Source organism: Actinoplanes philippinensis (assembly GCF_900113015.1).
Lineage (GTDB): Bacteria > Actinomycetota > Actinomycetes > Mycobacteriales > Micromonosporaceae > Actinoplanes > Actinoplanes philippinensis.
The window spans coordinates 57,672-115,342 of record NZ_FONV01000003.1; the positions used below are offsets into that span (position 1 = coordinate 57,672).

General features: G+C 71.8%; 41 protein-coding genes (2 of these 41 cut by a window edge). 24 read left to right on the plus strand and 17 right to left on the minus strand.

Annotation, left to right across the window (positions count from 1 at the left end; translation table 11 throughout):
* Window positions 1-603, minus strand: the start of a protein-coding gene (pgm, locus tag BM290_RS07240) for a phosphoglucomutase (alpha-D-glucose-1,6-bisphosphate-dependent) (RefSeq protein ID WP_093611347.1). Its footprint begins 1,023 nt before the window's first position; only the first 603 of its 1,626 coding nucleotides appear in the window; its start codon is at window positions 601-603; the stop codon falls past the left edge of the window.
* 103 nt (window positions 604-706) lie between these two features.
* On the opposite strand from pgm, the gene BM290_RS07245 reads away from it, so the two are divergent.
* On the plus strand, window positions 707-2,431 hold the full coding sequence (locus BM290_RS07245; protein WP_239143259.1) for a copper resistance CopC/CopD family protein: 1,725 nt from the start codon (window positions 707-709) through the stop codon (window positions 2,429-2,431).
* 25 nt (window positions 2,432-2,456) lie between these two features.
* Complete coding sequence (locus BM290_RS07250; RefSeq protein ID WP_093611351.1) at window positions 2,457-3,251, plus strand: YaaA family protein; 795 nt, start codon at window positions 2,457-2,459, stop codon at window positions 3,249-3,251.
* Between the two features lies 1 nt (window position 3,252).
* On the opposite strand, the gene BM290_RS07255 is transcribed toward BM290_RS07250, so the two are convergent.
* Entirely contained in the window at window positions 3,253-3,765 is a 513-nt protein-coding gene (locus BM290_RS07255) for an FKBP-type peptidyl-prolyl cis-trans isomerase (RefSeq protein ID WP_239143258.1), read from the minus strand.
* A 209-nt stretch (window positions 3,766-3,974) separates the two neighbouring features.
* Between BM290_RS07255 and BM290_RS07260 the strand changes: the two genes are divergently transcribed.
* From BM290_RS07260 to BM290_RS07270, 3 genes are all read left to right on the plus strand, one after another.
* Window positions 3,975-4,739 carry a hypothetical protein gene (locus tag BM290_RS07260; RefSeq protein ID WP_244903886.1) on the plus strand — a complete coding sequence of 255 codons (765 nt, stop codon included), beginning with the start codon at window positions 3,975-3,977 and terminating at the stop codon, window positions 4,737-4,739.
* An 82-nt stretch (window positions 4,740-4,821) separates the two neighbouring features.
* A complete protein-coding gene (locus BM290_RS50575; RefSeq protein WP_275413089.1) occupies window positions 4,822-10,923 on the plus strand; it encodes an MMPL family transporter in 6,102 nt (2,033 codons plus the stop codon).
* 187 nt (window positions 10,924-11,110) lie between these two features.
* Window positions 11,111-12,535 (plus strand): SDR family NAD(P)-dependent oxidoreductase, encoded by a 1,425-nt coding sequence (locus tag BM290_RS07270; protein ID WP_093611355.1) that lies wholly within the window; start codon window positions 11,111-11,113, stop codon window positions 12,533-12,535.
* Between the two features lie 82 nt (window positions 12,536-12,617).
* Here the strand turns inward: BM290_RS07270 and BM290_RS48165 are convergent, their stop codons facing one another.
* From BM290_RS48165 to BM290_RS07295, 4 genes are all read right to left on the minus strand, one after another.
* A complete protein-coding gene (locus BM290_RS48165) occupies window positions 12,618-13,277 on the minus strand; it encodes a hypothetical protein (protein WP_177319621.1) in 660 nt (219 codons plus the stop codon).
* A 1,253-nt stretch (window positions 13,278-14,530) separates the two neighbouring features.
* Window positions 14,531-15,172 (minus strand): hypothetical protein, encoded by a 642-nt coding sequence (locus tag BM290_RS07280; protein WP_093611357.1) that lies wholly within the window; start codon window positions 15,170-15,172, stop codon window positions 14,531-14,533.
* A 1,969-nt stretch (window positions 15,173-17,141) separates the two neighbouring features.
* Window positions 17,142-20,129 (minus strand): DEAD/DEAH box helicase, encoded by a 2,988-nt coding sequence (locus BM290_RS07290; protein WP_093611359.1) that lies wholly within the window; start codon window positions 20,127-20,129, stop codon window positions 17,142-17,144.
* Between the two features lie 177 nt (window positions 20,130-20,306).
* The gene (locus BM290_RS07295; RefSeq protein ID WP_093611361.1) at window positions 20,307-20,762 is read right to left on the minus strand and encodes a DUF5990 family protein; all 456 of its coding nucleotides are present in this window, start codon (window positions 20,760-20,762) and stop codon (window positions 20,307-20,309) included.
* Window positions 20,763-20,993: 231 nt separating this feature from the next.
* Between BM290_RS07295 and BM290_RS07300 the strand changes: the two genes are divergently transcribed.
* From BM290_RS07300 to BM290_RS07310, 3 genes are read left to right on the plus strand one after another with little or no spacing between them, the layout of a single operon-like run.
* On the plus strand, window positions 20,994-21,968 hold the full coding sequence (locus BM290_RS07300; RefSeq protein ID WP_143133648.1) for an alpha/beta hydrolase: 975 nt from the start codon (window positions 20,994-20,996) through the stop codon (window positions 21,966-21,968).
* Window positions 21,969-21,978: 10 nt separating this feature from the next.
* Complete coding sequence (locus BM290_RS07305; protein ID WP_093611363.1) at window positions 21,979-23,214, plus strand: ATP-grasp domain-containing protein; 1,236 nt, start codon at window positions 21,979-21,981, stop codon at window positions 23,212-23,214.
* Between the two features lie 32 nt (window positions 23,215-23,246).
* A complete protein-coding gene (locus tag BM290_RS07310; RefSeq protein ID WP_093611365.1) occupies window positions 23,247-25,454 on the plus strand; it encodes a glycoside hydrolase family 9 protein in 2,208 nt (735 codons plus the stop codon).
* A 79-nt stretch (window positions 25,455-25,533) separates the two neighbouring features.
* On the opposite strand, the gene BM290_RS07315 is transcribed toward BM290_RS07310, so the two are convergent.
* Window positions 25,534-25,887 carry an STAS domain-containing protein gene (locus tag BM290_RS07315; RefSeq protein ID WP_093611367.1) on the minus strand — a complete coding sequence of 118 codons (354 nt, stop codon included), beginning with the start codon at window positions 25,885-25,887 and terminating at the stop codon, window positions 25,534-25,536.
* A 226-nt stretch (window positions 25,888-26,113) separates the two neighbouring features.
* On the opposite strand from BM290_RS07315, the gene BM290_RS07320 reads away from it, so the two are divergent.
* Both BM290_RS07320 and BM290_RS07325 read left to right on the plus strand, forming a co-directional pair.
* Window positions 26,114-27,628, plus strand: coding sequence for an amino acid permease (locus tag BM290_RS07320; RefSeq protein ID WP_093611369.1), 1,515 nt, complete (start codon window positions 26,114-26,116; stop codon window positions 27,626-27,628).
* A complete protein-coding gene (locus BM290_RS07325; RefSeq protein ID WP_177319622.1) occupies window positions 27,625-28,497 on the plus strand; it encodes a universal stress protein in 873 nt (290 codons plus the stop codon). Before BM290_RS07320 ends, BM290_RS07325 begins: the two co-directional genes overlap by 4 nt.
* A gap of 10 nt (window positions 28,498-28,507) precedes the next feature.
* On the opposite strand, the gene BM290_RS07330 is transcribed toward BM290_RS07325, so the two are convergent.
* From BM290_RS07330 to BM290_RS07340, 3 genes are all read right to left on the minus strand, one after another.
* A complete protein-coding gene (locus BM290_RS07330; RefSeq protein WP_093611371.1) occupies window positions 28,508-29,491 on the minus strand; it encodes a serine/threonine-protein kinase in 984 nt (327 codons plus the stop codon).
* Window positions 29,492-29,769: 278 nt separating this feature from the next.
* Window positions 29,770-30,681 (minus strand): glycoside hydrolase family protein, encoded by a 912-nt coding sequence (locus BM290_RS07335; RefSeq protein ID WP_093611373.1) that lies wholly within the window; start codon window positions 30,679-30,681, stop codon window positions 29,770-29,772.
* Between the two features lie 67 nt (window positions 30,682-30,748).
* Entirely contained in the window at window positions 30,749-31,684 is a 936-nt protein-coding gene (locus tag BM290_RS07340; RefSeq protein ID WP_093611375.1) for a sulfotransferase family protein, read from the minus strand.
* 940 nt (window positions 31,685-32,624) lie between these two features.
* Here BM290_RS07340 and BM290_RS07345 point away from each other — a divergent pair.
* From BM290_RS07345 to BM290_RS07370, 6 genes are read left to right on the plus strand one after another with little or no spacing between them, the layout of a single operon-like run.
* On the plus strand, window positions 32,625-33,449 hold the full coding sequence (locus BM290_RS07345; RefSeq protein WP_239143256.1) for a glycosyltransferase family 2 protein: 825 nt from the start codon (window positions 32,625-32,627) through the stop codon (window positions 33,447-33,449).
* 34 nt (window positions 33,450-33,483) lie between these two features.
* Entirely contained in the window at window positions 33,484-34,446 is a 963-nt protein-coding gene (locus BM290_RS07350; RefSeq protein WP_177319623.1) for a glycosyltransferase family 2 protein, read from the plus strand.
* Entirely contained in the window at window positions 34,443-35,765 is a 1,323-nt protein-coding gene (locus BM290_RS07355) for a glycosyltransferase family 2 protein (protein ID WP_177319624.1), read from the plus strand. Before BM290_RS07350 ends, BM290_RS07355 begins: the two co-directional genes overlap by 4 nt.
* Before the next feature lie 52 nt (window positions 35,766-35,817).
* Window positions 35,818-38,181 carry a hypothetical protein gene (locus tag BM290_RS07360; protein WP_143133649.1) on the plus strand — a complete coding sequence of 788 codons (2,364 nt, stop codon included), beginning with the start codon at window positions 35,818-35,820 and terminating at the stop codon, window positions 38,179-38,181.
* Window positions 38,178-38,954 (plus strand): DUF1616 domain-containing protein, encoded by a 777-nt coding sequence (locus tag BM290_RS07365; RefSeq protein ID WP_093611383.1) that lies wholly within the window; start codon window positions 38,178-38,180, stop codon window positions 38,952-38,954. The genes BM290_RS07360 and BM290_RS07365 overlap by 4 nt, the downstream gene beginning before the upstream one ends.
* A gap of 24 nt (window positions 38,955-38,978) precedes the next feature.
* Window positions 38,979-40,070 (plus strand): glycosyl hydrolase, encoded by a 1,092-nt coding sequence (locus BM290_RS07370; protein ID WP_093611385.1) that lies wholly within the window; start codon window positions 38,979-38,981, stop codon window positions 40,068-40,070.
* On the opposite strand, the gene BM290_RS07375 is transcribed toward BM290_RS07370, so the two are convergent.
* Window positions 40,060-41,109, minus strand: coding sequence for a glycoside hydrolase family 26 protein (locus tag BM290_RS07375; RefSeq protein ID WP_093611387.1), 1,050 nt, complete (start codon window positions 41,107-41,109; stop codon window positions 40,060-40,062). The two genes, BM290_RS07370 and BM290_RS07375, sit on opposite strands and share 11 nt — an antisense overlap.
* Window positions 41,106-41,909: a polysaccharide deacetylase family protein gene (locus BM290_RS07380; RefSeq protein WP_093611389.1), complete on the minus strand. Its 804-nt coding sequence runs from the start codon at window positions 41,907-41,909 to the stop codon at window positions 41,106-41,108. The genes BM290_RS07375 and BM290_RS07380 overlap by 4 nt, the downstream gene beginning before the upstream one ends.
* Before the next feature lie 238 nt (window positions 41,910-42,147).
* Here BM290_RS07380 and BM290_RS07385 point away from each other — a divergent pair, with 238 nt between their 5' ends.
* Entirely contained in the window at window positions 42,148-42,810 is a 663-nt protein-coding gene (locus tag BM290_RS07385; RefSeq protein ID WP_093611391.1) for a hypothetical protein, read from the plus strand.
* 276 nt (window positions 42,811-43,086) lie between these two features.
* Here the strand turns inward: BM290_RS07385 and BM290_RS07390 are convergent, their stop codons facing one another.
* Window positions 43,087-43,983 (minus strand): ScyD/ScyE family protein, encoded by an 897-nt coding sequence (locus BM290_RS07390; RefSeq protein WP_093611393.1) that lies wholly within the window; start codon window positions 43,981-43,983, stop codon window positions 43,087-43,089.
* A gap of 135 nt (window positions 43,984-44,118) precedes the next feature.
* Between BM290_RS07390 and BM290_RS07395 the strand changes: the two genes are divergently transcribed.
* From BM290_RS07395 to BM290_RS07415, 5 genes are all read left to right on the plus strand, one after another.
* Complete coding sequence (locus tag BM290_RS07395; protein ID WP_093611395.1) at window positions 44,119-44,769, plus strand: nucleoside/nucleotide kinase family protein; 651 nt, start codon at window positions 44,119-44,121, stop codon at window positions 44,767-44,769.
* Between the two features lie 46 nt (window positions 44,770-44,815).
* Window positions 44,816-46,012 carry a metallophosphoesterase gene (locus tag BM290_RS07400; protein WP_177319625.1) on the plus strand — a complete coding sequence of 399 codons (1,197 nt, stop codon included), beginning with the start codon at window positions 44,816-44,818 and terminating at the stop codon, window positions 46,010-46,012.
* A complete protein-coding gene (locus BM290_RS48170; RefSeq protein ID WP_093611399.1) occupies window positions 46,009-46,908 on the plus strand; it encodes a phosphotransferase family protein in 900 nt (299 codons plus the stop codon). The genes BM290_RS07400 and BM290_RS48170 overlap by 4 nt, the downstream gene beginning before the upstream one ends.
* 102 nt (window positions 46,909-47,010) lie before the next feature.
* Window positions 47,011-50,490, plus strand: coding sequence for an ABC transporter ATP-binding protein (locus tag BM290_RS07410; RefSeq protein ID WP_093611401.1), 3,480 nt, complete (start codon window positions 47,011-47,013; stop codon window positions 50,488-50,490).
* A 20-nt stretch (window positions 50,491-50,510) separates the two neighbouring features.
* Window positions 50,511-51,260 (plus strand): nucleoside-diphosphate kinase, encoded by a 750-nt coding sequence (locus tag BM290_RS07415; protein WP_177319626.1) that lies wholly within the window; start codon window positions 50,511-50,513, stop codon window positions 51,258-51,260.
* Here BM290_RS07415 and BM290_RS07420 read toward each other — a convergent pair.
* Window positions 51,251-52,279 (minus strand): alpha/beta hydrolase-fold protein, encoded by a 1,029-nt coding sequence (locus BM290_RS07420; RefSeq protein ID WP_093611405.1) that lies wholly within the window; start codon window positions 52,277-52,279, stop codon window positions 51,251-51,253. The two genes, BM290_RS07415 and BM290_RS07420, sit on opposite strands and share 10 nt — an antisense overlap.
* Window positions 52,280-52,305: 26 nt before the next feature.
* Here BM290_RS07420 and BM290_RS07425 point away from each other — a divergent pair, with 26 nt between their 5' ends.
* Window positions 52,306-53,478 carry an acyltransferase family protein gene (locus tag BM290_RS07425; protein ID WP_093611407.1) on the plus strand — a complete coding sequence of 391 codons (1,173 nt, stop codon included), beginning with the start codon at window positions 52,306-52,308 and terminating at the stop codon, window positions 53,476-53,478.
* The gene (locus BM290_RS49050) at window positions 53,420-54,544 is read left to right on the plus strand and encodes a barstar family protein (RefSeq protein ID WP_093611409.1); all 1,125 of its coding nucleotides are present in this window, start codon (window positions 53,420-53,422) and stop codon (window positions 54,542-54,544) included. The genes BM290_RS07425 and BM290_RS49050 overlap by 59 nt, the downstream gene beginning before the upstream one ends.
* A gap of 3 nt (window positions 54,545-54,547) precedes the next feature.
* Here BM290_RS49050 and BM290_RS07435 read toward each other — a convergent pair whose 3' ends face one another.
* From BM290_RS07435 to BM290_RS07445, 3 genes are all read right to left on the minus strand, one after another.
* Window positions 54,548-55,705 carry a dienelactone hydrolase family protein gene (locus BM290_RS07435; RefSeq protein ID WP_093611411.1) on the minus strand — a complete coding sequence of 386 codons (1,158 nt, stop codon included), beginning with the start codon at window positions 55,703-55,705 and terminating at the stop codon, window positions 54,548-54,550.
* Window positions 55,706-55,771: 66 nt separating this feature from the next.
* Window positions 55,772-56,773, minus strand: a complete 1,002-nt coding sequence (locus tag BM290_RS07440) for a hypothetical protein (RefSeq protein ID WP_143133650.1) — start codon at window positions 56,771-56,773, stop codon at window positions 55,772-55,774.
* A 103-nt stretch (window positions 56,774-56,876) separates the two neighbouring features.
* Window positions 56,877-57,671 carry the 3' portion of a carbohydrate-binding protein gene (locus tag BM290_RS07445; protein WP_093612383.1) on the minus strand. The gene runs 525 nt beyond the window's last position, so only the last 795 of its 1,320 coding nucleotides appear in the window; its start codon lies off the right edge, out of view; the stop codon is at window positions 56,877-56,879.

Sequence of the window (57,671 nt, forward strand, 5' to 3'; positions counted from 1 at the left end):
GTCGTACTTCTCCGGGCTCTGCGGCCGGGCCGCCCGCCGGACCTCCTTGAGACCGGCGGCGATGATCGCGTTCGCCCGGTCCTGGATCCATCGGGTGGCGTCGGTGTCGGCCGGGCCGCCGTTGGGCGGGTTGTACTTGAAACCGCCGTCGTCCGGCGGGTTGTGCGACGGCGTGACCACGACGCCGTCGGCCTGCGCCTGGTTGTCCCGGTTCCACCGCAGGATCGCGTGCGACAGCGCGGGGGTCGGCGTGTACCGGTCGCGGCTGTCGACGAGCACCCGCACGTCGTTGGCGGCGAACACCTCCAGCGCGGTGATCAGCGCCGGCTCGCTGAGCGCGTGCGTGTCCCGGCCGAGGAAGAGCGGGCCGGTGGTGCCCTGGTCCCGCCGGTACTCGACGATGGCCTGACTGGTCGCGGCGATGTGGTCCTCGTTGAAGGCGGTCCGCAGGCTGGAGCCGCGGTGCCCCGAGGTGCCGAACGCGACCCGCTGCCCCGCCTCGGCCGGGTCCGGGTGCTCGGTGTAGTAACGCGAGATGACCTGGGGAACGTCGATCAACTCGGCCGGCTCGGCGGGACGGCCTGCGCGGGGGTGGACGGACATGACGGCCTCCTCGGTGGCGGGGTCAGGCGCTGCAACGGATCGTATCCACATCGCCTGCTTGAACCTTTCCCGACGCCGATACGAACTACCCCATGTGACCCGGGTGCTCGCCGTTCTGTTCGTGCTGCTGACCTCCGTTCTCGTGCTGCCCGCCTCGCCCGCCTCCGCGCACGCCGCGACGGTCGGCTCGACCCCCGCTCCGGGAAGTGTGATCGGCGCCTCGCCGTCCGAGGTCACCGTGACCTTCAGCGAGCCGGTCACCCCTGTCGAGGGGCGGGTGCAGGTGATCGCCCCGGACGGCGAGCGGATCTCCGGCAAGGTCCAGGGCGGCGGCACCGTGCTGCGGATCCCGCTGCGCAAGGCGAGCAAGCCGCTGGGCACGTACCTGATCAGCTTCCGGGTCATCTCCGCCGACAGCCACCCGGTCGGCGGCGCGATCACCTTCTCGGTCGGCGCGCCGTCGGCCCGCCCCGAGGAGCCCGCCGCCACCACCGGGCCGCACCCGTCCGTCGCGGTCGCCGTCCCCCTTCTCAAGACCATCGGGTACGCCGGGGTCACGCTCATCGTCGGCCCGGCGCTGTTCCTGGCGTTCCTGTGGCCGCCACGGCGCTCCCGCGGCGGGGCCCTGCGGATGATCCGGATCGGGCTGGCGCTGACCGCGGCGGCCACCCTCGGCGCGCTGGGCAGCCAGGCGCAGCAGGGCTCCGGCGCCCCCCTCTGGACGTTGACGGCCGACGAGTTCCTCGAGGTGGTGACCAGCCAGTACGGGCTGCTCCTGCTCGGTCGCCTGGCGATCCTGGGCGCTCTGGCCGTACTGCTGCCGCCTCTGCTGCGCCGGCCACCACGGACCGTGAGTGTGCCGCTGACCGTGCCCGTCCCCGTCCTGGTCGGCGCGGGCGCGCCGGTGCCCCGGCCGGCGCCCGCCCCGAAACCGCAACCGCAGCTCACTCCGCGTAAGGCTCGGGCCTGGGCGGTTCTCGGGCTCGGCGCGGCCGGGCTGGCCACGTGGCCGATGACCGGTCACGCGATCGCCGTTCCGCTACCCGCCGTGACGGTGACGGCCGGGGTGGTGCACATGGCGGCGATGGCCACGTGGATCGGCGGCCTGGTGACGCTGACCGTGTTCCTGCTGCGTGGCACGCATGAACGGATGCTCGGCGTGGTGCTGCCGGTGTGGTCGAGGTGGGCGGCGCTCGCGGTGATCTGGCTGGTCATGGCCGGTGTGGTGCAGTCGGTCATCCAGCTCGGCTCGGTGCCGGCGCTGTGGCGCACCGACTACGGGCGGCTGCTGCTGGTCAAGGTCGGCGTGCTGGCGGTGGTGCTGGTCGCGGCGGCCGGCGCCCGCCGCATGGTCAATCGGGCCCGCAACGGCCGCGGCCTGCGGCGCACCGTGCTGGTCGAGGTGGTGGCGAGCGTGCTGATCCTGGGGCTGAGCTCGGTGCTGGTGCAGGTCGACCCGGGCCGCAGCGCCGCCGCCAACGAGAAGGCGGTCGGCGGCAAGGGTGTCTCCGAGACGCTGACCAGCGATCTCTACACCGTGCAGTTCAACATCTACCCGGTGGAGCTGGGTGAGTGGAACACGGTGCACGCGTTCCTCTACCGGCCGGACGGCGCGCCGCTGCAGGCCGAGGAGTGGCAGGTGTCGGCCCGGCTCCTCGACCCGCCGCTGGAGGCCGTGAAGCAGCCGATGGCCGGCCTCCTGCCCGGCAACCAGGCGCTCGGCTCGCTGACGTTCCCGCTGGCCGGCACCTACGAGCTGGTCTTCACCATCCGGGTCAGCGAGATCGACCGGGCCAGCGTGAAGACGACGGTGACCGTCGGACGGTGACGAGGGCGGGCGCTAAGGTTCCGGCGTGCTCATCCTGCTTCCGCCGTCCGAAGGCAAGACCCCGGCCCCGGCCGGCTCCCCCGTCGACCCGTCGAGCCTGTGGCTGCCGTCATTGGCCGGCGCCCGCACGCGGGTGCTGAGGAAACTGGTCGCGCTCTGCGCGCGCACCAGCGCGCGATCGATCGCGGACAGCCTGGCGGTGCTGGGGCTCAGCGACGGGCAGCGCGGCGAGATCACGCGCAACGCGGAGTTGCTGACCGCCCCGGCCGCCCCGGCGGCGCAGATCTACACCGGGGTGCTGTATGAGGCGCTCGCCCCCGCCGGCCTCGACGAGCCGGCGCTCGCGTGGCTGCACCGGACGGCGGTGGTGTTCTCCGGGCTGTGGGGTGTGGTGCGGCTCGGTGACGCGATCCCGGCCTACCGCTGTTCGGCGGGGGTCACCCTGCCCGGCATCGGAGGGCTCACCCCGTACTGGAAGAAGGGTTTGAAGAAGGTCCTGGACGAGGCGACCGCGGGCGCGCCGGTGCTGGATCTGCGGTCCGGCGCCTACGCCGCGATGTGGGCGCCCGGCACGAACGCGGCGGTCCTGCGGGTGCTGCAGGAGCGGGTCGTCGGCGGGGAGACCCGGCGGTCGGTGGTGAGCCATTTCAACAAGGCCACCAAGGGCCGCATGGTGCGCGCGCTCGCCGTCGAGCGGGCCGCGCCCGAGTCGGTGGACGAGCTGGTCACCGCTCTGCGGGATCTGAAGTTCACGGTCGAGGAGCAGACCGGTCCGGCCACCGGCCCGCGCCGCCTCGACGTGATCGTCGCGGATCTGTGAGCTACTGCGCCGACAGGATATCGACGACGAACCGCAGGTCGCCCCGCTCCGGGCCGTAGGCGAGGGCGGCCGGCACGTCGAGCTGGATGCGGCTGCCCACCTTCTGTCCGGGGATGCCCTTGTCCCAGCCCTGGATCAGCTTGCCGACCCCGATCTCGAAGCTGATCGGCTCGCCCTTGCCGTTCTTCCACGACGAGTCGATCACCTCGCCGGACGTGTATCCGATCAGCTTGTAGTTGACGCTGACCGTCTGGCCGGTCTTCACCACCGGGCCGGTGCCCGGGATCCGCTCCTTGATCACCATCTCGGTGAGCGTGCCGGAGCCGGTCGTGACGACCGGCTCCTGGTCGAACGACTCCGGCGCCATGCTGGTCGGCGCCGCGGTCGGGACGGGCGTGTCGTCGGGGTCCTTGCGGACCAGGACGAAGACGGCCACCAGAACGGCGAAGACCAACACGCCGCTGAGCACCCCGGCGATCGCCTGCCCGCGGCGCTTGTCAGTGGATGCGGTCATGTCATTCATCGGTCAATCTCCCCGGTCGGCAAATCGGAAAACTCCGGACACGCTACTAATAAACGGTGTTAATGCGGCCAAGAAGCTCATCCGAATCGCTGAGGTGGGCGATCAGCCGTACGTGCCCGACCGGCGGCCCCCTCTTCACCACGACGGGCCGGGATGAGATCGTTTAGCGCTCCTGCCCACCGCCGAGATCTGGAGGATCCTTGCCTCTGCCCGATCCCGGAGGCCGGCCTCACCGGCGGGAACACCTCCAGCAGGTGGCGGTCGTCCTCGCCGGGGTGCTCGCCGTCCTGACCGTCGGCTGGGTCATCCACGAGCGAGTCACCCGCGACGACGAGCCGGCGCCCGCGCCACCCACGATCGCGGCCGCGCCGGCCGAGCAGATCCCCATCCCGGTCCCGAGCGTGTCGGCGACCCCGTCGATGACGCCGGTCAACCAGATCGTGGTCGAGCAGGTGCCACCCGGGAAAAAGGTCGACCTGGCCGACGAGGGCGAGACCGACTGGGTGCACTGGGGCGAGCAGGGCCGCTACTCGCTGGAACGCGACAGCGACGGCGGGTTCGCCATCCTCGAGGGCACCCCCGGCGAGCCGCGCGTCCGGCACACCGCGAGCCCGCAGCGCTTCACCTGGCCCGGCGCCCCGTCCGGCGGCGTGACCAGCGGTATCACCACCTGCGGCACCGGGCACGGGTTCATCCTGTCCGCCCCCGCCGACACCGGCTCGCACACCCTGCGGCTGTACGTCGGCGCGATGCAGGCCCGCGGCGAGCTGCGCCTGGAACTCAGCACCGGCGGGAAGGCGTACACCGACACCTTCACCAGTCGCGGCGCGTCGATGGGGACAACCGCCTACGTCGTCTCCTACCGTGCAACCGGAACTGGCAAGATCTCGATCAAGTGGATCACCGGCGCGACGTTCGACGAGAACTGCGGCGGCGTGGCCCTCCAGGCCGCGACTCTGAGCTGAACCTTTGGACTGACGAAAAACCAGGAAGGGGAACCCTGTGTTCGCGGGCTGGGGATCGCGGGTCGCCCGCCTGAGGTGGCCGGTGCTCATCGTCGCGCTCGTCGCGGTGGTCGGCTCCGGCATCTGGGGCTTCGGCGTATTCGGTCAGCTCACCGAGGGCGGCTACAACGACCCACGGAGCGAATCGGCCCGGGCCGCCGAGATGGCCGCCGCCGCGACCGGCGGGCAGGGCGGCGACGTCATCGCCATCTACACACCCGATCAGGGCGCCATCGACGACGCCGCGCTCACCAAACGCATCAAGGAGCGCCTCGCCGCGCTGCCGAGGACCGCTGTCACGTCGCAGAGCTCCTACTGGGACAAGAAGGCGGCCGCGTACGCGTCGAAGGACAAGAAGAGCGCGGTCGCCGTGATCACGCTCTCCGGCGAGGACGACGCCGCCAAGATGGACGCCTACGCCGACATCGAGGACGCGCTGACCGTCCCCGGCGCGCACGTCCAGCTGGCCGGCGGCATCCCGCTCGGGCACGCCTCGTCGCAGCGCTCCACCGACGACCTGGCCTTCGCCGAGATGGTGTCGCTGCCGATCGTGCTGGTCCTGCTGCTGCTCATCTTCGGGTCCCTGGTCGCCGCCTCGCTGCCGGTGCTCGTCGGCGGCGCCGCGGTCCTCGGCTCCCTCGGCGTGCTGCACGCGATCGCGCTCGCCCACGAGGTCAACTCGTTCGCCGTCAACGTGGCCAGCCTGCTCGGCCTCGGCATGGCCATCGACTACGGCCTGTTCATGGTCGGCCGGTTCCGGGAGGAGCAGGCCCTCCACTCCACCGCCGACGCGGTCCGGCGCACCGTCGCCACCGCCGGGCGTACCGTCGTCTTCTCCGCCACCCTGCTGATGACCGCCCTCGCCGGGCTGCTGCTGTTCCCGCAGGGCTTCCTCAAGTCGCTGGCCTACGGCGGGCTCGCCGCCGTCTTCCTGGCCATGCTGCTGTCGCTCACCCTGCTGCCGGCGCTGCTCGCCGTGCTCGGGCCGCGCGTCGACCTGATCCCGATCCGGCTGCCCGGCCGGCGTGCCACGAGCACCGGCGGCTGGGAGAAGCTCGCCGGATGGGTGCTGCGGCGGCCGGTGCTGGTGGCCGTACCCATCTTCGCCGCCCTCGTGGTCCTGGCCCTGCCGATCGCCGACGCCCGCTTCGGCGAGAACGACGAACGCCAGCTCCCTGCCGGAGACCCGTCCCGCGTCGCGATCGAGACGCTCAAGACCGACTACCCGCAGTTCGCCTCGGACGGCGTCCAGCTCGTCGTGCACGCCACCAACGGCGCGAAGCCCGACGTGAAGGCGTTCACCGAGGCCGCCGCGAAGGTCGCCGGCGTCGAGCGGATCACCCCGACCGGCGGCAACAACACCGACACCGTGATCCTCACCGCCGACCTGAAGGCCGCCGACGCGTACAGCGACGAGGCCCGCGACGCCGTCGACGGCCTGCGCGCCCTGCCGCCCCCCGCCGGCGCCGAACTGCTCGTCGGCGGCGCCACCGCCCGCAACGTCGACAGCCTGGAAGCCATCGGCGCCAAGCTTCCCCTCATGATCGGCCTGCTCGCCGGGGCCACGCTCGTGCTGATGTTCCTGGCGTTCGGCTCCGTCCTGCTGCCCGTCAAGGCCGTCGTGATGAGCGCGCTCAGCCTCACCGCCACGTTCGGCTCCCTCGTCTGGATCTTCCAGGAGGGCCACGGCGCGTCCTGGCTCGACGTCACCCCGACACCGCTGGAAGCCGGCATCGTCGTGCTGATGGCCGCCGTCGTGTTCGGCCTCTCCACCGACTACGAGGTGTTCCTGCTCTCCCGCATGGTCGAGGCACGACTGCGCGGCGCCACCACCCGCGAGGCCGTCACCATCGGGCTGTCCCGTACCGGCCGGGTGATCAGCGCCGCCGCGCTGCTGCTCATCGTCGTGACCGGCGCGTTCGCCCTGTCCTCGGTGACCACCATGCGGTTCATCGGCGTCGGCATGATCATCGCGCTGGTCCTGGACGCGACGGTCGTCCGCGTCCTGCTCGTCCCGGCGGTCCTCGCGGGCCTCGGCGACGCCTCCTGGTGGGCGCCCGGCCCGCTGCGGCGCCTGCAGGAGAAGGCCGGCCTCGCCGAATACGCCGGCGAGGAGGAGGCCACCGGGCGGCACGCGTGGCGGCCCCTCGACCCCTCGCTGGAGGAGACGACCGTCCTCGACGGGACGCTGCTGGCCCGGGCGTTGCCGGCGGCGCCGACGCAGGCCGCGCTGCCCGCCGGCAGCGAAACCTCCAACACGGTGGTCCTGGATTACGAGGCGGTCCTGGATTACCTCTCCGAGAAAAACCTTTCCGCCGGTACGCCGTCCAACGATCCGATCCTCCAGGAGACCTCGTCGGCTCAGGGCTCGACGGATGAGCCCACGGGCCCGGGCCGCCATCGGGACGCCCTCACCTCCGCGGCGTCCTCCTCCTCCGCGGCGTCCTCCTCCGTGGCGCCCTCCTCTTCGTCCTCCTCGTCCTCCTCCTCCGAGGGCACGGCCATTTCCGGCTCCGCGGCGTCCCTTTCCCCTGACGCGGCCATTTCCGGCTCCGCGGCGTCCCTTTCCCAGGACGCGGCCGTGCTTTCCGGCTCTGCGGCGTCCCTTTCCGAAGCGCCCGTGCTTTCCGGCTCTGCGCCCTCCGCCACCGAGTCCGACGAGGCCCCGTCGTCCTCCGCCGCCCCCGACGATGTGGCGAAGCCGGACGCGGACACCGAGCCGACCGGCCCCGACGATCTGTGGGCCGAGGTGGAGGCCACGCTGGCAGCCGGAGCCGAGATCCTCCGCGCCGACACCGAACCGTCCCTGATCGAGGCCTACACCGAGGCCCAATCACCTGACGACTTCGACCCGTCGGTGACCCAGGTCCTGAACCTGCCCGCCGAACCGTCCCCCGACGACCCCTCAGCCACCCAGGTCCTGCACCTCCCCGGCGCCGAAACGGCCCCCGAGGAGCCGGTGATCTTCTCCGAGACCGTCTACAACGGCCTGTTCACCGAAGAGACGGTACGAGCGGCCACCCCCGACCCGGAGCCCGCGGACGCCGAGCCGGAAACCCCCACCGCCCCGGAGCCGGCCGACACGCTCTCCACCGAGACCGTCCCCCTTTCCGGCGACGACCTCACCCCCGTCGCCGACGACGCGCCCACCTCCCCCGCATCGCCGGCCTCCACCGTCTTCCCGGTCTCTCCTGCTGCCTCCGCGGGGACCGTCGAGGCCGACACCGCACCGGCCGACACCCCTTCAGCCACCGCTTCCGTCGCTCCCGCACCGGCCGACACCCCTTCAGCCGGCGTGCCCTCCGGCGACGTGCCCTCCAGTGATGCGCCCTCGGTCGAATCCGACCTGGTCACGATCGAGCCGGTCGCCCCCGGGCCGGACAATGCGGACCCCGCACCGGTCACGGCCGCCGAGCCCGCCCCCGGCCATCGGGCCCGCGCCCCGAAGTCCACAGCCGCAGAGGACGAGGAGGTCGCCTACTTCCTGGCCCCCTTCGTGGACGCGGACGACCTCACCACGCCGTCCACCGCCCCCGAGGCTTCCCCCGTCGAGCCCGTTTCCCCGTTGACCGAGCCCACAACAGGCTCCTTCCACCCCGTCTCCCCCGCTCCGGAGCCAACCGCCTACGCCTTCGAGCCCACAACGTCTCTTGCCGAGACCACGGACCGTTACTTCGAACCCGCAGCCTCCTTCGCCGAAGCCACGGACCACCCCTACGAAGCCGCAACACCCTCCGCCGAAGCCACGGACCACCCCTACGAAGCCGCGACATCCTTCGCCGAAGCCACGGACCGCCCGTTCGAGCGTTTGTCGCCCTCTGCCGACCCCGGGCATGTCGCCGACGTTGGCACGCCTGCACCGGCTCCTCTGTCCGACGACACGCCGGCCGAGCCCGTCACCGACCCGTTCGCGTGGCGCAACGACCCCCGGCTGGCCGCGATCACGACTCCCGAGCCGGACTCGTTCCCGTGGCTGGACCGCTACGCCACGATGCCCGCCGCACCCGAGCCCATCCCGGCGCCGTCCGACAGCTTCCCGCCGACCCCGACCCCGACCCCTGCCCCGGTAACCGGCCGAACCGTTCCCCGCCGCCCGCAGACCCTCGACGACTGGCTGACCACCGCCCCGCCGCGAAGCCGTCCCGAGGAGTCCCTGCCGAGCCACGCCGACATCCCGGCCTACCAGGCAGAGCCGTCGGATTCGTTCAGCCCGCCGCACGCCACGCGCCCGCAAACCCTCGGCGACCTACCGTCCACCCCGATCAGCCCGGCCCCTCGCTCCCGCCCGGCGAGCCTGGCCGACCTCCCCAGCACGCCCGGCGCCGATGTCTCTCCGACGTCCGCCGACAGCTCAGACCTGACGGACCCCGGCGAATCCGAAGCCACCGCCGCAGGACTGACCGTCCCCGCTCCGTCAGGATCGGACCTTTCGGACACCGAAGTGTCAGCCACCGAGTCGACGTCTTCCGACTCAACCGAGCCCACGATCGAGTCGACGTCTTCCGAACCAACCGAGTCCACGTATGCGGAAGACGCCGCACCGGCCGAGCCACACGCATATGAGCAGTTCAAGACGCCCGCTGACACCGTCGGCGAAACGAACGAACCCACTCCGCTCCCGGCAGAAGCCACCTTCGACGCGCCAACCAGCGACACATCGGCGCCCACCACGTCCGTCGAGGCACCTGCCGCTTCCACCGAGACCGTCGTAGAACCCGCCGCCGATCACCCCACCGAACTCAGCGGCCCGGACCCGGCGGACCCCACTGACCACTCCGAGTCCGCCGACGTCACGGACACCGTCGAGACAACCGGCGCGGTCGAGGACGCTCAGCCACCCACCGGATCCGCGGACACCGTCGTCGAATCCGCCACCGATGAGCCATCCGAGACCAGCGACCTCGCCCCCGCCGTCAGCACCGCCGCGGACTCCGAAGCGATCAATGACGCGGAAGCCATCGACACAACCGATGCGACGAAGGCGCCCGAGACCACCGGCACCACGGCGACATCCGAAGTGACCGACGCAGCCGAGGCAGACCAGGGCGCCGAGGCCCCCGAGGTGGTCGAGCCGGTCGAAGCAGCCGATATCGCGGAGTCCACCGCCGATTCGTCCGATGACACCGGATCGCCCGGCACCCTCTCGGCCACCGACGTCGAGCCCGCCGCCGACTCGTACCCCATCGATTTCGGCATGGACACCAACGTCGCTGAGACCGACGAGGTTGCTGAGGCGACCGAGACCTCCGGGTTTGAAGAGGTGCCCGAGGTGACCGAGGTTCCGGACAGTGACCAGGCCCGCGAGAACGCCGAGGTGGACGCCTGGCGCGACCCCGCGGTCCTGGCCCGGTCGGCAATCGACCCGAACACCACTCGCCACCCGGACAGGGCTCCCGAGCCCGACGCCGACGAGACCCCCTCCCCCTCGGTGAGCCCGGAGATCTGGTCGACGCCGGCCGCCGAAGAGGACGTGAAGCCCGGCGAGCCGGCTCACGAAGCCGCCGATCCGGCGATTTCCCCCGTCTCAGCTTCCGAAGCGATCGAGGACCCGGTGGACGATCTCGCCCAAGAGCCCGCACCGACCCCATCGGAAACCTTCCCGGCCCCTCCGGCATCCCTGACCACCCCGCCCCCGGCAGCCCCCCGCCGCCCGCAGACCCTCGGCGACTGGCTGGCCAGCCCAGCCCCTCTGCACCGCCCGCGCACGCTGGAGGATCTCCCGGTCGCATCGGCCCGCCCGCACTCCCCGGAGGACCCGGCAGCCCGCCCGCAGCCCGCGGACGACGCGAACACCGGCGCCTGGCACACCCCCCAGCCCGCCGAGCCGGACCGCAACGAGCCCGGCTTCTCCCGCGGCCGCCGCCCCGAGACGCTGGACGACCGGATCCGCGGCACGGTCCGCCCCGCGACCCTGGCAGACCACCTTCCGGACCAGGGCCGCTCCACCAGGCGCCCGGCGAACACCGGGCCGGCGTGGGCGGACGGTTCGGGCGAGCCCCCGTACGACCGCCAGGTCCGTCGCCCGGCCTCGCTGGCCGACCATCCGGGACCGGTTCGCCCGGTTCCGGAGCCGGCCGACCGTCCCGGAGCGGTTCGCCCGGTTCCGGAGCCGGCCGACGAGCCGGGACCGGACACGGCACGCTGAACCCGCGCTAACGAGCCGGCCGCCGGGTGGTCCTGTGGGATCGCCGTGCGGCCGGTTCGTTGTTCCGGTGGGCTGGGTCGCAACTGCTGTGGCGGCGGCCACCGACGCCGATAGGACCGCCGGTGGGCTGACGGCCCGGCCGGTAAGTACAGTGCGTGCGGGTAGGGAACAGAGGGGGACGTACGAAATGACCGGCATCGACCCGGACGCCGTAAGTGTGGATCCGGACCGTCTAGCGGTCTGTCTGGCGGTCCTGGCCGAGGTGGAGCAACTGCCGACCGAGCATCCGGACGCGGTGCGGGTGCGGCGCGCGACGGCGGGCCTGTTCAAGACGGTGAAGGTGCAGCGCCGCAAGGAGCGCCGTCAGGCGGTCGTGGCCAACGATCGGGCGGTGACCGAGTCGACGGCGACGGGCGCTCCGGGCCGCATCGACGACGAGACGGCGGGGATTCCGCTGAAGAGCACGGTCCGCGGCGCGACGGCCGGGGTGCTGAAGCAGGCCCGTGGCTGTTACGTGTGCAAGCAGCGCTTCACGATCGTGGACGCGTTCTACCACCAGCTGTGCCCGTCCTGTGCCGAGCTGAATCATGCGCGGCGCGACGCGCGTACCGACCTGACCGGCCGGACCGCGCTGCTCACCGGCGGCCGTGCCAAGATCGGCATGTACATCGCGTTGCGGCTGCTGCGCGACGGCGCGGATCTGACGATCACGACGCGGTTCCCGCATGATGCGGTCCGCCGCTTCGCGGCGATGCCCGACAGCTCCGAGTGGCTGCACCGGCTTCGGGTGGTCGGCATCGATCTGCGAGACCCGGCGCAGGTCGTCGGCCTTGCCGAGTCGGTCGCGGCGCGCGGTCCGCTGGACATTCTGATCAACAACGCAGCCCAGACGGTACGGCGTACGCCAGGCGCCTATTCCGAGCTGGTGGCCGCCGAGTCGGCCCCGTTGCCCGAGGGGCCCCTGCCGGAGCTGGAGTTCTTCGGCGGCGCCGCATCGATCGGCTCGTCACCGGCGGCGGCGCTGACCGCGGCGTCCCCGCCCACGCTGTCGGCGAAGGAGGTCACCGAGATGGCGCTGACCGCGCGTTCGGTGGCGATCGACGCCGGTGGCCTGGTGCCGGACATCACGTCGACGAACAGCTGGAGCGACCGCGTGCACGAGGTGGCCCCGCTGGAGCTACTGGAGGTTCAGCTCTGCAACGTGACGGCCCCGTTCATCCTGGTGAGCCGCCTACGCCCGGCCATGACGGCGTCGAAGCACCCGCGGCGCTACGTGGTGAACGTGTCCGCGATGGAGGGCATCTTCGCCCGTGGTTACAAGGGCGCCGGCCACCCGCACACGAACATGGCGAAGGCCGCGCTGAACATGCTGACCCGCACGAGCGCGGAGGACATGTTCGCCGACGGCATCCTGATGACCAGTGTCGACACCGGCTGGATCACCGACGAGCGTCCTCACCCGACGAAGATGCGACTGCACGAGGAGGGCTTCCACGCCCCGCTCGACCTGGTCGACGGCGCAGCCCGCGTCTACGACCCGATCATCCGCGGCGAGCAGGGCGAGGACGTCTACGGCTGCTTCCTGAAGGACTACGCTCCCGTGGCCTGGTGACCCCGCACCGGACAAGCGAACGGGCCGCACCTCACGGTGCGGCCCGCCTGTTCTGAAGGAACATCCACTACCGGGTCAGCGGTCAGACCTTGTTGGGGTACCCACCACCGTGGCCGCCGCCGTGACCACCACCGTGGCCACCGCCCCAGCCACCGCCGTGACCGCCGCCGTGGCCACCACCGTGACCACCGCCCCAGCCACCGCCGTGACCGCCGCCCCAGCCGCCGCCGTGGCCACCGCCCCAGCCGCCGCCGAAGTGACCGCCACCGTGGTGACCGCCCCAGCCGTGGCCGTACTGCACGCCGGACCAGTGCCGGAACGGGTGGTAGTACGACCCGCCGATGTCATAGGAGTTGAAGACATACGACGGCCGGTACTGCCAGTTGGCGGGCCACCCGCCGCTCCAGGACGACCAGACCCAGTTGTCCTGCGGGATCTCGAGGACCCACACCCAACCCTGGTTGGGCACCGACGCGTAGTAGTAGTTGTAGTCGTTCCATGCGCCCTGCGTGATGCCGTATGCACCGGCCTGCTCACACAGCGTCTCGCTGGTGTAGTAGCCGACCACGTAGTCGTCATCCCAGCCGTTCGCCGCCATCGGCGACGAGGGCGTGGCTTCCTGGGCAGCCGGGGCGGGTTTGGCCGCGGGCCTTTCGGCCAGGGCGGGAGACGCAATGCCCAGCGCCCCTGCAACTGCCAGGCTCATGCCGACAGCGGCCAGCATTCGCTTCGGGTTTTTCATTGTTGTCACACCTTTTCGGGACAAATCGCCATGACCTGGTTAGCTCATCACGCCCTTCAAAGACGAATAGGCGGTTTACCGGAAAGTTGACCGTTCGGACGACCCGTCCCGTGTCCGTAAAGCCAGGTTTGTCGGATCCATGTTTAGCCAGACAATGCCCCTGACCAGGCACTTCTCAAGATCAGTACGCCGTCAACCCGCCCCACGGCCAGGCTGATTGCCGGGTCATCAGAAAGAAGGAAAACTCCCTTTGATGCGGAAACCAGACATCCCTCCAGTCCCTCCAGCCCCGACTCCCCGATGCGTCCTCATCGGCCGGCTCCAGCCATCCGCCCTCACACCGCCCCCCAGCACTCCCGACCCCGCCGAAACACCTCAGCAACCCCGGGCTACGCGCAGGTCGCATCACACCGCCCGACGCAGGTTCCATCCCGCCGCTCCTGAAGAACAAGCCGCAACCACCCGCCCCGGAACCCACAAGAGGAAGCCGCGACATTACTCACGGGTAAAAGGCAAGGCGGCATTCGCATTCAAGAAGACCGCGTCACCCACCACCGGAGGAAAGCTTCGAAGACCATCTCTCACCACTGAAGGAAAACTTCGAGGGCCACCTCTTACGAAGGAAAGCTTCGAGGGCCATCTCTCAGCACTGAAGGAAAGACCTGACGCTCATCTCACGCCACCGCGGGAAAGCCCTTCGGCGCGGCTGTGCCCACCTTCAAAGGAAGGCACGATCGAGAACCGTCGCAACCCCAAAGCCCAAACACCACCAGGGGATACCAGAGGCCCCAGAAGGCCACAGGCGCAGCAGGCACAAATGGCCACGGAATATGACACCGCCGCGCCCGCAAGAGAGCCGCCACCGAACCAACAGCCAAGCGCCGCTCCACGGGCATAGGGTGCCCCCAAGAGGTCACCACAGGCCAAGAACGAGGCCCGTCAATCAACTGCCCTCAGAGCCTGCCTCTCCATTTCAAGATCAAGTTGAGGTCAGCCCTACGCTCGGGGAATGAGCGGTGTGAGATGCGCTGCCCCGGGGCCCGAGCGCGTTCACGTAGGCCACGACCGTGCCCAACGGGGGCAGCTTCTTCCCTGGCGATCCGGCTGAACGCCTGCCTGTTCATCGCTCGGGCGGTGAACCGCAAACAGCGCTCCGGCCGAGATCCCCGGCCGCCGGGCATCGCCGAACGGACCCGCCGTGCGGTCGCCGCCGTGGCCCCGTCACCTTCTTCGTTCCGGCCCAGGTGCGGTGGTCAGACTCGGGAGGCGCCCGGCGGGAGGTGACCGACGGACGCCGCGACATGGCCGCCGTCGCCTGTGCACCACCAGACGGCGGCCTCGCGGTACCGGCGGGCGTGGGCGCCGAGCCGGTGCGCGGGGCACACCGGCCAGGCCGTCCAGATCGTGTGCATCACCGCGTCCTGCGCGTCTTCGGCGACCGCCACCAGCGCCGACACCGGGTCGGCCACGGCAATTGAGGGAACCCCCGAACCCGTCCCGAATTCGCCGTCCCAGGTCTCCACGAAGCGGTTCTCGTCGAGATCAGGATCGAAGTCCATGAACCGCAGACGGCAACCGGGCAGACCGGTCGCGGAGAGGTCGCGGTTGACCAGCCGCATGGCATCGTCGAGGCCGGCCATCTGCGCCGGTTCCTCCGACAGGCCCAGCTCGAAGCAGGCGGTGGCCAGCACGGCGTCGCCGAGTTCCATCATCCGCGGCCAGTTCACCGCCACGCCGTCGAGACTCAGCGTCGCCAGTTCGGCGGCGTCACGGTCCGACGGCTTGACCTCCAGCACCGCGGTAGCCAGGTCGAACATGTCCGGGTATTCCAGGGCTCCGGCGCGCACCTCGCTGTACACCCGCCGGCACAGCCGATCGAAATCCTCCTGATCCACGCCTCCATGATCCGCCGACGCGAGCACTGTGGTCGCTCCATGCCGTTACTGCATCGCAAGGACGCTCGGCACTACTCCGCGAAGTGCCGCACCGGCACCTGCAGTGCCCGGGCCAACCCCTCATTCGCGTCGGCACCGGCGACCGTCTTTCGGTGCCGGCCATATCCGTCTACAGGCCGGCGTTCGTACGGGCGTCACCGTGGCGCCAACACGAACGGCCCTCACCATGAAGATCACCCCGCACACCTTCTGAGCTGGAAAACGGGATCAAGGACAGCTTCGTGCCCACAGGACAATCCCCAGCACTCCACCCCGGCCGGAATGCCACCGTCAGAGGTCGGACAGCCCTCAGTCACCGCCGAGATCGTCCGCCAGCGCCAGATATGCCGCGCGAAGGACTTCGGTCACCGGCTGGCCCGCATGCGTGAGTCCCGGCGCGTCAAGCTGATCGAGAAGCGCATCCGGCCGCAGCACCCGTCCTCGGCCGTCCGCCCCGCCCTCGGTTCCCCGGCTCCCGGCCTCAACCCACTCCCCCTCGAACGAAGCCCCAGACCCCGGTGCGGCGGATCCACCGCCCCCCGGGCCAGTAGAAGCCCCCGGCCCCGGGCCAGTAGAGACCCCAGAGCCCGACGCACCAGAGTCCGCAGACCCCGAAGCCGCAAAGACCCCAGACCCCGACGCGACCGAGGCCCTCGACCCGGAGGCGACAGAGACCCCAGACCCCGACGCACCAGAGACCCCAGACGCCGAAGCCGCAAAGACCCCAGACCCCGGCTCGGCAGAGACCCCAGACTCCGGGGCGGCCACGTCCCCCGACCCCGACGCACCAGAGACCCCAGACTCCGGGGCGGCCACGTCCCCCGACCCCGACGCGGCTGAGACCCCAGACTCCGGGGCGGCAACGCCCCCCGACCCCGACTCGGCAGAGACCCCAGACCCGGGGACGTAAGCCCCAGATCGCCGGGCGGAAGCGGAATCACCTGGAACGGAGGCACCGCTCTCGGGGCTGACGAAGGACACCCCCGCCGCCCAGAAGGCAGCCGGATCGGTCACCGGCAGTCGGCCGCCCGCAGCCGTCCGCCGGTCGCCACCAGCACGGCTCTCCCGGGCATCTCCATACCCGCCGCCACCGAGCGGGCCATCGGCCCAATCCGGCCCGCCGGACTCCGCCCACGCACCGGACATGCCGTCGAACCGCGCCGACTCACCGGAGTCGCCCGCCGACCCCGCCTCACCCGCGCCGTCCCGGGGCCTGAACGAGTCACCGGATCGCCCCCTGGACCCGGCCGGTCCGCCCGCAGAAGAACCTGCCGCGCCGCCGGAGAAGCCTGTCGAGCCGCCGGAATCGCCATGGGAGCCCGCTGAGCTGCCGTGGACACCGCCAGGCCCCGCCGAAGGCCCGGACGCCGTTCCTCCGGGCGTCACCGGGCGGCCGGACGGGGTGCCGCGTGACGCGTCGACGGCGGAGGCCTCGCGCAGGCGGCGGAGGCGCATCAGCAACTCGTCGCGGGGGCGGCCGCGCCACGTGAACACCTCGAACGGGTCGCTCTCGAACGCTCGCGCCAACGCGTAACAGGTTGCCGCCAGGTGGGAGCAGGGCATCGGCCAGCGCTCGCAGGTGCAGTCCATCGCGACCTCGTCGAGGGAGAGCGGCAGCAGGCTGAGCCCCGCCTCGTCGAACACCCCCTCGATGCCCGGGGGCATCCGCCCGTCGAGCAGATCGGCGACGTAACGGGCCTCGGCGACCAGCGCCTTCTCCACGCGCGCCCACTCGGATGCGCCGAACGCCCGCACCGCGATCCGTGAGCGGAACGCCGCCGGATCGTCGGGGCCGCGGACCAGGGCGACGACCAGGTTGCCGGAGACGGTCAGGCTGCGGACGTGGCCGGCCCGCTCGTCGCGGCGGCCGCGGGCGAACGTCGGCCCCATCCGCAACGACTCGAACATGCCCAGGAACGCCGGGGAGAAGTCAGTCAACGATGGCCTCCGGCGCGAGGGCGAACAGGTCACGGATCTCCCCGGCGGAGAGGGCGCTCAGCCAGCCCTCACCGGAGCCGACGACACGGTCGGCGAGGACGCCCTTGTCGGTGAGGACACGGTCGATGCGCTCCTCCAGGGTGCCCAGGCAGACGAGGGTGTGGATGTGCACGTCGCGGCGCTGGCCGATGCGAAACGCGCGGTCCGAGGCCTGGGTCTCGGTCGCCGGGTTCCACCAGCGGTCGATGTGCACGACATGGTTGGCGGCGGTCAGGTTGAGGCCGGTGCCGCCGGCTTTCAGCGAGAGCACGAAGACGCCGGGCCGCTCGGCGCGCTGGAAGTCGGCGACCATGCTGTCCCGGGCGCCGCGTGGCGTGCCGCCGTGCAGGAACCGCACCGGCACCCCGAACCGGGCGGCCAGATGCGGCGTGAGCATCCCGCCGAACCGGGCGAACTGGGTGAAGCACAGCACGCTCTCCCCCGCCCCGAGCGCATGGTCGACGATCTCCTCGAGGCGATCGATCTTGCCGGAGCGGCCGGGCAGCGGCGACGCGTCCTTGAGCAGCAGCGCCGGGTGCACACAGGCCTGTTTCAGCTTCGTCATGGCGGCCAGGACCAGGCCCTTGCGCCATTTCTCACCCGGCTCGGCGAGGCGCTCCAGCAGGTCGTCGAGGACCGCGCGGTAGAGGCTGACCTGCTCCACGGTCATCCCGCACAGGTGCCGGACGTGCCGTTTCGTGGGCAGATCGGCGGCGATGCCGTGGTCCGCCTTGGTACGCCGGAGCAGGAACGGCCGGGTCGCCTGGCGCAGTCGCGCGGCCGCATCCTCCTCCGCGTAGCGCTCGATCGGCACCGCGAAGCGGGCCCGGAACGTGTGCGCCGACGCCAGGATGCCCGGGTTGACGAAGTCGAGGATCGACCAGAGCTCGGCCAGCCTGTTCTCCACCGGGGTGCCGGTCAGCGCGATCCGGTTACGGGCCGGGAACCGGCGGACCGCCTTGGCCGTGGCGCCGCCGCTGTTCTTGATGTGCTGGGCCTCGTCGAGGACCACCCGGTCCCACGAGATCGCGGCCAGCGCGTCCGCGTCACGCACCGCCGTCGCATACGTCGTGAGCACCACGTCGGCCCCGGCCGCCAGCACCGCCGGATCGGCCCGGTCGGCGCCGTGCAGCACCCGCACCCGCAGCGCCGGCGCGAACCGCTCCGCCTCCCGCTGCCAGTTGCCCAGCACCGACAGCGGGCAGACCAGCAGCGCCGGCCCCTCCCGGTGGTGCAGCAGCAGAGCGAGAAGCTGCACGGTCTTGCCCAGGCCCATGTCGTCGGCGAGACACGCGCCGAGCCCCAGCGAGTCGAGGAAGGCCAGCCACGAGAACCCTCGGATCTGGTACGGCCGGAGCACCCCCTCGAATCCGGCGGGCGGCGGCAGCACCTCCAGCCGCTGGTCGAGGCGCCCGCCGAGCAGGTCGGCCAGCCAGCCCTCGCCACGCGCATCGGTCACCGGCAGCGGAACATCCTCCGGTGGCAGCAGCCGCATCATCCGCAACGCGTCCCCGGCGGTCATCCGCCCACCGCCGCGCCGCAGGAACGCCAGCCCGGCGGCGAGCCGCTCCGGGTCGAGGAAGACCCATCGCCCCCGCAGCCGGACCAGCGGAACCTTGGCCCGCGCCAGATCGGTCAGATCGTCCTCGGTGAGTGTCCGCCCGCCGAGCGCCAGGCCCCACCGGTAGTCGACCAGCTCCCGCAGCCCGACCGCCCGATCCCGGAGCACGTGCGAGACCGGGTCACGGCCGCGCACCTCCAGGGACAGGCCGAGACCGGGCCGCCGTCGCCACCAGGCGGGCAGCAGCACACCGTAGCCGCTCTCCTCCAGCAGCGCGGCGTGACTCAGGAACCGGTGAGCGCCCTCGGTGTCGAGCAGCATCTGCGCGGGATGGGTGTCGCGCAGCGCCTCCGCCAGCTCGGGATGGAGCCGGGCGGCCCGGCCGAGCCCGGCGAGCAGCCGCTCCTGCGGATGCGACGTCCACCGGCGCAGCGGCGCCGACCGGTCACGCCACACGTCGGCGGCCGGGACCAGCACGCTCGGCTCGTCGACGGCCTGCAGCAGGAACTCCAGCCGCCATGTGTCCTCCGGCAGCGGCACCTCGTCGGGCATCACCGGCTCGTGCTCGCGCGGATCGCTCAGCCGGAAGCACACCCGCACCTCGGCGCCGCCGGCCGCCTGCTCGAACCAGGCGTCGAGCCGCCCGGCGAGCGTGTCGGCGAGCGCCGGGGCGGCGTCGAACTCGGGCTCGCCGGTCAGCGCGGCGAGCCATCCGTAGTCGGCGAGGGTGACCCGGGCCTCGGCCAGCCTGGTCCGCACCAGCCCGTCGACGAGCCGGGCGAGCGCGGCCTCCATCAGCTCGCCCGCGGTCGCCTCCACGCCGGTGGCGGGCTGCTCGGCCCGGCAGGCCGGTGGCATCCGGTCGCGCAGGGCGGCACAGCGCACCGCGTCGGCCCCGGTGACGACCGGACGCCACAGCGCCACCGGCCGGGGACCGTCGATCCGCACGCCGGGCAGCACCCGCCCGCGCCGGACCAGGCCCGCCGCGAACCCGCACAGCTCGACCAGCCACCCGGCCGACGGCGCGACCCGCCCCTCGAACTCGGCGACCAGGTCGACGTCGACGAACGGCACGCTCACCGCCGGCACCCGCCAGGCCCGGCCCCGTGGCGTGCCCCGCCGCGGCGGCAGCCCCAGATGCGGCGACGGCAGCGGACCGGCGCCGGTCGACGGCAGCAGCACGGTGGCCTCCGCCCGTGGGTCACCGGCGGGCAGCCCGCCGACGGCCACCGCGAACGGATGGGGCGGCGCCGCACCGCGGCCCGCGGCGGAACCGGCGGCCGCACCGTCCTCCGCCCACAGGCTCAGCCCGCCGTCGCGCCCGACCAGCCCGTGCAGCACCCGCACGCCGGCCGCATCGGCCCGGACGATCGCGGTCATGCCGGGCCCCGGAGCTGCTGAGCGACGCCGTAGCTGAACATGCCGCCGACTCTAGGCCGCCCCTCCGACACTTTCCGGCCGCCGCGACCCCCACCGCCCCCGCAACGTAACCACCGTCACTCCACGCCCCGCCGCGGCCTTGAACCGGCCTGGGCGAACAATGCAGACCAGGATCCGTCAGCCAGCGGCCGGCTCCAGGGTCCAGACGATGTCGGGCGGCCGGACCCGGGCGCAGCGGGGACCACCGTCCGGGCCGGTGAGCCCGAGGCGGGCGACCAGCACGCCGTCGCCGCCGGCCGCGCTCCGTAGCAGGTCACCGGGGATGTCACCGAACATCAGCTTCGCCCGCCGGAAGCCCGCGAACACCCCGGTGCTGGTCGCGCCCCAGCTCAGGTAGAGAAACCGGGCCCCCGGCCGCCCGTGCACCCACGGCCCGCCGACGTCGATGAGGCCGTCGGCCTCCCGGCTGTCGACGTCGAGCTCCCAGACCGCCCGGTCCTCGTGCACCGCGATGCGGTCGACGACCTCCTTGCGCCGCTGGACGCCGACCTGCACGCCACCGAGCCGCAGCGCCTCGGCCTGCGGCGCGCCGGCCCGCCCGGGCAGCTCGGTCCCCTCGATCCGGATCCGCATGCCCTGACCTTAAAGGCCTTGGAGGTTCGTGAGCCGACGGGAGGGGCCGGCCATGCGCGTGAGGCGCCTTGGGACCGCGAGGGTGCAGCGCCTCGCGCGGCAGGTCCGGGAGGTGTGGCGTACGGGGACGGCTCGGCCCGTACCGTGAAAGTCGCGTAGGAGGACCGCCTGCCGGGGCCCGGTGATGGCGCACGCCGGGCGCGGGCGGCCGGGCGGCGCTAGGGTGCGTTCATGGAGGGTGCCGGTGGGGCGTGGTGCGAGGGCGCTGTGCTCCGGTTCCGGTATGCCGATCCGCATCACAGGCTGGCCGGGGTCCGGTTGTGGTCGTCGGCGGTCAAGGCCGACCTGGCCTTCCGTGCCGATCTGGGCGCCTGGGAGCTGCGCTGCGCGCGTCCGCCCGTCCGGCGTCTGGATTATCACTTCGAGCTGACCGGCCCGGCCGGGGACCGGGACGTGACCGGTCCGGCGGAGCTGCGGTGCCCCGGCTACCGGGAGCCGGACTGGCTGACGGCGGCTCCGGCGGCGGGCGCCTGGCGGCGGGTGCGCCTGCCCGGGATGACGGTGCGCGTCTGGTCGCCGGCGGCCGGCACCGACCGGGTGCTGGTGGCGCACGACGGCCCGGAGTACGCCCACCGCGGCCGGTTGGCCGACTACACCGCGACCGCGATCGGGTCGGGACGCGTCCGCCCGTACCATCTGGTGCTCCTGGAACCGGGATCGGCGCGGGACCGAAACTATTCCGCCGACCCGGGATACGCCCGTTTCCTGGCGCTGGAGGCGCTGCCGAGGATCCGGGCCCGATTGGGCGCCGGCCCGGTGATCGGCACCGGCGTGAGCCTCGGCGCGCTGGCGATGGCGCACGCGCAGTGGCGTTTCCCGGAATCGTTCGCCGGCCTGTTCCTGCAGTCGGGCAGCTATTTCCGGGCGCGGCTCGACCGGCAGGAGTCGGGCTTCCGGTTCTTCCGGCGGATCGTCCGTTTCACCGGCCTGGTGCGGCGTTCGAAGAATGGCCCGGGGATTCCGGTGACGCTGACGTGCGGCGCCGCCGAGGAGAACCTGGCGAACAATCGCGACATGGCGGATGCGCTGCGCGGACAGGGGTATGCCGTGGCCTTCGCGGAATATCCGGACGCGCACACGTGGACCGGGTGGCGGGATGCCCTGCACCCGCATCTGACCGGCCTGCTGCGGCGGGTGTGGACCTAGGGGAGGCGATGTGGCCGACGTCGAGCACACCATCGGCATGTTGCTGGGCACCGAGGACGATTGGCCGCGCGCCTACGAGGCGTTGCTGCGGCGGCTCGGCGTGGTTTCCGGCACGGACGGGCGTAGTCATCGGGCCCGTCCGGTACGGGTGACGATCGAGCCGTTCAACCTGCGTGACACCCCGAGGCACGACCTGGTCATCGACCGGCTGGCGTATTGGTACTACCACCCGCGCGAGTGGCTGAAGAAGATCGCGCTGATGGACGACGTGTACCTGTTGAACAGCCCGTTCACGTTCCAGTCGATGGAGAAGCACGCGGCGTACTGCGCGATGATGCGGCTGGGTCTGAAGGTGCCGGAGACGGTGCTCGTGCCGTTCAAGAATCCGCTGGAGAATTCGCGGTGGGCCTACACGGCGGCCCGGTACAACCGTCCTTTCGATCTGGAGGCGACGGCGGCGGCGGTGGGTTATCCGCTCTGGATGAAACCGTATGACGGCGGCGCGTGGGTGGGTGTCTCGAAGATCCGGAACGCGGCCGAGTTGCACGCCGCCTATGACGCCTCGGGTGAGCGGCTGATGCACCTGCAGGCGTCGATCGAGGACTATGACGTCTTCGCCCGGAGCCTGACCATCGGGCCGGAGACGATGGTGATGAAGTTCCGCCCGGAGCAGCCGATGCACGCGCGCTACGAGGTGGACCACAATTTCCTGTCGGCGGAGGCCGGCGACGAGGTGGTGACGATCTCCCGGCTGGTGAACGCCTTCTTCCGGTGGGAGTTCAATTCGTGCGAGTCGCTGATCCGGGGCGACGACGTGCACCCGATCGACTATGCGAACGCGTGCCCGGACGTGTCGCTGACGTCGCTGCACTACTACTTCCCGTGGGCGATGACGGCGCTGCTGAGGTGGACGGTCTTCTGTGTGGTGACCGATCGGCGGCCACGGCTGGACATGGACTCGGCGGCCTATTTCGCGGTGGCCGACTCGGACCGCACCTATGCCGAGAAGCTGCGCGCCTATCGGGATCTCGCCGACGACTACTTCGAGACCGAGCGATATCGGGAGTTCTGCGAGAAGAGTCTGGGCAACGTGGACGACATCGTCTACGACTGGGTCTCCTCGGAGGAGTTCCACTCCCTGCTGCGTGAAACGGTCCGTGCGCACTACCCGGTGCACGAGCACGAGAAGTTCCTGGCCCACTTCGGCGGGTTGATCGATGCGTGGATCCGTGACCAGGGGCGTTGACGGCGTAACAGGTCCGCAACCAATATGTGTCCATGCATCTATGGGAGCGCTCCCGCAACATAGCGGCAATATCTGTCCTCCTGATCGCCGGCGCCGCCGCGCCGGCCAGCGCCGAAGAGGTCGAACAGGTCGTCAACGGCGGTTTCGACAACGGCGCCGACCCGTTCTGGACCAACGCGGGCATGACGATCGGCCTCACCGACGGTCGTGCCTGCGTCGACGTGCCCGGTGGCACGGTCAACCGCTGGGACGCCGCGGTCGGCCAGAACGACATCGACCTGGTCGCCGGCGAGACCTACCGGTTCAGCTTCGACGCGAGCGGCGACGCCGGGCACGTCGTGCGGGCCATCACCGGCCTGGCGGTCAGCCCCTACGACACCTATTTCGAGCAGTCGCCGGTCCTCGGCGACTGGCAGCACTACGAGTGGACGTTCACCGCCACCGCGAGCACAGCGCAGGGCCAGGTCGCCTTCCAGGTCGGCGGCAGCCCCGACCCGTGGCGCTTCTGCGTCGACAACGTGTCGCTGGTCGGCGGTGTGCCACCGGAGGTCTACGAGCCGGACACCGGCCCGCGCGTGCGGGTCAACCAGGTCGGCTACCTGCCGGACGGCCCGAAGACCGCGACGCTCGTCACCGACGCCACCACGGCTCTCCCCTGGCAGCTGCGCGACCGGTCCGGCAAGGTGGTCAAGAGCGGCCGGTCGACCCCGCGTGGCGTGGACGCCTCCTCCGGGCAGAACGTCCAGACCATCGACTTCAGCGGCTATCGCCGAACGGCCTCCGGGCTCACCCTGAGCGTGGACGGCGAGGTCTCCCGGCCGTTCGACATCAAGCCACGGTTGTACGACGGGCTGCGCGCCGACGCGCTGAAGATGTACTACACCCAGCGCAGTGGCATCGAGATCCGTGACGACCTGCGACCGGGGTACGCCCGCCGGGCCGGTCATGTCGACGTGGCACCCAACCAGGGCGACGGGGCGGTCCCCTGCCAGGCGGGGGTCTGCGACTACACCCTGGACGTGCGCGGCGGCTGGTACGACGCGGGCGACCACGGCAAGTACGTCGTCAACGGCGGCATCTCGGTCTGGGAGCTGCTCGCCGAGTACGAGCACAACCGTGGCTCCCGCAAGCTCGGCCTGGCCATCCCGGAGAGCGGCAACCGGGTTCCGGACATCCTCGACGAGGCCCGCTGGGAGCTGGAGTTCCTGCTGAGCATGCAGGTCCCGGCCGGCAAGCCGAACGCCGGACTGGTCCATCACAAGATCCACGACCAGGCGTGGACCGGCCTGCCGCTGCTGCCGCACCTCGACCCGCAGCCGCGTGAGCTGCACCCGGTCTCCACGGCCGCGACTCTCAACCTGGCGGCCACGGCGGCCCAGGCGGCGCGGATCTACGGTAAGTACGACCGGGCGTTCGCGGCCCGGGCCCTGACTGCGGCGCGGACCGCCTACGCCGCGGCGAAGGCGCACCCGGACCTGCTGGCGCCCGAGTCGGACGGGGTCGGCGGCGGCGCGTACAACGACACGAAGGTCAGCGACGACTTCTACTGGGCGGCGGCCGAGCTCTACCTGACCACCGGCGAGAAGAAGTACGCCGTGGACGTCCTGGCCAGCCCGGAGCACACCGCCGACGTGTTCGGCCAGGTGGCGTTCGACTGGGCGACCACCGCCGCGGCCGCGAAGATCGACCTGGCGCTGGTCCCGAACCGGCTGCCCGGCCTGTCGAGCGTCAGGTCGCAGGTGGTCAAGGGCGCCGACAAGTACCTGGCGATCCAGCGGCAGCACCCGTACGGGGTGGCCTACGCCCCCGCGAACAACGTCTGGGACTGGGGCTCCAACAGCGTCATCGCGAACAACCTGGTGGTGGTCGCGGCGGCGCACCGGATCACCGGGAAGGACCGCTACCGTGACGGCCTGCTCACCGGCCTGGACTACCTGTTCGGCCGCAACGCGCTGAACATCTCCTACGTCACCGGGTACGGCGAGGTCGCCTCGCAGAACCAGCACAGCCGCTGGTACGCCGCGCAGCTCGACCCGTCGCTGCCGCACCCGCCGGCCGGCACCCTGGCCGGTGGCCCGAACTCGTCGATCCAGGACCCGGTCGCGCAGGCCAAGCTGACCGGCTGCACCGGCCAGTTCTGCTACATCGACGACATCGGCTCGTGGGCCACCAACGAGCTGACCATCAACTGGAACTCGGCCCTGGCCCACCTGATCGGTTACGTGGGCGAACTCGACTGACGCACCGCGGCACGCTGGACCCCTCCCCGGCTCGCCGCACCGCCGGGGAGGGATCCGCGGATGGGCACGTGCACGATCGTCACGTGCCCATCCGCCAGCCCGGCGCCACACCGGCCGGCGGCAGCCCGAGCAGCGCGGCGAGCCCGGTGATCCGGAGCTGGCGGTGCACGAAATCGCTGGGGTTGCGGACCACGAGACGGGTGCCCTGGTCACGGGCCGACTGATGGCCGCCGGCGAGCAGGCCGACGCCGGTGGAGTCCATGAACGTCACCAGGGTCAGGTCCACGATCATCACGCGGGGGCGGTCCCGGTGCAGGGCGTCCAGCAGCGCCGCCCGCAGACGGTCCACCGTGGTCACGTCGAGGCTTCCGCGCACGTCCATCACCGTCGCCCCGTCGGCCTGCCGTCGTGCCGTCATCGCGGCCTCGCTCATCACACGCTCCCGACCCCGGCGAACCGCTTGTCCGCATCCTCGGCACGCAGACTCCCGCGTCCGCCCGGAAACGGGGCGCACACGGCGTACGCCGCACGGGTTTCGCCTTCATGAAGTCGTGGAAACCGCAACCGGAGGGACGGCTTTCGGCGCATCGCGCCGATCATCTTGCGGCGCGTCCGCAACCGGGGTGACGGTGGCTGGAAGCTTGCTGAGAGGAGAGCCGATGGCCGGGCGGGGGATCTTCGCGGTACGGGACGTGCGTTCACTGATCTCGGAGACATCCGAGGAGGGCACCCAGCTCAAACGTGCGGTCGGGGCCACCCAGCTGACCGCCATGGGCGTCGGGGCGATCATCGGCACCGGCATCTTCGTGGTGATCGGCAAGGGCTCGTCGCTGGCCGGGCCGGCAGTGATCCTCTCGTTCGTGCTGGCCGCAGTGGCCTGCGCGTTCTCGGCGCTGTCCTATGCCGAGCTGGCGTCGTCCATTCCGGTGTCCGGCAGCGCCTACACCTACGCGTACGCCACGCTCGGCGAACTCGTCGCCTGGATCATCGGCTGGGACCTGATCCTGGAGTACGGGGTGTCGGTCGCCGCGATCGCGGTCGGCTGGGGCGGCAACCTGAACGCGTTCCTCGACGCGGCGTTCGGCTACTCCCTGCCGGACGCGATCTCGGCGGCCCCCGAGGACGGCGGCGTCTTCAACCTGCCGGCTGTGTTCATCGTCCTGGCCATCACCTTCCTCCTGGTCCGCGGCGTGACCGAGAGCGTACGCGTCAACCTGATCATGGTCGTGATCAAACTGGCCGTGCTGGTGTTCTTCATCGCCGTCGCGTTCGTCAACTTCAGCACCGACAACTTCACCCCGTTCGCGCCCGAGGGGGTCGACGGGGTGACCGCGGCCGCGGCGATCATCTTCTTCGCGTACATCGGCTTCGACGCCGTCTCCACCGGCAGCGAGGAGGCCCGCAACCCGGCCAAGGACCTGCCGCTGGCGATCCTCGGATCGCTGGTGATCTGCACGGTGTTCTACGTGCTGACCGTGGTCGGAGCGATCGGCATCGCCAGCCCCGCCCAGATGTCGGAGTCCGACGCCCCGCTCGCCGCGGCCCTCGACCAGGGCGCCGGGCTGACCTGGGCGGCCGCGATCCTGGCGCTCGGGGCGGTCGTCGCGATCACCAGCGTGGTCCTGGTCATCTTCTACGGCCAGACCCGGATCTTCTTCGCGATGTGCCGTGACGGCCTGCTGCCGCGCCGCCTCGCCACCGTCAATCAGCGGTACGGCACACCCGCGCGCCTGACCATCGGCCTCGGCGTCCTGATCGCGATCCTGGCCGCGCTGGTCCCCCTCGGCACCATCGTCGAGCTGGTCAACATCGGCACGCTGTTCGCGTTCGTCCTGGTCAACATCGGGGTGATCGTGCTCCGCCGGACCCGGCCGGACATGCCCCGCCCGTACCGCGTGCCGTGGTCCCCGGTCCTCCCCCTGATCGGCGTCGCCTTCGCCGTCTACCTGATGACCGACCTGCCCTGGGACACCTGGTTGCGTTTCGTCGCCTGGCTCGCGGTCGGTCTGGTGATCTACTTCGCCTACGGCCACCGCCACTCCCGGCTGCGCACCGCCCCCGCCACCGATCCGGACGCCGTCCCGTCGACGTCCCCCGCCTCGCCGGGCTCCCCGGCCTCGCCGTCCGGGACAGCCGCTCCCTCCGTCCCGGACGACGACGGGACCCGATCGTGACGGCCCCGGCGACCGGCCCGGTGATCGTCGGTGTCGACGGCGGCCCGTCCTCCGCCGACGCGGTGACCCTGGGCGGCTGGGCGGCCACCACCCTGGAGACGCCGCTGGTGGTCGCCGCCGTCCACCCGGCCCCGTCGGCGATCGGCTCGGGCCGCGTCGACGCCGAATGGATCAGCGACCGCCGGGCCGCGGCGGAACGCGCGCTCGACGACGCCCGAGCACTGCCGTCCCCGGCCGCCGAATACCGGGTGATCGCCTCCAGCTCGGCCGCACACGGCCTGCACGACCTGGCCGAGGAGCTGGGAGCGGCGCTGATCGCGGTCGGCTCGGCGGCGGCAGCACCGAGTTCCCGGACGTTCGCCGGCAGCACCGCCGAACGCCTGCTCGCCGGCAGCGTCTGCCCGGTCGCGGTGGCTCCCGCCGGCATGCCCACCCCACCCGGAACGCTCGGCCGGATCGGCGTCGCCTACGTGGACACCCCCGACGGCCGGGCCGCCCTGACCACCGCGGCTCGCCTGGCGGCCCGCACCGGAACCCCGTTACGCCTGGTCACGGTGGTTGCGCACGGCGACGCGGCGCGCCCGTTCCTGCTGGGTTCGGACGCCGAGCGGGCCTTCCTGGACACGGCACGCGAGTCGTACGAGGAGGCGCTGCGCAAGGCCGCCGAGTCGGTCCCCGGCACCCCGGTGGAGTGGGATTTGCGCTCCGGCGACGTCGTCGAGTCCCTGGCCGAGATGGACGACGTCGACGTCCTGTTCTGCGGCTCCCGAGGTTACGGCCCGGCCCGCCGGGTCCTGCTCGGCGGCGTCTCGGCCCGCCTGCTGCGCCGTGCCCGCCGCCCGGTCGTGGTCGTCCCCCGAGCCGCCTGACCGGCTCACGCTAGGCGCGGTGGCGGCCGATGTGGTCGGTGTCGTCGGCGGAAGGGGGCGAGGCCGGGTCGGGGGCCAGGGCCGAGGTCGGGGCAGCGGCGGCGCGTTCGGTCCACGGCGAGATGGTGGGTGGGCGGCGCTCGACCGGCTCCGGGCCGCGGAGAGGGACGTAGACGCGGGCGTCGACAGCCTCGGCCAGCAGCAGGGCCGCCACCAGGGCGGTGGGGCGCTCGGCCGGGTCGCGGGCCAGGCAGCGGGAGCACAGGTCGAGCACCTCGGGTGGGAGGAACTCCAGGTGCGGCAGCGGTTCGGGGTCGGCGAAGCGCTGGGCCACCACCATCTCGGTGTGGGTGCGCGCCGACCACGGCAGGCGGCCGGCGAGGCAGTGGTAGAGCAGCGTGCCGAGGGCGAACATGTCGGCGGCGGGGGTGGCGGGGTGGCCTTCGAAGCGTTCCGGGGCGATGTAGGCGGGGGTGCCCATGACGGGGCCGTCCGGGTCGACCTCGGGGGATCCGACGACGGCGGCGATGCCGAAGTCGAGGACCTTCGCGCCGGACGGGGTGAGCATGATGTTCGCCGGTTTGATGTCGCGGTGCACCACGTTCTCGGCGTGGGCGGCGGCCAGGGCGGCCGCGACCTCGGCACAGATGCGCACCCCGATGCGCCAGTCGATCGGGCCGCCGGCGAGATGCTCGCTCAGGGTCTGCCCCTCGACGAGCTCCATCACGATGTACGGCACCTCACGCTCGGCGCCGGGTGAGGTCCCGAAGTCGTGCACCCCGGCGACGTTGGGGTGGGCCAGCCGGGCGGCGGAGCGGGCTTCGGCGCGGACCAGGGCGACCCCCGTCTCGCCGAGGGTGCCCTCCACGGCCGGGTGCATGATCTTGACGGCGACGGGGCGGTCGAGGACCCGGTCGTGGCCGCGCCACACCTCCGACATGCCGCCCAGGCCGATCCGGTTGACCAGCCGGTACCGGCCGCCCAGCGTCCGCATTCGCACCCCCTGTCGCAACGTTCAGGGGCTGGCGTTACCCGTCCGGACCAGGCACAAAACAACACACACTCGCACGGGAACAGAGAAATGGCGGAGCCGATCACCTTGTGGGTGGGGCTCCGCCACTCGACAGGGCGGCCGTTTTTCGCGCCCACCTGACGTCGACGACGACGTTAGGTCATCACCCCGGGAGGCCTGGAACCGGCCCCCACCTGGGGTGATCGCGCTCTCAGCTGTCATCGTCCGCCCTCGGCCGATCACCCTGAGTCAACAGCAGGTCAGAATATTTCGGTACGCAGATCGTGCGCCCCGTCCGGCCGGGTGGCCTCGTAGTAGAGCCGCTGCCGTCCGCCGGGAAGCGTGACCAGGCTGAGGTAGCGCAGGCCGTGCGGCTCGTGCGGGCTGCCGACCGGCTCGCGGTCCTCGGCGGTGAGCGCGCCGAACGTGCCGTCGGGCAGGCGCACCCCGTGGGCGACACCGGTGCGCTCCTCCCAGTTCTCCCCGGCGGTCGCCCGGCCGTCGTAGGAGGCGACGATCCGGTCGCCGTCGACGACGACCGACGAGACGCGGACACCGCGGGCGTCCCATTCGCCGGGGCGGCCGGCCAGCGCGGTGCGCACCCAGGTCCAGTGGACGCCGTCGGGGCTCGTCGCGTACTCGGTGGTCATCCGGTCGGCGTCGTCCCACGACTCGAGGGGGTGCACCGACGCCCACAGGTGCCAGCCGTGCTCGTCGTGGTGCAGCACCGGGTCCTTGACGCCGGCGGTGTCGTCGCCGGCCAGCACGGTGCGGGGCTCGGCGTCGGCGAGACCCTCGGGGGTGTCGGCCTCGAGCAGGTCGACCCGCCAGTGCTTGGTGCCGGGGGTGGCGGCGCTGACGTAGAGCCGCCACCGCCCGTCGGGGGTGCGGGCCAGGGCGGGCCGTTCGAGCGACTCGGCGCCGAACCGGTCCTTGGTGATCTCGGCGACCACGGTGAACGTGAGCCCGTCGGCCGAGCGGGCCACCACGTTGGCGATCCCGCGGCCGGCGCCGATCGGGAGCCGCAGACGGTACGCCAGATAGACGTGCCCATCGGCGTGGACCGTGCTGGGGGCGCCGGACCAGGCGCCCGGCTCGGATCCGGGCGGCTCGACCACCACTGTGGCGTCGTCCCAGCCGGGCAGTGGCAGAGCGGTGGTTCCGATGGTCAACGCGGCTCCCCTGGGTAGTCGGGCGACGAACCCGTCAAGTTTGCATCATCTATCGGGTTTATGGGGTTTATGAGGCCCGGGCGTGTCGGTCCAGACTGAGCCAGTCGTCGTACCGTTCGCCGGTGACATCCTGCAACAGGGCGATGTCCTCGGTGAAGTAGGGCAGCAGCGCGGCTCTCTCCTCGGGCGTGGTGACCGGCCGGTTCCCCTTCGTCCGGTGCAACAGGGTGAGCAGCGGGCCCCGGGCGGCCAGGCGCAGCGGCACCGGGAAGTGGTGGCCGAAGCCGCCGCCGGCCCGCAGCAGCCCGCGCAGCACCCGGTTGAGCCCGTTGTCCTCGACGTAGTGCCGGTTGACGTTCTCCCTGGGGATCGCGGTGAGGATGCCGGTGCGCACGCCCAGGAAGGAGCAGACCCGGTCCAGCGTCTCGGCCGGGCTGTCCTTGATGTCGCGGTAGCGCAGCAGGAGCACCTGCTCACGGGAGAACCGCTGATAGAGGTGCTGGAGCTGCCGCCCGTAGAGCCCGAGCCCGATGTAGTGCCAGAAGTCGGCCCAGTGCCGCGCCTTGCGGGACTCCTCGGCGCGGCAGGCGGCGAGGAAGTCGGCTTCCTCCTCGAGGCCGGCCACCCACAGGTGGGTCCAGTTGGAGTGGGCGCGGTCGACCGGGTCACGCAGCAGGATGACCAGTTTCACGTCGGGGATGAGCGCCTTGATGCGGTCGTGGGCCTTCAGGTCGTACAGGTAGAAGGGTGTCGCCTCGCCTTTGAGGGTTTCGGGCGGCGCCGCGGCGAACAGCTTCTCGTAGGCGGGGCGGCGCCAGACGTGCTCCTGGTAGGTCTGCACGTCGCCGGGGCCGCCGACAGTGGGCGGCGGGCCGTCGGAGAGGAAGAACTTCGGCTCCTTGACCGGCGAGAGGTAGAGGTCGGGGTGCCCGGCCAGGGCGGCGTGCAGGGCGGTGGTCCCGGCTTTGGGCACACCGGCGATCAGGAAGTCAGGAAGAGACATGTGGATCCCCTCGGCTCAAAAGTGAGACTTAGCCTACAGATCCACTAGGATTTCGCACGGGAACGCCCATGTGGCGGACACCCTGTGGGGCCATGATGCCCGTTCCGGACCGCGCGTATGCCGAGAAACAGCGAACCGACCAGTGACGGTCGACCCGGATCCGGCGGAGCGGCCGAGGGACGCCTCGGCCGACCCGGCGGGCGCGCGACGATCACCCGCCACCCGAACGGCCGAGGCCGGGGAGCCGCCGCCACCAGGGCGTCGCGGATCGGTACCGCCGGCAGCGCGCGGCAGGACAAAGGGCACATTCCGTGCCGGAGCGGTAGTGCTCGTGCGCCCGGTACGGGTGCCCACAGACGCAGAGTCCGGATTCAGTCGCCATCACTCCACCAACGGCTCACAGCGACGCAGGCCACGCGCTTCCAACCAGATCGATGCTAGCGCTCACCGACTGCAACTACAGCTTCACCACGACCGGACGACCTACCGCACGCTGCGTGACTGCCGTGTGCCGGCTCGTAGAAATCGCCACCGAACCGACTTGTCCGGATTTAAGGAACTTCTCCGGTATCTCGCGTATTCGTCGGAGACGTTCCCTGCCGCCCTCCCAAGTCCGCCGATGTCCATTACAAAGAGTCACATCAGGCAGGAACCTTCACGATGCGGGCAGCGCTACTAGCAGCGACTTCACGTGACTGTGATCCGCTCGGCCTCGGCGGACTGTTGACGCTGCGTAATCCGTTGCTAGGTTGATCACTCGAAGCGAGCGACCGCGAATTCCCCGCCAGGGAAGCCCGTCGCACCGGTCGTATTGCCGCCCCCGGAAGGGACCGACATGGAGTTCTCGCACGTGAACACGAACACTGACAGTGACCGACTGCAATCACCGACGGTAAGCGTCGTCATTCCTACGCTGAACGAGGAGCGGAATCTGCCTCATGTGTTCGCCAAGCTGCCGCCGATGATCACCGAGGTGGTCGTGGTGGACGGCGGCTCGCGGGACCGCACCGTCGAGGTGGCCCGTCAGCTCCGGCCGGACGCGGTGATCGTGCAGCAGACCCGGACCGGCAAGGGCAACGCTCTGGCCTGCGGTTTCGCGGCCTGCACCGGCGACATCATCGTGATGATCGACGCGGACGGATCGACCGACCCGGCCGAGATCCCGCTCTTCGTCGAGAAGCTGATCCGCGGCGACCACTTCGTGAAGGGCTCCCGGTTCAGCCACGGCGGCCACAGCCACGACATCACCCGACTGCGCAAGCTCGGCAACGACGGCCTCAACCTGGTGGTGAACGTCCTGTTCCGGACGCACTTCACCGACCTCTGCTACGGCTACAACGCCTTCTGGCGCTCGGTCGTGCCGGCCCTGGACCTGCCGGACGTGACGCTGCCCCGCCCGGCCGACGGCCGCAAGCTGTGGGGCGACGGCTTCGAGATCGAGACGATGATCAACATCCGCGCGGTGGCCGAGAAGCTCCGGGTCGGCGAGGTCGGCAGCATCGAGCACGAGCGGATCTTCGGGCAGAGCAACCTCAACACCTTCAAGGACGGCTTCCGGGTGCTCCGGACCATCCTCAGCGAGTACGGCCGGATGAACGGCCGTCGCCGGCGCGGGCTGCGCCCGTTCGTCGAGTCGCTGCGCCTCTCCCCGGCGAAGCCCCGGTCGCAGGCCCGCCCGTCCGCGTCCCGGCACGTCACCGACCCCCGCCGGGAATCGGCGCCGCTCAATCGGACCAGCCGGTCACGAGTCCCGCTCGACGACTGAACGAGACGCGACGAGCCACAGGAGCCCTCCCCCCGTGAACCCCCTGAACACCCCCCTCGCCACGACCATCGTCATCCCGACCTACTCCGAGGTGCGCTGGGAGTACCTGAACCGGGTGCTCGCCTCGGCCCGGTCACAGACCCACACGCCGGCCGAGATCGTCGTGGTGGTCGACCACAACCCGGCGATGTTCGAGCGGATCCAGCATGAGATGCCCGGCATCACGGTGCTGCAGAACGCGTACGCCCAGGGTGTCTCCGGCAACCGGAACACCGGCGCCTTCCACGCCCGGACGCCGCTGATCGCGTTCCTGGACGACGACATCATCGCCGACGAGAACTGGCTGGCCCGCCAGATCGAGCCGTTCACCGACCCGGCAGTGGTCGGCACCGGCGGCGCGATCCGGCCCGCCTGGGAGGGCCGGGCGCCGCGCTGGATGCCGGCCGAGTTCCTGTGGGCGGTCGGTGGGTCGTACGCCGGAATGCCGACCCGGACCTCACCGATCCGCAACGTCTGGTCCGCCAACATGATCGTCCGCAAGGACGTCTTCGAGAGGGCCGGCGGGTTCCGGGTCGGCTTCGGCAAGCTCGGCTCCCGCAACCGGCCCGAGGACACCGACCTGTGCCTGCGGATGAGCCAGGTCAGCGGCGGTCGCTGGATGTACGTGCCGGACGCCGTCATCCAGCACGAGGTGCCGGCCGAGCGGGCGAGCTTCCGGTTCTTCGTGCGCCGCTGCTACGCGGAGGGCCGCGGCAAGGTCCAGATGGCCGGCCTGCACGAGAACGACGCCCTGGGCGCCGAGAAGAACTACCTGTGGTCGCTGCCCCGGGCGATGGTCCGGCACCTGATGGCCGGCCTGTCCGGCCGTGGATCGGACCACTTCCTGCGTGCCGGCGGTGTCGTCGCCGGTGTCGCCGCCGCCGGGTTCGGTGGCGTCGTCGAAACCGTCAGCTCCCGGCGGCCCAGCCGTCGTACCCCGGTGGAGGCCACCCCGTGACCGCGACGTTCCCGGCCGCTCCGCGGCTCGACGACACCGGCGTCCTGCCGGCCGTCGTCCTCGACCTCGACCTCGCCGAGCCGCTGCCCGCCATCGCAGCGACCGCGCCCGACGGCCGGCGCGTCCAGCAGGCCTGGGCGCTGGTCCGGCTCTTCACCGAGCCGCTCGGCACGCTGCTCGTCGACGTGCCGGAGCGGGGCCTGTCCCCCCGCGATCTGGCCGCGGCGATCGACACCGCGCTCGGCGAGGTGCTGCGCCCGCGCCTCGACGGGGCGCCCGTGCCGTACACCGGGATCGTCCCGGACCGCGAGCCCGCCTTCCTGGCGAGCCGCCGCGCCGCGCTGGCCGCTGCGCCGGACATCACCGTGGTGATCTGCACCCGGGAGCGGCCCGGCGCGCTGGCCCGCTGCCTGGACAGCCTGCTCGCCCAGGTCTACATGCCGGCCCGGATCCTGGTGGTCGACAACGCGCCGGCCACCGAGGCGACCGCCGAGGTGGTGCGGTCGGCGGCCCGCCGTGGCCGGATCGACTACCTGCGGGAGCCGAAGGCGGGCCTGTCGTTCGCCCGGAACGCGGCCGAGGCGGCCACCCGTGGCGAGATCGTGGCGTGGCTCGACGACGACGAGCTGGCCGACCGGTACTGGCTGGCCGAGGTGGCCCGCGCGCTGGTCGACAACCCGGACGCCGACGTGATCTCCGGCGTGATCGTCCCGGCCGAGCTGGAGACCCGGGCGCAGGTCTGGTTCGAGCAGTTCGGCGGGCACAGCAAGGGCCGCGGCTTCACCCCGGCCACATTCGGCCCGCACACCGCGCACCTGCAGAGCCCGCTCTACCCGCTGCCGCCGTTCGGCACCGGCGCGAACATGACGTTCCGGCCCGGCGTGATCGAGCGGATCGGCGGCTGGGACACCGCGCTCGGCGCCGGCACCCCGGCGATGGGCTCCGAGGACACCCTCGCCTTCACCAAGGTGCTGCTGGCCGGCGGGACGATCGTCTACCAGCCGACAGCGGTGACCCACCACTTCCACCGGCGCGACTTCGAGGGCCTGCACAAGCAGATGGTCGGGTACGGCACCGGGCTGACCGCCGCGTACACCGGGCTGCTGCTGGGACGCCCGGGACTGCTGTGGCCGCTGATCCGGCTGGCCCCGACGGCGCTGCGTGATCTCACCGGCGCGGACAGCCTGCGGGTGTCGACTCTGCAGGACGATTTCCCACGTGAGCTGCTCACGGCCAACCGGCGAGGGATGATGGCCGGACCGGGTGCGTACCTGCGAGGACGCCGCGCGGCCCGGGCGAAGCAGCGCGCTGCCCGCTGACCGATCGCGGGCGGCGCCCGCACCGACAACCGTGACCGTGGAGGGTCTTTTCATGGGGGACCAGCCGACGCCCGCCGAGGATGGGGCGCCGGAGGAGGCGGTGACCGCTGAACCGGCACCCCCGCAGGAGACGGCCGCCGACGACAAGCCGCCGCCCGGTGAGCAGACGGTCGTCATCAGGCCGCCCGGCACGGAGAACAAGGCGGCCGGTGCGGAGAACAAGCCGCCCGGCACGGAGAACAAGGCGGCCGGTGCGGAGTCCAAACCGCCCGGCGAGGAGACGGTCGTCATCAAGGTGGCCGAGCCGGCCGCGAAACAGAGCGACGACACCGTCATCCTGAAGGCCGCCGCCGTCCGGAAGCCCGGCGACGACACGGTCATCATCCGCCTGCCCGACGCGCCGAAGACCGGCGTCAAGGCGAAGGCCGGTGTCAAGGCGAAGGCCGGTGTCAGCGCCCTCACCACGGTCCGCAAGCAGGCCGGCGAAGAGACCGTGGTCATCACCCTGCCGCAGCCCCCGGCGACGGCGAGGAGGAAGCCGGAGGACGAGACCGTCGTCCTCCGGCTGCCCGCCGAACCGGCGCCCCGCCCGCGCGACGTCTACGCGCTGGGCTGGGCGCCGTGGGTGCTCGCCATCTCCAGCTTCGGTGTGGTCCTGGTCGCCCTCGCCTACGCCGGCGGCCGCCACGAGACCGGCTGGGCGATGGCCGCCTACTGGACCGGGCAGGTCATCGTCTTCTCCCCGGTCGTCTTCCGGCTGCTGAGCCGGCTGGCCGGGGTGGCCGAGTCGTTCGTGCTGGTGATGGGCCTGGCCGCGAACCAGTACATGCTCAAGTGGATGTACAGCCCGGACCAGTTCCGGTTCCCCGACGAGCTGCAGCACTGGCTGGCCACCACCCTGATCACCGAGTCCGGCGACCTGTTCCGGCAGAACAACGCGCTGCCCCCGGCCGTGCACTTCCCCGGCCTGGCCGAGATGGGCGCCGGGGTGTCACTGCTCACCGGGCTGCCGGTGACCGCGGCCGGCGTCATCGTGGCCGGGTTCGCCCACCTGATCTTCGTGGGCCTGCTCTTCGCGGCCGTGCTGCGGGCCAGCAACTCCCCGGCGATGGCCGGAGTCGCCTGCGTGACCTACGCGACGGCCATGCACTATCTCTTCTTCAATTCGATGTTCCTGTACGCGACAGCCGCCCTCCCCTATTTCATGATGACCGTCTGGGCGCACCGCCGCTGGCGTACCGGTGGCGGGCCCACGTTCCTGGCGATGGCCGCCGTCGGCATCGCGATGACCACGGTCAGCCACCACGTGACGGCGTTCGCGCTGGTCGCGACGCTGCTGCTGCTCGCCGTCACGGAGCTGGCCCTGGACCGGCCGCGGCCCTGGGCGACCCTGATCCCGGCGGCCGTCGCGCTGGCGGTGGTGTGTGCCTGGATCGGGCTGGTGGCGCGCGACGTGATCGCGTACCTCGAAGGGCCGGTGCAGCGGCTGGCCGCCTCGCTGAGCCAGATGTTCGGCGGCGCCGCCGCGCCCGCCGGGGCCAGCGAGCCGGTGCCGCTCACCCAGCTCGCCGTGCAGGGCCTGGGCCTGCTGGGACTGCTCGTGCTCTTCCTCGCGGTGGCCCGCGACATGATCCTGCGCAAGGACCGGGACACCTGGCGCTGGGCGGCGCTCGTCGGCGGGGCGGTGTTCTTCGCCGGCAACGGGGCCCGCTTCCTCGGCTCCGGCGGCCCGGAGATCGCCGGCCGGCTGTCGACGTTCACCTACGTCCCGATGTCGATCATCGCGGCGATCGCGATCGTGCACGCCGTACGGATCATCCCGGACAAGGACGAGAACGGCCGCCGCTGGCTGTCCGTGCCGCCGCCGGGAGTCGCGATCACCACCGGGCGCCGGCTGACCAACCAGGTGTACGTCGGCACCACCCTGATCACGCTGCTCATGGTCGGCGCCCGGACCGGCGGCTGGCCACCGGTGTCGGCGCTGGTGCCCGGGCCGTACATGCCGGCCGCCTACGAACGGTCGGTGGACGCCTACGGGGTCGACTCGGCTCACTGGCAGTCGGAGAATCTGCCGCCGCACACCCGCGTCGGCGGCGACATCACCGCGGTGGCGCTCTCCTCGACGTACGGCCGGACCGACCCGGTCCGCGAGGTCGGCCCGCTCTACTGGGCGGACTGGTGGTCCGAGACCGAGGAGGAGACGGCCCGGCAGCTGGCGATCGACTACCTGGTGGTGGACCGGCGCCTGAGCGAGTCGGTGCCGGTGGACAACGCGTACTTCCAGGACGACCCGATGGCCGGGCGGATCATCCGGCCGCTCAGCGAGGCCCAGCTCGGCAAGTTCGACCTGATCCCGGAGATGTCCCGGGTCTACGACAACGGCGTGGTGCGGATCTACCGGCGGGAGGCCACATGAGCCCGGTACGGGCCGGAGCGCTGGCCGGGCTGACCGTCGCCGCGTCGGTCGCCGCCGAGTTCGGGCCGCTGCCGGTGTCCCTGCCGGGCGGGCTGCTGCTCGTGTTCGTGCTGCCCGGGTTCGCGCTCACCGAGGCGATCTTCCGGCCCGGACGGCGCGACATCGGCGTGGTGGAGCGGACCGTGCTGGTGCCGTCGCTGAGCCTGGCCGTGCTGGTGCTGGGCGGCCTGATCCTGTGGAGCTCCGGCGGCCACCTGAACCGGGCCAGCTGGACCCTGGTGTGCGCGGTGACCACGCTGATCGCGACCGGCGCCGCCTACTACCGGACGCTGCGGGCCGGGCCGGCGCCGGCCGGTGGGAGCAAGCCGCCGCCGGTCGCGCGGAACACGCAGGACCGGCTGATCCGGGACGTGCTGCCGCTCACCCTGGCGGTGCTGCTGGTCGCCGGGGCGGGCGTGTGGTCGTACGCCGACTCGGTGAACACCTACGACGTGCCGGTGAGCACCCTGTCCGCACAGCCGCCCGGCCCGGTCGACGCCGACGGCAACCGGGCGGTACCGGTGACGGCGACCGGGCTGGCCGCGGGCACATGGACGATGGTGGTCAGCGACCCGGCCGGGGTCGAGGTCAGCCGGCAGGACGTGACACCGGACGGCGCCGGCGACTGGTCCGGGCAGGTCAGCGTGCCCGGTGATCAGCGGGTGACGGTCGGCCTGTTCCGCGGTGGCGAGGCGGCCGCGTTCCGTACGCTGATCATCTCGGCAGTCCCCTGACACCGCAGACCTGGAGTCGCTCGCATGCCGTCTCGCCGCCGGCTGGCCGCGGCCGTGACCGCCCTCCTGGCCACCGGTTGCACCCCGGCCGCCGACGCGCCCGCGCCGCAACCATCGGCATCGGCATCGGCATCGGCGTCGGCGTCGGCGTCGGCGTCGGCGGCCGATCCCCGCTCGGCCCGCGCCCGGATCGCGCTGCCCCGCCCGGCCGGCGCCTGGCCGGGACCGGACGGCCTGTCCGGCGTGAACGGCTTCCCGCTGCTCGACACCGCGTCGGTGACCGCATTCTGCGCCGATCGCGGGCGGCCGTGCGGGATGGCCCAGACCTACACCGACCGCACCGACTACGAGTCGATGACCCGGAACTCGGCCTGGGTGTTCGAGTCGTTCGCCGGCTTCGACGGTGTCCTGGTGATCTCCCAGGCGCTGGTGCCGGACCGGGGCGAGGCGCTGCTGGCGAAGTGCGCGGCCGGCGACTACGACCAGCACTGGCGCGACTTCGGGGCCCTGATGGTCCGGCACGGGCGCGGCGACTCGGTGGTGCGGCTGGGCTGGGAGATGAACGAGTCCTCGATGGCCTGGCGCGGCCTCGACACGAACGCCTACATCGGCTGCTACCGCCGGGCGGCGACCGCGCTCCGGGCAGCGAACCCGCAGGTCACGCTGGACTGGACGATCAACGCGCACAACACTCCGGCCGACCTGTGCGGCGGCCTGAGCACCAACTGCTACCCGGGTGACGAGTACGTCGACGTGATCGGCATCGACAACTACGACCACCACCCCTGGTCACCGACGAAGACCGATTTCGATCGTACGGCCGCGGCGCCGGAGGGTCTGGAGTGGCTGTTCGCGTTCGCCCGCGCGCACGGCAAGCCGTTCTCGGTCGGCGAGTGGGGGGTGATGCCGACCGGGGACGCCGGGAAGGACAACCCCGACTTCGTCCGGTGGATGCACGCCTGGTTCGCCGCCCACGCCCCGTACCTGGCGTACGAGGCGTGGTTCCAGCGCTGCGACGGCACCGTCTCCCAGTCGGCGATCCTGCGGCCCGACGATCCGAAGTGCCTGCCGAACACCGGCTCGTCGCAGGTGTACCGGGAGCTGTTCAGCCGCTGAACCGCGGGTTCCCGGCCATCTCCCGGTACGCGGCGGCCGCGTCCGGCAGCGAGTCCAGCCGCCAGTGCTCGGGATAGCTCGGGTGCGTGTCGGTGTCGAACCACACCACCCCGCCGATCGCCGGCCGCTGCTCCACGTAGGCGGTGAGCTGCCGGATCCAGTCCGCCTTGGTGGCGCCGCCGTAGTCCTTCGACCCCACCTCGGTGATCATGATCGGCTTGCGGGGCGAATACTTCGCGTACACCGGGTCGAACAGGGTCGCCGGCGCCTCCCGGTGCAGGTTGTAGCCGGAGACACCGACCCAGTCGACGTAGTCGTCGCCCGGGTAGTAGGCGTCGATCCGGTTCCACTCCTGCTTCGGGCTGGAGTTCCAGTTGGGGCTCCACACCCAGGACACGTTGTCGGCGCCCTCGCCGTCGAAGACCTTCCGCAGATGCCGGAAGCACTTCACGTACCCCTCGGTGTCCTGCTCGTTCTTGGCCCCGCCCCACCGGTACCAGTCGCCGTTCATCTCCCAGCCCCAGCGCAGCAGGGCAGGCCGGCCGAGATCACGGATCCGCCGGGCGGCCGCGGCGATCAGGTCGTCGGCGTCACCGTCGAGGATCTCGGCGTACTTCGGGCCGCGCCACGACACCATCGGCACCGCGTTCTTCGGCATCCCCTCGATCCGGTCCGGGAGCTTGTCCTCCCAGGCGTAGAAGACGTGGGTGATCCGCTGGTCCCGGCCGAGCTGCTCGCGGCGCAGCTTCGCCGCCTCCGGGTAGGTCAGGCCGTCCAGCCCCAGGTAGGAACCGAGCATCGCCTTGCCCGGGACGAACCGCACGGTCCCGCCCAGGTCGCCGGCCGCCTCGGCGAACGGCGACGGGGTCACCGACGGGGACGGCGCGGGGGTGCCGCCGACCGTGAGCGGGGCCTGGCGGGACGCGGTCTTCCACATGCCGAAGACGCCGGCCGACGACGCGGCGCCCAGCCCGGCCAGGCCGAGCAGGCCCCGCCGGGTCACCCCGCCCTCGGGCGGGCGCCGGTGCCCGCCGGTCACGTCAGGTCCCGGCCGGCCTTACGGGCCAGCTTGCGAACCATCCGCCAGCCCGGCTGGGCGCACTGACGGAGCCGTGCGGCCGGCGTCGCCGCGGTCTGCGCGACCAGAGCGACCAGGTCGGCGCCGGTGTGGTCGGGCGTCGGCTGGAACCGCGGCACCGCGAACCGCCGCTCGGCCGGAGTGTGCGGGCGGCGCCCGACCTCGGTGGCGTTGTCGTGGCCGGAGCGCTCGACGACCCGGCGGACCAGGGGGCTGTGGTAGCCGTGCGGATACGCGAACGACCGCACCCGCCGCTGCAGGCGCTGCTCCAGCTGATCCCGGCTGCTCACCACCTCGTCGCGCAGCTGTGCCGCGGAGAGCACGTCCAGCGGGTGGTGGACGAGGCTGTGGTTGCCGATCTCGATCCCGGCGGCCGCGACCTCGTCCAGCTCGTCCCAGGTCAGCATCGGGCCGAAGTCGCCGGCGTACCGACCGAGCCAGCCGGCGTGCCCGCCCAGATGCCCGACGGAGGCGTAGAGGGTGGCGCCGGCGCCGGCCTTCCGCAGCGCCGGGACGGCCTCGGTGAGGAAGTCGCGGTAGCCGTCGTCGAAGGTGAGCGCGACCATCCGCTCGGTGCTGCCGGCCGCCCGCAGGTCGAGCGCCTCGGTCAGCCCGACCAGGCGGTATCCGGCGCCGGTCAGGGCGGCGAGCTGCTCGCCCAGCCGTTCCGGTGGCACCGCGAGGTCACGCAACGGGCCACCGACCGTGGAGACCGAGTGGTACATCAGCGCGGGCAGCGTGGTCACCGCGTCCTCCCCCATGATCTTGTCTTTCCGGCCGCCAAAGTTACCCGCTGTGACCGCCTCGTCGGGTCCTCCTTTCGACTGGACCTCTGGCCTTTTCACACTACAGCCAGTAATGTCCGAGGCCTTCCACGTCTCCGGCCAGCGCAAACGGCGTCACACGATCATCACTCAAAGTGATATGTGAACCGAAGGCCAACCGGAGACGTATCGGAGGGCAACACCGAAACCGCTCTAAACCCCGGGAGCGCGCACCATGTTCCGCCTCATTCAGTTGCACACCGAAAGCGGCGTCCCACGCATCGGCGTGGACCCCGACGGCTACGCCAGCGCCCGCGCCGCACTGGCCCACTACCGCACCGCCCCGGCGACCTACTTCGCGGTCGGCCGCTTCGACCACGAGGGCACCCTCACCGAGGTGATACTCGACCCGATATGCGGCCTCGACGGCGCCTGCCAGCGCCCCGCGTCGGTGATTCACGCGCAGACGTACGAGCGGCTCTGCGAACGGTGCGCCTCCGGCCTCGACGTGCTCACCGTCCCCCAGCTGGCCCGGCGCCTCGGCATCGCCTGCCGGCTCGCCCCGAGCGTCGCCCGCTTCCGGCAGACCGCGCTCGGCGGCCTGCGTGCCCCCTCCGGCAACCGCATCGCCCGCGAATTCCCCGACCACGTCCACGACCCGGCGTGGCGCCAGGAACTCTGCATCAGCCTCACCCAGAGCCCCACCGCACTGAACGGCCTACTCATCGGGGTCGGCGCGCTCAGCCACCGCCAGGTCCTCGACCTCTTCCCGGCACTGTGCGCCCTCGGCGACGAACTCCCCGACGCCATCCACTCCGACCTCACCCGGGCCACCGCGCGGCCGCTCTCCCCCGCGGGCGTCGCCGGCCTTCGGCTCGGGCTCCGCAACAAACCCTGATGACCCCTTAGCGGTACGGCCTACGCCGGCTCCCGTGGCCACCACGCGACGCAGGCCGTCCTCCCGCCCGACAGCGCGCCTCTCGGGCGAAAGCGATGGGTCACCGTCACCCCGCACCGTGTGGCTCTCACCGTTGTCTCAAGTGCGTGGAGACAACGGTGAGAGCCACACCGGCAACCGCACACGGCCGACGATCCGCGGCGGGCGGCTGCGGCCACGAGCCCGGAACGGCACCCGGACCGGCCGGCACTCGTGCACGGACGGGCGGCGGAGGTGTCACAGGCGCAGGCGCAGGACGGCTCCGGTGTCGCGGCATGTGCTGCAGATGGTGATGTAGGCGTAGCCGCCGCGGATTGCCAGGCCGCCCGGGGAAGTCAGGCCCCTGGTGGCGATCAGGCGGCGGCTGCCCTGGGCGTCGATGCTGGTCAGGGCGTTCTCTTCGAGGACGTAGAGGCGGGCGTCGGGGCCCCATGCCAGATCGACCACGCCGGTGAAGCCGGTTGCCCAGACGGCGGGTGGGTGGCCTGGGGCGACTCGCCAGATACGGGCGGCGGGTGGGCGTACCACGGAGGGGTCGAATCTCTCGCCGACGAACCAGGCGCCGTCCGGGCCCACGGTGACCGAACTCGGCGCCGCCGGAGCGTCGAAGGAGGCGATCGTCCGGAGCCGCCCGCGGGGCGCGAGCCGCACCAGCCGGCGCTCGGCGGCGTCCAGGATCGCCGTGTCCGCGACCGCGACGGGTGACGGCAGCGCGGCCAGCAGGGCGCCGTCCCGGTGCAGGCCGGACGGGCCGGACGTGGCCGTGTGCAGCGGTTCGCCGTCGGGGCCGATCGTCACGTCGGACGGACCGGCGGCGTCGGTGCCGGCCGGGGACGCCTCGGACGGCAGGCCGGAGCGGATTCGCCATTGGCGGCCGAATTCGACGACGGTGACGGCTCCGGACGGGCCGGAGCAGAGTGGGCCGCCGTCGGCGCCGGGGTGGCAGGCCGCCCCGCCGCGGCCGGCTTCGGCGACGTAGAGTTCGCCGCGCCCGCCGAAGGTGAGACCACGCGGATTGTCCAGGCCGCGGGCGACGATCTCGACCGATGGCCGGCCGGTCAGCGGGAGCCCGGGGTCGGCATGACCGGCGATCAGCAGCCCCAGGACAGCAAAATATGAACGGATTGTGAGCAACTAGAACCCCCGTGTAGTCGACTCTCCTCGGACAGGCTCGACGGAACGCCCACGGGGCGCATATCGCCCGAACGGCTCAAGGCCTCCCGGAGTCGGAGATCCGACCCTCGGGCGGGTTACCGGTACGGTCGGCGCATGACGTTCGCCGAACTGGTGTCCCGTGCGCGCGGTCTGGCCGAGGACGGGCGGCGGGCGGTGCTCGGCATCGCCGGGCCACCCGCGGCCGGCAAGACCACCCTGGCGATCGAGCTGGTCGGCGCCCTGTCGGCCGATCCGCCGCCGAGGCTCGGGGCGGACTGGGTGGCGCACGTGCCGATGGACGGCTTCCACCTGGCCGACGTCGAGTTGGACCGGCTCGGGCTGCGGGACCGCAAGGGCGCCCCGGACACGTTCGACGCGTACGGCTACGCGGCACTGCTGCGGCGGCTGATCGAGGACCGCGACGAGATGATCTACGCCCCGGGTTTCGAGCGGACCCTGGAGCAGCCGATCGCCGGGAGCATCCCGGTGCCGCGGAGCACCCGGCTGATCGTGTCCGAGGGCAACTACCTGCTGCTCGACGAGCCCCGCTGGCGCCCGGTCCGGGAGCTGCTGACCGAGGTCTGGTATGCGGAGCTGGAGAACGCCGAGCGGCTGCGGCGGCTGATCGAGCGGCACGTCCGGTACGGCAAGCCGCGGGAGGCCGCGGTGGCGTGGGCGACCGGCACCGACGAGCGCAACGCCGAGCTGATCGTGCCGACGCGGGAGCGGGCCGACCTGATCGTCGGTGTCCTGTCTCCCAGCTGAGAGCCGGCTCAGCGAATTCCGCCGCCGCAGTGGCATGCTTGCCGTCATGTCGGTGGATGAGGCGGTCGAGACCGAGCCGCGCAGGCGCGGGCCCAGGTTCGCGCGTTTCGGTCTGGTTCTGGTCGCGGTGTTGTCGTTGCTGTTCGGTGTGCCGTGGGCGACGCTCGTGTGGTCGGGCAACGACTGGCCGCTGCCGGTCCTCGTCGCGGGCACGCTGCTGTTCGCCGGGGTCGCCGCCGGTTTCCCCTATCTGATGTTCCGCGGTCACGGCGGCCACCGTGACCGCGAGTCCCGGATCGCCGACACGCTGCTCGGCGTGGTGTGGGTGCTGTTCACCTGGTCGCTGATCGGGCAGTTGGCCGGCCTGGTCCTGCTCGTCCTCGGCGTCGACGACCCGATCCGGTCGCGGCTGGTGTCGGCGGGTGTCGTGGTGGTCTCCGCCGGCCTGCTGGTCTGGGGTCACATCGAGGCGATGCGGGTCTCCCGGGTGCGGCGTGTCGACGTGACGATCCCGCGGCTGGGTCCCGGCCTCGACGGGCTGAAGGTCGTGCTGATCACCGACACCCACTACGGGCCGATCGACCGGGCGCGCTGGTCGCGGGGCGTCACCGAGGTGGTCAACTCGCTCGACGCCGACATCGTGGCGCACACCGGCGACATCGCGGACGGCCTGGTCGAGCAGCGGCTGGAGATGGCCGCGCCGCTCGGCGACATCCGCGCCCGGTTCGCGCGGGTCTACGTGACCGGCAACCACGAGTATCACAGCGGCGCGCAGGGCTGGGTCGAGCACATGGAGCACCTCGGCTGGGAGACGCTGCACAACCGGCACGTCCTGGTCACCCGGGGCGGCGACTCGCTGGTGGTGGCGGGGGTCGACGACCGTACGGCGGGGGGCTCCGGGCTGCCCGGCCACCGGACCGACCACGAGGCCGCCCTGGCCGGCGCCGACCCGGATCTGCCGGTGCTGCTGCTCGCCCACCAGCCGCAGCAGATCAAGGACGCGGTGGCGCACGGCGTCGACCTGCAGCTGTCCGGTCACACGCACGGCGGTCAGATGTGGCCGTTCCACTACCTGGTCCTCACCGACCAGCCGAGCCTGCAGGGCCTGTCCCGGCACTCGGAGCGGACGCAGCTCTACACGAGCCGGGGCACCGGTTTCTGGGGGCCGCCGTTCCGGATCTTCGCGCCGAGCGAGATCACGCTGCTCACGCTGCGGTCGGGCCGGCCCGGGAACGGTCGTTGACGCAGCACCTCGCCCGCGAGATCGCCACGACCGCGCTGGGCCGTGATCCGGGGCCGCTGGCCGGGGCGGACAGCCTGTCGCATCAGGTGTTCGTCGGCGCGGACGTGGTGGTCAAGGTGATCGAGGCGGGGCGCCATCCGCGGCTGGAGCGGGAGATCGCGCTGGCTCCGTTTCTGCCGGCCGGGGTGGCGGCGCCGCTGCTCGCCGCGGGTGTCCATCAGGCCGGCGACGGCGAGGTCCGGTTCGCCTGTTATGCACGGATGCCCGGTGACCCGCCGGGGATGGGGCTGCCCCGGGTGGACGCGGTGACCGCGCGGGCGCTGGCCGAGCAGGCGGTCCGGCGTCTGCAAGCCCTGCACGGGTGGACACCGCCGGTGGACGCCGGCCGGATCCTGCGGGAACCGCTCGACCACGGCGGCTTCGCCGGGCGTACCACATTGGTCGGGGAGATCGAGGCCATCGCCGAGGCCGCGCCACCGGCCCTGATCGACGGACTCCTCGCGCTGGCCGGCGACGCGCCGGAGCACGTGCCCACGACGGTTCCGGTGCACGCGGACTGTCACTGGGGCAACTGGCTGGCCGACGGCGACGTGATCACCGCGCTGCTGGACTTCGAGTGGGCCCGGTTCGGTGACCCGATGGACGACTGGTTCTTCGTGATCGCGGACAGCGGGCCGCACCGGCTGACGGTCCTGGACGTGGTGGCCGGGGCGACCGGGACGACGCCGGACGAGCTGCGCGCCGCCTGCGAGTTGCGCCACGCGAGCCACCTGGCCGCCGACGCGCGCCTGGCGGTCACCGACCCGGCGACGCACGGCGCGTTGCTGACCGTCCGGCTGGAGCAACTGCAGGAGGTCATCGGGCGACGGACCTGGTGGAAGTCCTCTGTCGACTGACCCGCGCCGGGCGGATTGTCGGGAATAAACCTGTTGAGACGTGCTCTATGGGCCGAGCAGGATGGGTGCACCGCCTTCCCCTTCGCGCCCTGAGGATTCTTCATGCGTCTGCTTCGCGACCTGTGGGCCACGAGCCGAAGTCGCACCGCGCTCGTCGCGTTCCTGATAGTCATCGGCGCGTCCGGTTCGGCGGGGTCCTTAGCCCTGGCCGGCCCGGTGCTCGTCGACCGTTCGGTCCCGCTTTTCCTGCTGCTGGCCGCGGGCCTGGTCGCGTCGGTGATCACCGATGTGGTGGTGGGCCTGGTCGCGTCGACCCTGACCGCCGACTGGGCCGCCAGGACCCGCCGGACCCTCAACCGGGTGGCGTTCGGCCAGGACATCCCCACCCTGGAGAACACCCCGGTCGGCGAGCTGCTCGACCGCATCGACTCCGACGTCTACCAGGTGGGCTCCGACCTGCGGGGCAGCGGCGTACGCCTGGCGCAGTCGCTGGCGGTGGCCACGCTCTCCGTGGTGACCACGTTCTTCGTGTGGTGGCCGGCCGCGCTCGCGATGATCGCGGTGGCGACGCTGCTGTTCGTGGTGATGAACAAGCCGGTCCAGCGGATCGGGCCGGTCCGCATCGCCGAGGAGGAGGCCTGGTCGGACCTGGCCGCGGTGATGGAGGAGGCCATCCACGGGCAGGACGATGTGCGTACCAGCCTGGCCGCGCCGTACGTCCGCCGCCTCTACGCCCTGCGCTCGGCCGAGGTCCTGCGCCGTGGCCGCCGGGTGTGGCGGATGTCGGCGAAGGTGACCATGACCGCCGGCGGGATCAGCCGCGCGCTGATCGCGTCACTGGTGGTCGGCGGCGCCTGGGCGCTGATGACCGGCCACATCGGCGCGTCCCGGCTGACCGCGGTGTGGCTGCTCGCGCTCGGTTTCGGCGGCACCCTGGAGCACCTGACCCGGATGGTGCCGGAGATGCAGAACGCGCTGGGCGCCTGGGGCCGGGTGCGGCTGCTGACCGAGGTGGCGCAGGAGCCGGTCGACGGGGTGGCCCCGGTCGACGGCGACCTGGTGGTGCGCGATCTGACCTTCCGCTACGGCGAGTCGGACGGCAGCCGGCCGCCGGCGCTGCGCGGGGTCAGCGTGACCTTCGCACGCGGCCGGTCGTACGCGTTGATCGGCCGGACCGGCTCCGGCAAGTCGACGCTGGCGAAGGTGCTGACCCGGGCCGTCGACGTGCCCCGCGGGACGGTCTTCCTGGGCGGCATCGACATCAACGACATCAGTGTCGAGGCGCTGCGCCGGCGGACCGCGATCGTCCCGCAGCGTACCGAGATCCTGGCCGGCACGCTGGCCGAGAACATCGCGCTGTTCGACCGTGACCTGCAGCCGCGGGCCGGGGCGGCGCTGGACGAGCTGGGCCTGACCGCCTGGGTCGCCGGCCTGCCGGACGGCCTGGACACCCGGCTCGGCGAGGGCGGCTACAAGCTGTCGGCCGGGCAGGAGCAACTGGTGGCGTTCGCCCGGATCCTGGTCCGGGACCCGCAGGTGGTGATCCTCGACGAGGCGACCGCCCGGATGGACCCGGTCACCGAGTCATGGGTGCAGCGGGCCACCGACCGGCTGCTGGAGGGCCGGATCGGCGTGATCGTGGCGCACCGCCTGTCGTCGGTGCAGCGCTGCGACGAGGTCGTGGTGCTGGCCGACGGCGAGGTCCTGGAGCAGGGGCCGCTGCGCGAGTCGCGCCGCTTCGCCGAGCTGATGGCGAGCAGCAACCTCGCGGTGCCGGCCCCGGCGGGTGGCGGCGGGGTGCTGCTGGAGGAGCGTGACTGGGACACCGGGATGCGCGAGGAGCTGGGCCCGGACGCGCTGTCGAACCCCCTGCCCACGGTGGAGCCGCCGGCGCTGCCGGAACCCCCGCGTTCGCACACGATGCGCGAGATCGTCCGGCTGGCCACCAACGACAAGCGGTACGGCCTGGGCGCCTGCGTGTTCTTCCTGGGCCTGGTGCTGCTCGGCTTCGACGGCGCGATCCTGCCGCTGCTGTGGGCGAACGTCGTCGACGGCATGGGCAACCCGCTGCTGCCGGCGCTCGGCATCGCCGTCGGCCTGCTCGCGCTGATCCCGTCGCTCTACTACACCGGGGCGTGGTTCCCGGAGTGGTGGGTGCGGCAGATGCTGCGGATCAGCCTGCGCCTGCTGCACGGGCAGATCGGCCCGCGCCGGGTCAGCAAGCACACCCCGGCCGAGGTGGTGGCGCAGGGCGGTGACACCGAGCGGGTGGTCCAGCTGGCCGACAACGTCATCGACAACACCATCGCGCTGTTCGCGCTGGCGTCGATGACGATCTTCTCGCAGTCGATCGTGCCGGGGCTGTTCTTCGCCGGGACGATGGTGCTGTCCGGGCTGGCGGCGACGCTGTTCGGGCCGCGGCTGGAGAGGGCGGCCCGCAAGACGGTGGCCGCCCGGGCCGCGTTCGCGACATCGCTGGTGTCCTCGCTGTCGGCGGCGCGCACGGTGAAACTGGCCGGCGCGACCGATCCGGTGCTGGCGCATCTGGCCGACCTCGACGCCACCCGCAGCGAACTGCAGCGCCGGGAGATCGCGATCCAGGTGTGGGCACGGTCCACGCCGTCGATCGCGAGCGGTCTGCTGCCGATCGCGGCGTGGGCGCTCTATCTGGCCGGTCACCTGACCCCGGCGGCGGCGCTGATCGCGGTGTCGGTGCTCGGCGCGGCCCGCTGGTTCGCGTGGACGACGGCGTCGCTGGTGTCGCACTTCCCGTCGGCGAAGGTGTGGACGAACCGGACGGCCGCGATGACCGGCACGTCGGAGTACTCGGCCGACGTGTCCGGTGTGGACATCTCGGCCGGGACGGCGCCGGCGCCGCCGACGGCGCCCCGCAACCCGCTGCGCACGCTGCAGCTGTCTGGCTTCAGCGCGGTGCACGAGAACGGAGCACTGGGGGTACGCGACGTCGACCTCACCGTCGAACGCGGTGAGCTGGTGCTGGTGCTCGGCCCGGTCGGAGCCGGCAAGTCGTCGCTGCTGCGGGCGCTCGCCGGGATCGTGCACCACACCGGCGAGCTGCGCTGGAACGGTGACCCGGTGGACGAGCCGGAGATCTTCCTGCGGCCGAACCAGGTCGGCTACGTGGCGCAGCTGCCGCGGGTGCTGTCCGGGACGGTGGCCGACAACATCCAGCTCGGGCACGAGGTGGACGCGGCCGGCGCGGTGTCGGTGGCGCAGCTGGAGCACGACCTGGCCGCGGCCGGTGGTGGCCTGCAGCTGCTGATCGGGCACAAGGGCACCCGGCTCTCCGGTGGCCAGCTGCAGCGGCTGGCGCTGGCCCGGGCGCTCGCGCCGCGGACCGAGCTGCTGATCGCCGACGACGTCTCGTCCGCGCTGGACGTGACGACGGAGCTGGAGCTGTGGCGGGCGCTGCGCTCGCACGGGGTGACGGTGGTCGGCTCGACCTCGAAACGGGCCGCCCTGGCCCAGGCCGACCGGGTGGTCGTGCTGATCGGCGGCCGCGTCGAGGACCAGGGCACCTGGGACGAGCTGGCCGACCGCTGGGGTCACCTGGCCGGCTGAGCACCGCTAGGTTGGGCGGCGTGCGAGCGTTCGTCCTGCTGAAACCGGACTGCCTGCGGCGCGGTCTGGGCGGTGATGTGGAACGGGCCGCCGTAGCGGCCGGCCTGACGATCGACGGGCGGAGAGCGGTGACGCTCTCCCCCGCCGACGTCCGGTATCTGTGGTCGGAGTACTCCGACGCCGGGCACAGTCTCACGCTGGGTTTCCTGGACCGCTACCTCACCACCGGGCCGTCCGCGCTGCTGCTGGTCAGCGGCCCGGACGCGTTCGAGGCCGCCCGGCGGGTGAAGCGGGAGATCCGGTCGCGGCACGCCGACGGCCCGTTCGCCAACGTCGTGCACGCCGCCGAGTGGCCCGGCGAACTCGCCCGGCAGCGCGACCACCTGCTCGGCCTCGACAACGCCGACCCGCCGGTCAGCCCGCCGCGCCCGCCGGGCCTGGACTTCCGCGCCCTGGTCGACGTGCCGGCCCTGGTCGCCGAGGTGTGGCCGCGGATCCAGGGCGTGCCCGCCGACCCCGGCCCGCACCGGCTCGACGACGGGGCCGGGGCCGTCGTCCTCGGGCCGGACCGCGACCACACCCTCGACTCGACGGTCACCGCGCTGTGGCACGCGCTGCCCGGCGTCGCACCGGCGCGGGCGGTCCTGCTGGCCCTGCACAGCGGCTGGTCGGGTGGTACCCCGGTGGCCGTCGGCGGCCGGGCCGCCCGTCAGCGCTGCCTGCGGGCCCTGCGGGAGCACGGCATCCGCAACTGCTCCGATCAGCGCTGAAGCCGGTTGGCCAGCCACTCGACGGCGAGCGGATAGCGCCAGTCGATGCCGCCGTGCTTCGCCGGGAACAGCTCGAACGCGATCCGGTCCTCCGGCACGCCGATCCGCAGCAGCCCGGCCCGGAACGCCTCCGCGCCCAGGTCCAGGAACCACTCGTCGCGGGTGCCGGCGTCGATCCACACCGCCCGCAGGGAGCGCAGCTCGTCGGCGTACCTGTCGATCATCCGGATCGGGTCCCAGTGCAGCCACCGCTGCCACACCTCGGGCAGCAGCTCGCCGGTCCGCGGGTTGAAGGGCAGGCGAGGGGTGCCGTCCGGGTCGGCCGAGAACGCCGCCGTGCAGCCCAGGACGAGGACGAGGAGCATGTCCTCCTCCTTGGTGAACGCGACCCGGGACTGGAAGTCCTTCCAGTACGCCAGGATGTCGTGGTCGTAGTCGCGCAGCGCCCGGGCGGCCTTGGCGAACTCGTTGAGGTAGCAGTACTCGTAGAGCGCGTCGCCGGCGTGGGTGGCCAGCGCGCCGAACAGGTCCGGGCGCAGCATCGGCGTGATCATCGCCCCGAACCCGCCGGACGACTTGCCGGTGATGGCCCGTGACTCCCGGTCGGCGATCGTACGGTAGTTGGCGTCCACATACGGCACCACCTCGTCGCAGAGGTAGGTGTGGTAGTTGCCGGTGCCCGGGGAGTCGACGAACTGCGAGCCGCCGTACGCCGTCCACGCGTCCACGTAGACGAGGATGCAGCCCGGCGCCCTGCCCTGCGCGAACACCTGGTCGGCGGTCTCCACGAACGGCTGGCGGAACGGGGTCCGGTTCCCCCACATCGCCACCTGGCCGGAATAGCCTTGGATGACGTAGATCGTGGGGTAACGGTGGTCGCCGTCCGGTTCGTAGCCGGGCGGGGTGTACACCCAGAGCGGCCGCTCGTGCGGGTCACCGAGAACGTTGCCGCGAAGCGCCTGGGAATCGATCGTGTCGTGATGCAGGGTCCCCGCGAGCTCACTGGTCCATATCGACATGCCCCCGAGTCAACTATCTTTTCCCGATGACCGCACCCAGGTTGGCTTGGCTCGACGGGCTCCGTGCCGTGGCCGTCCTGTTGGTGGTCTATGCACATCTGACCCGTTTCGTCTTCACCGATCTGCGGGCTGTCACCGGCGAGTGGCTGCATGCCGGCCCCGCCGGCGTGATGCTGTTCTTCCTGGTCAGCGGCTATATCATCCCGGCGTCGCTGGAGCGGCACGGTGATCTCCGGGCGTTCTGGCGCAGCCGGGTCCGGCGACTCTTCCCGCTCTACCTCGCCGCGATCGCGGTCCTTGCCGTCGCGCACCCGCCGGCGGACCCGCTGGCCACGGCGGTCGGGCACGCTACGATGCTGCCGTTCCTGGCCGGTGTGCCGCTGATCACAGCGGTGTTCTGGACGCTCTCCTTCGAGATGGCGTTCTACCTTCTCGTCACGACCCTTTTCACGGTACGGGCCACCCGCTCGATCCTCCCGCCGGTCGTCCTGGCACTGGCCGGGGCGGCCACCACGCCGCTGGTCCCGCTGCGGTTCGGCGAGGTGCCGGTGGTGACCGCCGCGGTCCTGGCGCTCGGCCTGGCCGGTGCGGTGTCCGGGCGGCGCTGGGCCGAGGTGGCCGGCGGGCTGCTGCTCGGCGGGCTGGCCCTGGCGCTGCTGCTGTTCAACATGGATCCGGCGCACGCGCACGACGGCCTGCTGATCGTCGCCGTGATGTTCACCGGCACCGTGATCCACCGCGCCGACCACGGGCGGACGTCCTGGTGGCGGGCCGGCGCGGTGATCACCGTGGTGGCCGGGTCGCTGCTGTTCGCGTGGATCGGCGAGCTGGCCACGCTGCACGCGCTGACGCCGCGCTACATCGCCCGCTCGGTGATCACCCTGCTGGTCTTCGGCGGCTCCTTCGCCGCCGGGATGCTGCTGCGCCACCGGCACACCCCGGCCTGGCTCGCCCGGATCGGCGTGATCAGCTACTCGGTCTACCTGGTCCACTACGCCCTGATCGAGCTGGGCCGCCCGCTGCTCTCCGCCGACGTCCCCGACCCGGTGATCGCGGCCGGCTATCTCGCGGCGGTGTTCGGCATCTCCTGGCTGACCCACCGCTACATCGAGGTCCCCGGCCAGCGGTTAGGGTCGGCGCGTGTCGATCCCCTTCCGCTGGCAACTGTCGGACGCGAACACCGAGGCGCAGATCGCTGAGTGCATGGAGATCGACGGTCTCTTCACCGATCTGACGTTCCCGCTCGATCCGGTCTACGAGCGTTGGACCCTGCTGGGCTGCGAGCCGTCCGGCCGGTTACGGGCCGCGATCGGCGGCGCTGAACCGTCCTGGTTCGGCAATCTGATCCTCGAGGCGCCGGAGTCCTGGAGTCCCGTGGACACGCTGGAGTCCCTGCTCGACGTCCGGATCATCGGGCACCGGCCGGCCGCCGACGGATCCGGGCGGCTCGACGTCGAGATCGAGGGTCATCGTGAGCCCGACACCGCCAACGCCGGCGGCAGCGTGGCTCCCGGCATTCCGCACTGGCTGCTGTTCGACGGCGACCAGCCTGTGGGCGAGTGTCGTGCCGTGGCCGGGTTGTTCCATGAACGTCCGCCGGCCTGGCCACCGGGTCCTCCGGTGACGCTGCGCGGCTGCCGCCCCGGGCCGGCCGGTTTCGTCGAGGCCGAGGTGTCCCATGTGCGCGTCGACGGCACGGTCCACGATCTGAGCTGGCAGCAGCGGATCGTCGGGCAGGTGATCGCCACGTCCCCGTCCGCGCTCGGTGACGGTCTCGTCGATGTCGCCCTGGACGCCCGGGTGCCGGAGCCGCTGGCCGCCAACGAAAGGCCGCTGTGGGACATGTGGCGAGCCGGTGGGCCGGCCGAGCCCGACCAGTGGGCCGCCCTCGATCGCAGTGGCCGCTACCTGTGGGTGCAGACCGCCGCCGTCCATCGTCGCCGGGCACCGGACAAGCCCGACGGAACGGTCTACCACCTGGACGGACGGCACGTCACCGACCTTGACGCGTTCTACTGCGCGATCGGGGAGGCGATCAACGGGCCCGGCGGCTGGTTCGGCGGCGACCTGTTCTGGCTGCACGAGAACGCCGTCACCGGCGGCGGCGGCGCGACCCCCGGGTTTCGCATGATCTGGCACGACTCCGACGTGGCGCGCCGCCACCTGGTGGCTGGTTACGACCGGAAGAGCTGGACGGCCGCCGTCACGCTCGACGGACTGGTCGCCTACCTCGGCCGGGACGGGGTACAGGTCGAGCTGCGCTGAGGGTCACAGGTGGCGGTCGAGCCAGGTGACGGCCTCGTCCTGCATCTCGGCGGTGAAGACGTGGCCCAGGCCGGGCCACGTCTCGGTCCGCAGGCGGTGGGCGGCGCGCTGATCGGACCACACGCGGGCGAGCTTGGCGTGCGCGACGGCGACCCCCTCGGCGGTGAAGAGCGGGTCCAGCTCGCCGCCCGTCACGAACATCGGGCGGGGCGCGGCCAGGCTCGCCACGTCCGGGATGTCGAGGTGCCGGTAGAGGCCCGGATGCAGCATGTAGAAGGCGGACTGGCCGCGCAGGGTGTTGTTGCCGGGCACCATCATCTCCTTGAGACCGGTCATCCAGCAGACGGCGACGGTGGCGGCGATGTGGTCGGAGAGCGCGGCGACCTGCCAGGCCCGGTAACCGCCCATGGAGAAGCCGACGGCGGCGATCCGTCGCGGGTCGACCTCGGGCACGGTGGCCAGGAAGGCGGCGGCGCGGGCGTCCTCGCGGGCCATCAGCCCGGCCGGTGACGAGCCGAGGTTGAACAGGTTGCTCGCCAGGGCCTGCTGGTTCTCGTAGGTGAGCCCGCTCCGGTCGCTCCAGCCGAGCGCGTCGACGGCGAGGACCGCGTAGCCGTTGCGGGCGAGGTGGTCGCCGGGGAACCGGTCGCTGAAGTAGCGGGTCGCCCAGGCCTGCGCGGAGGCGAGACGAGTGTCGTCGTACCACGGCTGAATGAGTTTTTCCTTGCCGATGTCGAACTTGGCGCCGTGATCGTGGAGCAGGAGCGCGGCCGGGAACGGCCCGGGGCCGTCGGGCACCAGCATGGTCGCGCGGACCCGGCTGTGGCGGGTGAGGTCGAGGACGATCTGGCGGCGGCGGTATCCGGGGCCGGCCTGCTCGTCGATGATCTCCGGGGCGAACGGGGTGTGATCGGCGGGCTCGCAGAGCAGGCTCTCGAACTGGTGGCGGGCACGGCGTTTCCAGCCACGGAAGTCCCGGTCGTGGGCGCGCGGCCAGGCGAGGGGGAAGGTCAGCTCGTCCTTGAGGCGCTCGTGGAAGACCGGGAGGTTGCCGGTGACCACCGACGGGCCCTCGAATCCGGCGGCGGCCAGGGCGTCGGTCAGGTGCGGCGCGGCGAGGGCGGCAGCGGCGGGCAGGGAGAGCACGGAGCGACGCTTCATAGCGATTCCCTCTCATCGATGGAATCCCGACGCTAGAAAGCCCTTTCCCGCATGTCAACCGTATCCCTAGCGGACCGCCTTGCGACGCTCACGGAGGTACGACAGGTGGATGAGCGACTCCGGCCAGAAGTAGGCGGCGTCGGCCCAGACGTGATCCACCACCCGGTTGCCGGCCGCGGCGAAGTGCGGTGCGGCCTCCCCCGGGAGGCCGGCGTTCATGAAGGCGCGGGCGAACAGGTTGTGCACCACGGCGTCGCCGGGGAACGGCCGGTAGGCGGGGTGGCCCGGCCCGCGGGCGGCGGCGGCGCGGATCTCCTCGATCGTCTCCGCCCGGCGGATGTGCCGCTGTCCGGCGCCACCGGTCCAGATCTCGATGTGCGCCTCCGGGACCAGGCAGGCCAGCGGGGTGCCCTCGGGCGCGGCGGCCGCGGAGTCGACGGCGAACCGGTACATCGTGTAGTCGTCGCCGCCCCACTTGGCGCAGAGCTGCTGGAGCAGGGCGGCGTGCGCGCCGAGGTGGTGCGGGTCCGCGGCACGGGCCTCGCCGAACCGGCGCCACGCCTCGTCGATCCCGCGCTGCAGGCCCCGGTTGCAGACGAGCAGGCCGGCCCAGGCGTCGGCGTCACCGGGCTCGTGCAGGACGACGTCGCCGAGGCACGACTCGGCCTGCGCCAGCCGCTCCCCGAAGTCACGGGCCCGTCCACCGGAGACGGTGAAGCCCGCGTTGCTGCCGCGCGCCTCCCAGGCCCAGGTGATCAGCCGGTAGCCGTACGCCAGGCGGGCCAGGATGTCACCGTCGGCCCGGGCGGCCCGCGACAGCCATGTCTCGGCGCCCCGCACCCCGGCGACCGTGCGCAGGTAGAAGATGCGAGCCCGGGGGTCGGTCACGGCGGCCAGGAAGGCCCGGACGGCGGGCCAGTCCCCGCGCTCGGCGGCGTCCCGCAGGGTCAGCGCGCCGGGGTCGCCCTCACCGGGGTCGGTGGAGACGCTCAGGTAGCGGTTGGCGAGGGCGCGGGCCCCGTTGCCGGCGAGCCGGGCGACGGCACGGTCCAGGGCAGACGTTCTCACGGCGATCCACTTCGGCACGGGGACGAGTCGCGGCTCCCGGGCGACGGACACCGGGAGCCGCGACTGTACCTTTCTGATCAACTACGCCACAAGATCATCCTGATCAGCGGCCCTGGATGGCCTTGACGTTGTCGCCGAAGGTCCAGCTCTTCGAGCCGTCCCAGTTGATGGACCAGGTCATCAGGCCCTTGATGCCGGGGACGCTGTTCCACGCCTGGGTGACCAGCGACGGCGTCATGTAGCCGCCGCCCGCGCCGGACTGGGCGGGCAGGCCCGGGACCTGCTTGTCGTAGGGGATCTTGATGGTGGTGCCCTGGATCGTGAGGCCGCTGTTGAGGCACTGGGTCTGCACGGTGAAGCCCTGAACGGTGCCGGCGCCGTAGGAGTCACCGGAGCAGCCGTACATGCTGCCGTTGTAGTACTGCATGTTCAGCCACCACAGGCGGCCGTTGTCCAGGTACTTCTTGATGATCGGCAGGTACGAGCCCCAGATCGAGCCGTAGGTGACCGAGCCGCCGGTGACGTACGCCGTCTCCGGCGCCATGGTGAGGCCGAAGTTGGACGGCATGGCCGCGAGCACGCCGTCGATGATGCGGATCAGGTTGGCCTGCGAGGTCGACAGCGTGGTGATGCTGCCGCTGCCGGAGAGCCCTGTCTCGATGTCGATGTCGATGCCGTCGAAGTTGTACTGCTTGAGGATCGGCACGATGGTGGCCACGAACCGGTCGGCGACGGCGCTGGAGCTGAGGTCGATGCCGGCGGCCGCGCCACCGATCGACATCAGGATCGTGGCGCCCTGGGCCTTGGCGGCGCAGATCTCGGCGGCCGTCGGCACCTTGACGCCGGCGTCCATGCCGTTCTCCCAGAGCACCGTGCCGTCCGAGCGGATCACCGGGAA

What these genes read in the sequence shown, in the direction of transcription:
- BM290_RS07385 (WP_093611391.1), top strand. Translation starts at nt 42,148, where the DNA reads ATGTTCCGCCTCATTCAGTTGCACACCGAAAGCGGCGTCCCACGCATC.
- BM290_RS07340 (WP_093611375.1), bottom strand. Translation starts at nt 31,684, where the DNA reads ATGTCTCTTCCTGACTTCCTGATCGCCGGTGTGCCCAAAGCCGGGACC.
- BM290_RS07295 (WP_093611361.1), bottom strand. Translation starts at nt 20,762, where the DNA reads ATGCGGATCCGGATCGAGGGGACCGAGCTGCCCGGGCGGGCCGGCGCG.
- BM290_RS07300 (WP_143133648.1), top strand. Translation starts at nt 20,994, where the DNA reads ATGGAGGGTGCCGGTGGGGCGTGGTGCGAGGGCGCTGTGCTCCGGTTC.
- BM290_RS07255 (WP_239143258.1), bottom strand. Translation starts at nt 3,765, where the DNA reads ATGACCGCATCCACTGACAAGCGCCGCGGGCAGGCGATCGCCGGGGTG.
- BM290_RS07425 (WP_093611407.1), top strand. Translation starts at nt 52,306, where the DNA reads ATGACCGCACCCAGGTTGGCTTGGCTCGACGGGCTCCGTGCCGTGGCC.
- BM290_RS07395 (WP_093611395.1), top strand. Translation starts at nt 44,119, where the DNA reads ATGACGTTCGCCGAACTGGTGTCCCGTGCGCGCGGTCTGGCCGAGGAC.
- BM290_RS07400 (WP_177319625.1), top strand. Translation starts at nt 44,816, where the DNA reads ATGTCGGTGGATGAGGCGGTCGAGACCGAGCCGCGCAGGCGCGGGCCC.
- BM290_RS07420 (WP_093611405.1), bottom strand. Translation starts at nt 52,279, where the DNA reads ATGTCGATATGGACCAGTGAGCTCGCGGGGACCCTGCATCACGACACG.
- BM290_RS07435 (WP_093611411.1), bottom strand. Translation starts at nt 55,705, where the DNA reads ATGAAGCGTCGCTCCGTGCTCTCCCTGCCCGCCGCTGCCGCCCTCGCC.
- BM290_RS07380 (WP_093611389.1), bottom strand. Translation starts at nt 41,909, where the DNA reads ATGGGGGAGGACGCGGTGACCACGCTGCCCGCGCTGATGTACCACTCG.
- BM290_RS07360 (WP_143133649.1), top strand. Translation starts at nt 35,818, where the DNA reads ATGGGGGACCAGCCGACGCCCGCCGAGGATGGGGCGCCGGAGGAGGCG.
- BM290_RS07410 (WP_093611401.1), top strand. Translation starts at nt 47,011, where the DNA reads ATGCGTCTGCTTCGCGACCTGTGGGCCACGAGCCGAAGTCGCACCGCG.
- BM290_RS07270 (WP_093611355.1), top strand. Translation starts at nt 11,111, where the DNA reads ATGACCGGCATCGACCCGGACGCCGTAAGTGTGGATCCGGACCGTCTA.
- BM290_RS07310 (WP_093611365.1), top strand. Translation starts at nt 23,247, where the DNA reads ATGCATCTATGGGAGCGCTCCCGCAACATAGCGGCAATATCTGTCCTC.
- BM290_RS07290 (WP_093611359.1), bottom strand. Translation starts at nt 20,129, where the DNA reads ATGACCGCGATCGTCCGGGCCGATGCGGCCGGCGTGCGGGTGCTGCAC.
- BM290_RS07315 (WP_093611367.1), bottom strand. Translation starts at nt 25,887, where the DNA reads ATGAGCGAGGCCGCGATGACGGCACGACGGCAGGCCGACGGGGCGACG.
- BM290_RS07370 (WP_093611385.1), top strand. Translation starts at nt 38,979, where the DNA reads ATGCCGTCTCGCCGCCGGCTGGCCGCGGCCGTGACCGCCCTCCTGGCC.
- BM290_RS48165 (WP_177319621.1), bottom strand. Translation starts at nt 13,277, where the DNA reads ATGAAAAACCCGAAGCGAATGCTGGCCGCTGTCGGCATGAGCCTGGCA.
- BM290_RS07365 (WP_093611383.1), top strand. Translation starts at nt 38,178, where the DNA reads ATGAGCCCGGTACGGGCCGGAGCGCTGGCCGGGCTGACCGTCGCCGCG.
- BM290_RS07330 (WP_093611371.1), bottom strand. Translation starts at nt 29,491, where the DNA reads ATGCGGACGCTGGGCGGCCGGTACCGGCTGGTCAACCGGATCGGCCTG.
- BM290_RS07320 (WP_093611369.1), top strand. Translation starts at nt 26,114, where the DNA reads ATGGCCGGGCGGGGGATCTTCGCGGTACGGGACGTGCGTTCACTGATC.